Origin of the sequence: Paenibacillus typhae, from assembly GCF_900099765.1 — a bacterium.
Classification (GTDB): Bacteria; Bacillota; Bacilli; order Paenibacillales; family Paenibacillaceae; genus Paenibacillus_AQ; species Paenibacillus_AQ typhae.
In genome coordinates, this window is sequence record NZ_FNDX01000005.1 from 1 (window position 1) to 57,671 (window position 57,671).

Here is a 57,671-nt window from a genome sequence, read left to right on the forward strand (position 1 = left end):
AGGTGTTCTTTTGCACAGCGACCAAGGATTTCAATACACTAGCCGCCAATACAGTAAACTACTGGAGCGATATGAGATAAAGGCAAGCATGTCCAGAAAGGGTAACTGCTGGGACAATGCCTGTATGGAGAACTTCTTCGGTCATTTTAAATCCGAGTGTTTCTACCTCCACTCCTTTCACTCTGCTAAGCAGGTGAGGCATGCTGTGCAGCAATATATCCGCTTTTACAACCATGCACGTTTCCAAACGAAACTAAACAACCTGAGTCCCTATGAATACCGAACTCAGGCTGCTTAAATATTGCTTTTTATTTACTGTCTACTTGACAGGGGTCACTTCAAAATTGGAGGGCTTTTTTTATTGGGGAAAGAAGGGATTTGCATATTAATGTCTAATAGTTACATAAAATGTCGAGAAGGAAAAAGGAGGAAAAGGAATGGGGAGTTCTGGAACCGGATCTTTTGGTGATTTGAAAGGGTCAAGGGAAAGTCAAATGTGTTTAAGAAGTATAAAGGATGACTGGCTTGAAGAAGTAGCAAGATGTGATTTCTTTAAAACTCAAGGTGGAGTTCCCTCAATAATGCATCCAGTTCATATAGAAGGAAGTTGCTGAGTTAGGAATTGAATTGGGAGTTCCAATAGCATTAACTTATTCATGCGAAGCAAACAGTGAAGTTCATTGTGGTGTTTGTCCTAATTGTATTGATAGGATAAATGCACTTAAACAATTGTAAGTTAGTTAAATATATTTATAAATATACATATTAAATTCTATGATTGTTCATTTGGAATTTAAAGTATTGAGTTTGGTAATAAACATTTTAAAAAAAGGAGTTTTTATATGAGTAATCAATCTAACACCACGCCTTTGGTAGAAGATTCCCTTGAAAATACTTCAGTAAATAAATTGAAACATATTTTATTGAAAGAGAACCCGATTTTATTTTTGGGTGCAGGGTTTTCATTTGGAGCAAAGATGGCTTCAGGGGAACCGATTCCATTAGGCGATCAATTAAAAAACAAACTATTATGTGGCCTACTTAAAATAGATAAAGATACTGATGTATATAAAGAATTATCCAACTATTCTCTATCAAAAGTATGTGAATATATTGAGTATGAATTTAATAGAGATTTTCTAAATGATTTCATATGTGAACTATTTAAAAATAGTGTTCCAGCGGATTATCACAAGGATTTTTGTAAATACAATTGGTCAAAGATATATACAACTAATATAGATGATATGTTAGAGACGGTCTTTCGTCAGAATAATAAAGAGATTCTAGTTCAAAATCGGAGTAGGGCCTCGACATTGAGGAAAAATTGTACTCAATACATTAAATTACATGGCTGTGTTCAGAACCCTTCTGAAGGATTTACTTTTAGTACTTCTGAGTATATTGATTCAATGCTAAGTCATCAAGACTTTAGGTTTAGTAGTTTTAACATTGATATTCAAAAAGAGCATTTTATATTTATTGGAACTTCATTTGATGAAATAAATATTGATTATTATCTCAATTTATATAAAAATGCAGGATTTTCATCAAGAGGGCAATTATTTTTTATCACACCAAATCCTTCACTTATGTTACAGAGTAAAATAAAGCAATTAAAAGGAAATATGATTTGTTGGACTACAGAAACATTTATTAAATATATTGAAGAAGAAATTTATCAACATGTCGACAAAAGCAGAAATACTGAAAAAAGACTATTTCATAGGGGATTTATTACTTATGATTATTATAATCGAGAATATAATAGTACGAACCTAATAGAGGGCAAACTTTATTCCGGCTTTGAGCCGGTTGTTGATGACATAATTTCAGAGTGGGACTTCAGACATCCTTTAGTTAATGAAATCAAAGGTGATATATTAAATCGAAAATATTCTCATTATACTATTTATGGAAAATCACTTGTTGGAAAAAGCTGTTGTTTACTTAGGCTGGGGCAAGAGTTATATAAAGAGGGTTATTGTGTTATCCTCTTTAATGGACGTGAGTTCGATACTACGGCATTAAAAGAATTTATAGCTCAAAATAAGACTAAAACACGTTTTGTTATCCTAATTGATAATGCGAGTTACTACTATAATAATATATCTAATTTCAAAAATTATTTTTCGGGTAAAGACGTTTATTTTATTACCACTTCTCGAACTTATCTTCATATTAGAAAAAGATATGCATTATTAAATAGTTCATTTAAAGAGTATTATTTTGATTCGGAAATTAATACGATATATGCTCAAGAAATTATAAACAGATTATCAGAGAAGGGTTTTTTAGGTGAACTATCAAAAATAGATAATTTGAATGAAAGGATACAATATTTCACTCGAAAAAATGATTTGATGTCTGCTATGTTAGAAATGACGTATGGTAAAGGTTTTATAAAGCGTTTTAATAGACAATTAGAAAGTGAGTTCAATAGGAATGATCTTCGATTGAAGAGTTTTTTACTTGATCTTGCGATTTTTGATAAAGCCGAATTAGCATCCTACCCAGTAGAACTTATTGCAATGGTTTATAAAACTAATACAAATGATCTTATTGAAAAGTCTACAAATTTTGTGAAGCAGACCAAAAATAAAAACTATAGACTTAGAAGCGGATACTTCACAGCTAAGATATTAGGGCTTTGGGGGAAAGAAGCGATCCTTAAGAATGTAAAGGATATACTGATAGCTATCTCCCCACAAATTATAGAAAATTCAAATAATTATTGGGCAGAGATGTTTGAAACTTTACTTAAAGAGAAGTTTCTGTCTAAGATTTTAAGAATAGACAAGATTCAAACAAGGAAGCTTTTAGTGGAATTACAAAGTTATTTTTCCGAAACAAGTTATTATTGGTTACAATTAGGTCTGGCTGAACAGAAACTCAATGAATATGAAAAAGCATTAAACCATTTTAGGCAGGCTGAAGCTATTTCTCCTAATTCATATCATGTACAACATGCTATAGGTAGAAATTTTATGAGACAAGCTAATAGCATGAATGATTCAATTGATGCTATTGATTTATTTAAAGAAGGGGAGAATATTATCCTTTCATTAATCAATGAAAAGGAATTATTTCAGGCGAAGTCTCATTCTGTTCACTGCTATTTGTTCGAGAAAATTTATTTTTTGAAAAAGTTTAATATTATTCCAACAAATGAAGAATTAAAAGATATGAAAAAATACCTTGATCAATTAACAGAAAAAGATGAGGAAGGAGCAATGGTTAAGGATATAAATAATTACTTTTATAACTATTTGAATGGTATTGGAAAACTAGGCATGATAAAGATTAAACTGACTGATCTAAATAAGTACCAATTTATTTTTCAAGAATATGAGAAAGATTTGGTATTAGATTTTGATGTAGAGTAATTATCAGGTATCTTCGCCATGTGACAGGGATAGGGGCTAACAAATAGTGGGATACGCCGCTTGGTCTCCGACTGGGGTCAACGGAAGAAGATAATCAGGCTGACCCGAAGGGGACCCGGTTACGGGGGGCTTCTAGGGTGACATCAAAACTGTAACTACACTCGTAGAAGCTTATGTGCCGTTATCTTCGGACAGGGGTTCGACTCCCCTTGGCTCCATATGGAGTATCAGTGAAAGACACCTTAATCGGTGTCTTTTTCATTTTAACGGCTGTTTTGGACTATACATGGTGGTAAAATCTTCCAACCTCACGTGGCTTCTGAGGCTTACTGTAAATGGATACAGCGAGTTTCACTGAGGCTATACGGAGACCGGTGGCTTTGGCCTCCACGTAACCCGTGACTAATATGCTCCCCCTTCGGCGTGTGTTTTCGCCTTTCATACCCTCATCCGCCCTTCGATTTCACCAAAGAAGAGATCGTTGCAGTCGGAGCACTCCTACCTGCTATAAGTTGATATGAACGGTGCCATACACAAATGTAGAAAATGGTTGTAACACCCAGCAGTATAAACTATAATTAGTGTCAGCTTGTAGATTAATGTCGAATAATGTATAGTCTTTCAGATAATCTCAATAACAATAGGGCACACTCGTTGAAAAACGGGGTCGCAAAACTACAGGGGCTATCACATTTCCAATTGGATATGTTATGCCAGCCAGTTACCGAAGGCAAGGAAGCCTCTCCTTTTCGGGAGAGTTTTTTTGTTGCAATGGGCCTGATTCATAAGGTGGGGGAACAGTGAGAATATTTAATAAGTCGATTGTATTTATCATAGCTCTGATTGTTTTTGGACTACTAGGTAATATGCTCAACCTATCCCTATTGCTGGGGGTCAATTTTATCTTCGGCAGTATATTCACCTTTTTGATATTGCGGATATATGGTCTTAAATGGGCTTTAGTGGCATCGGCTATTGTAAATGGTTACACGTTGTTTCTTTGGAATCATCCTTACGCTATGTTTGTTTTTGTGCTGGAAACTTTATTTGTCGGCGTTTTCTACATAGGGAAAAGGATTGTTCTTGTTGATAGCCTATATTGGATGATTTTAGGGATGCCCCTCATATGGGTATTCTATCGTTATGCCCTGGATATGAATTTTACCGCTTCCTTACTGGTTGTGCTTAAGGATGCTGTGAATGGTATTCTAAATGTATTGATTTCCAGCGTAATCTTTACTTATCTGCCTCTTATTAAATGGCCATCATTCCAAAAACGCAAAATGTCGAGCTCTCTTCATGATGTGCTTTTCAACATATTTGTCACACTTACCTTTATAACTTTGCTTCTGGTGACGGTGATGATCGGCCATGAACAGTATCACAACATGAATGAAAAAATTAAGTCAGAGACTGAACGAGATTCCGCTATCATCCGCGATGATCTCACAGAGTGGGGAAAAGTTCATGTTGCCGCAGTGAATACGTTATCAATGGCAGCGGCTGAGAATAGGATGGAAAAGATGGATTCCTTGCAGCGCCATGTGGCTTATCTACTGGTGTCATATCCCGATTTTGTTACTTCATACATTGCTGATCGTAACGGGGTTACCAAGCTGTTCTCTCCATTACTGAATGACAAAGGAGAGTCAACGATTGGCTTAAGCTTCTCGGATCGGCCTTACTTTGAATATATGAAAGAAAAACACCAATCCGTTGTTTCCGATGTGTTTCTTGGAAGAGGTGGCGTTAACGAACCCATTGTGGTTGTCGGCTCCCCTATTATGATTAGCGGCGAATTTACAGGGGTGGCCGTAGGCGCTCTAAATCTTAACTATGTTACAACGGAGTTAAAAAAGCTGGCGAATAATAGACTAATGAATATCACAATCGTAGATCGGCATGACAAGGTTATTGCGAGTACTCGTGATGATCTAGCCGTTATGAACCCGTATAATTGGGCAGAAGGGGGCGAAGTAAGTGGAATAGTTGATGGTTTGTATTATTGGTTCCCGGATGCTGTCAGAAATCCAATGAGGAGATGGGGAGAATCCTCCTATTTCAAGATCATGACAATTCCGCAAATGGGTGATTGGAGTATTATTGTCGAGACACCGATTGCCCCCTATCGTGACCGCTTATATAGCTACTACATAAAAATATTCAGTATTTTATTGGCCTGTGGATTGATATTTATTTTTATTTCTAATGTAATCAGTGGAATCATTGTTCGGCCGATTAAGCTTTTAACCAACACAACCACCAATTTACCTGAGAAAATAGCCAAGAACCAGATCGTGAACTGGAAAGGAAGCTTTATACAAGAAATTAATACGCTTATATCTAACAGCAGGGATACGGCAGCGAGACTTCAAAGCATGTTTGCTGAGATTCAACTCCTCGCCTATTACGACAGCTTGACCGGCTTACCCAATAGAGTCTACTTTAATCAACGATTACAAGCCTACTTGGAGGAGGCCGGCAACCATGGTCACACAGCCGCAGTCCTGTTCATCGATCTAGATCGATTTAAGATGGTAAATGATACGTTCGGTCATACAAATGGCGATCAGTTATTAAAGCTGGTAGTTATGAGGGTTCAAGAATGTCTTGGTCAGGATGCGATCCTCTCAAGAATGGGTGGAGATGAATTCATCGCCTTACTTCCCAACGTGACCCGCGAACAATCGGAACAAATTGCCCAAGCTGTTCTTGCGGCATTTAAGATACCCATTTCACTAAGTGATCATGAGGTGTATACCACACCAAGTATTGGTATCAGCCTCTTTCCAAGGGATGGAGACAGTGAGATGGAACTTATTAAGAATGCAGATCAAGCGATGTACATGGTTAAAAAGACAGGGCGTAATGGTTACAGTTTCTTTGAGGGGAAGCTTAATACGTTATTATCAAATCAAATGAGCTTGGAGACTATGCTTCATAAAGCTTTAGATAATCATGAGTTTGAACTATTCTATCAGCCCCGGATGGAATTGAAGTCAGGCCAAATTATCGGAATGGAGGCTCTGATTCGATGGCGCCATCCGGATCAGGGCATGATTAGCCCCGCGGAATTTATACCAATTGCCGAAGAAAGCGGTCTGATTAGCCCCATTGGAGAATGGGTGTTACGGACAGCGTGTTCGCAAAATAAAGCTTGGCAGAATGAGGGCTACAAGCCAGTCTGTGTCTCCGTTAATCTATCCGTAAGGCAATTCAAGGATAAGGATCTGGTTCGGAACATCTCTGGCATTTTGAACGAGACCCAGCTTGATCCACGATACTTGGAGCTGGAGATTACTGAAAATATAAGTATGAACAATGAAGAACAGGTACTCTCCACTTTACAGGAGATAAGAAAGTTAGGCGTTAAGATCTCCATTGATGATTTTGGCACTGGGTATTCTTCATTGAACTATCTTGTGAACTACCCAATCGATTTCCTTAAAATTGATCAGTCCTTCGTTCGTAACATTCAGAGCCAATCGAGTGATGTGTCCATTGTGAAAGCTATCATTTTCATCGCTCATAGCATCGGTTTAAAGGTTGTGGCGGAAGGCGTCGAGACGGAGGAACAATTGAACCTGCTGCGTGAACTGGAGTGTGATGATGTCCAGGGATATTTAATAAGCAAACCTGTAGAATGTGAAGAGGTAAGGAATTTCTTATAAGGGAGTGCCGATAAGCTGCTTTTCTCTGTATTATGGTGTCGTACAGGGGGCGGGCTCCCCTCGGCTCCACTTCCCTGTCCGAAAATAGGACAGGACCAAGAAAAAGACACAATCTCTAATAACAGAGATATGTCTTTTTAATTAGTATTACGGCCTTATGGAATGGTCTGCGTGTGAAAATACCAATGAGTTCTATCGGCTTCATACACAATATGCAAAAGTGCCTCTGACCAAAAGTTCGATAAATGAAAGCGTTATTCTATTTATTAGGGAGCTGAAGAAGTGAAATTTATGGGGCCCATAATTCTGGTTGAGAATCTTGAGCGTTCAAGGGACTTTTACGAAAGAATCTTAAAGCAAAAGGTATTGATTGACTTCGGAGTGACTATTGGCGAAACAATGGAAATTGTAATAAAGCATCTCTATCACCAAGGGTTGTCCATAGATGAAGTGGTTAGAAAAACCGCTATGCCAAAGGCATTCGTAGAAGAAACAATTCAATTACTTAATTAATTCAAAAGAATAGGTGTCCATTACCCCGAGCGTCACAAACACAGTTTCAGTTCTGGCTACTCAAAAGAGAATAATACTTTCCGTACTTACTGGGTACCGCTGCCCTCGGCTCCATATGGAGTAAACTAAAGACACCTTAACCGGTGTCTTTTTTCATATTTTCAGCAGTTAACAGCAGTCAGTCAGGGGTTCATTGTAAATAGAAAGGAGTAAAAAAATACGTGCATATGTTCGTAAAAATCGTTTATTTTCCTAAAATTTTGTGTATAATAAAGCTGACTGGCCAACTTGTTCCAATGGGGATCAAGCATGATGTCAATTGGTTTGAACCCGTATTTTGTTTTTAATGGAAACAGAGGAGACGGAGGCGCGGGAGATTTTTGCTGCGCTGGGTGACGGCGGTCAGGTGGTCATGCCTCTGCAGAAGACGGATTGGAGCCCTTTGTATGGGATTGTAAAGGACAGGTTCGGCGTTACTTTTCAGATGAATGTAACTAAGGAGGAATGATTGTGACCAACGTAAAACAAACCATTGTGCCGCACCTATGGTATGACAAACAAGCGGTAGAAGCCGCTAATTTTTACGCCTCTGTTTTCCCCGAATCTAAGGTGACTAGCGTTACGCAACTTCATGACACACCGTCCGGTGACTGTGATCAGGTTTCTTTTGAGATATGGGGACAGAAGTTTATGGCGATCAGTGCAGGGCCGTATTTTAAGTTAAATCCGTCCGTGTCTTTCTTTGTTAATTTTGATCCGTCACGCGACGAGGACGCAGCTGAGAAAATAGATGAGGTCTGGAACAAATTATCTGAAGGCGGACAAGCATTAATGCCGCTTGATAAATATCCGTTCAGTGAGCGGTACGGCTGGATTCAGGATAAGTTTGGCGTGTCCTGGCAGCTGATGCTTACGAATCCGGAGGGTGAGGAGCGGCCGGCTATTATTCCGTCGTTTCTGTTTGTGGGTGATCAGTGCGGCAAGGCGGAAGAGGCGATGTCTCTTTATTTATCCGTATTTGGCAACTCGCGGCAGGGAACGGTCGCCCGCTACCCTAAAGGCTCGGAGCCTGACCGGGAAGGAACGATCATGTTCGCTGACTTCATGCTGGAGAATCAGTGGTTCACCGCAATGGACAGCGCGCATGAGCATAAATTCAGCTTCAACGAGGCCATCTCCTTTATGGTGAAATGCGATTCGCAAGAGGAAATTGACCACTACTGGGATAGGCTGTCTGCCGTTCCGGAGGCTGAACAGTGCGGCTGGCTGAAAGATAAGTTTGGCGTGTCGTGGCAGATTGTACCTTCTGTGCTGGATGAGCTGCTGGGGAAAGGAACACCTGAGCAAATGGAGCGGGTTACGAAGGCTTTTTTGCAGATGAAGAAGTTCGATCTTGCAGCTTTGCACAGGGTATATAATGGCGAGTAGATGCATAGTGCCTGTCCTATACCGGAGGAAATGATATAGAAATGATGAGAAGCGGCGGGAGGTAGAACTCTTACCGCTTTTTTGCTGTGCCTGTGCAGTTTCAGCGGAAATTCAAAATAGTAGCAAACGGTCTAAAAAGTCCAAACCAGGATAATATGCGGCAGTGGAAGTAATAATGGGGGGATCAGTCAAGGGAAACTCCAATAAACATTCTAAATATTCGTTAAAATTGATTGCATTATGCTTTTTACCTTCACTTTTGATACAAAATCAAAAATGACTATAGAAATCAGTAGCCATGATTTACAAGGAAATATGTAAAGGCTTACAATCTGACATATCTTTGCTGATGCAAGAAGATCTGGATTCGGTCCAATACATCTATAGAGAAGCGAGGTGGGGGCAGGAGCGAAGGCGCTTCATTTTACTAATTTATATTGAAAGCGCTTAATTATGAAGGACCGGAGAGCAAGCTTTCTCAGCAGGACTTGGCAGCTTCATGATTTTACGACGAGGAGTGAAGGGGATTGAAGAGCAAGCTCAAAAAGTACATGTCTGTCGTTCTCACCGTTTCTATGGCATTTATGCTGATGCCCTCTGCGGTTTTGGGTGCGCCGGAAGGCGGCGGTAACGCAACTGCAGCTGCCGCTTTGGCACAAGTGGGCGGTGTACTGGATTTTGAAGATGGCGAGTTAACAGGCACTGTAACCGGCGCTCCGGCAACCACAGGACCCGGGTCCGTTACAGTAGCAGTTTATGAATCTAACAAGGCACTCCGCGTTCAGCCTCCATCTGATACAGATTCGAATGAGGCCAAACAAGCCAGCTACTGGTGGACTCTTCCCTTAAACAGCGGTGAGTATGACCTGACCGGCAAAGATCAAGTTGAGGTATCCTTTGACTGGTGGGTTGATATTACCCGTCCAAGCGCAAATTCGCTTGATGTCCGTCTTAATGACGGTACGGATCAAGTGGTAACGCTGCGGACTGCCGGAGGCGGGACAAATGCGGACTCACCGGCGACCATATCCTATTACGCCGGCAATATGAATGCGGCTAATGCTCCTACAACAGGAGCATCCGTTACTGCGCTAACAGGCGTGCCGCGGCTGACCAAACTTTCAGCGACCCTGAGTCTTGATCTCCTGGCTCAAGTAGCATCAATCAGCGTTACTGACGGCGGTTCAAGGGCATATACCACGCCTCAGCCGATAGCCATAGGCTCCGATAAACTGACCAGCCTGAGCATCGGTGCAAGCCGGGCAAGCGGACAGAACTGGGCAAGATTTAACGCGGTTACAGGTGTTGACTGGAATGAAGATACCTATGGCATGCGCGTTGACAATATCCTGTTCAAGGCAGCTTCGACCGGAGGCGTTAAACCGGTTATTAACCCGGGCGAGTTAACAATATCTCCAGCTTCCGCTGCTAGTCTGGAATACGGAGAAGGTTCCCTTGCCGATAAGCATTCGGCCACATTCAGTGCGGTTGTAATGCCTATTAATGCAACAGACCGGACGTTTGCATGGTCAATCAGTGACGAGAAGATTGCTGCGATAACGGTAAATCCGGATAAGAGTGTAACGGTAACCGGGGTCGGTGCAGGCGAGGCCACTCTTACGGCTGTATCCGTTATGGACAGCTCGGTCAAGAACAGTGTGCCGATCAAAGTCAAATATGTTCCTTCCGTTACTGAGCCGGCTCCGGACTTTTCTGCACTGTTGGCGGAGGGATACACACAGGAATTCGGGAGTAACTTTGCCGCTGGCGGAGAAGCTCCGCTATGGATATTTGCAGGCGGTACCTACCATACGCTTGCCAGAGAAGATGCTCCTCAGGTTAATAATTATTTCCGGTTTGACGCTTCCGGTTCAGGCAACCGCGGCGGTAAGGGGGATTTACCTCACGCCGTTTCCGGCAGCAAGGTCTATGTTAACTTAGACTGGAAGGTTCCGGCAGTTAACACCCTGCAGAATACGTTTAACCTGAGCTTCCAGGACGGTTCTAACGTTCTGCTTAGCTTAAGAACAGGTACTTATAACGGGGCAAGAACAATAGGTGCGTTTGCAGGGAGCCTGCCAGGGCCGACCGGACCTAATCCTGCCAACTTCTGGAGCAGTGACCGTTACCACGCTTTTACTTATAACGATGTGAATGTCTGGTATAAGGTAGGCGTAGAGTTTGATTTTGATACAATGCTCGCTACGGTTTCCCTTGTTCCAAGAGATGCTGCTGAAGCAGTGCCTTCGGTGCTGACTATTCCTTTTGAAGGAAGCCAGATCAGCTCGTTTGTCCTTACAGGTGAGCGTGCAGGCGGAAATAACGTGAGTGTAGTGGATAATGGCGTTGATAATATGTACTTCTTTACTAAACAGCTTTCCGCTGACACGATAGTCGAAGTGCTGCCGTATGAATTCTTGCCGGTACTTCCGGAAACAGCAGACAGCAATACATTGCAGAGCTGGTTCAAGACCGTATACATCGGGGATGTGACTGACGAGGCAGGGCTTGATCTGCCGGCAACGGTTAAGGTTAAGCTTGCGGACGGCACTACTGCCGAGGTAGGCGTAACCTGGGTTTTAACAGAAGCTCCATGGTCTACAGCGGCTGCGGATCTGGTATATAACGGGGACAAGCAGGGCGTATTTTCCTATGCTGGAACGCTTACCAGTGTTCCTGACGTTGCAGTTAACAGAATGGGATTAAAGGCGAAGCTGTACATCGAGAACCGGCATAAAGACAAGGTTACTGCGGAGCCGATCTCAATGGAGTGGCTGGACAGAGGCGTGGTAGCCGTTCCGGTGAACAGCGGCGATGGTGTGCTTGTAACATGGCGTCTGCTGTCCTCTGAATACAACAAAGGCTTAACCTTTAATGTCTACAGAAACGGCGATAAGATTAACACGTCACCGGTTACTGTGCTGGATTATGTGGATGCAGGCGGTAAAACCGGAGACAGATACGAAGTAGAGACTATAAACACTGGCTCGATGAGCAAGCCTGCAACAGCGTGGGCTAACAATTATGTAGATATTCCGCTTCAGAGACCGGCTGATCGTCCTAACCCGGCTCTGGCTTACGGTGCGACATCTAATGCCGACCCGATTACCTACACAGCCAATGATACATCTGTAGCGGATATTAACGGTGATGGCCAGTATGAGATTCTTGTAAAATGGTATCCGTCCCAGGCCCAGGATCCGGGTCTTGCAAACCGGCATACCGGGGAAACCATTTTCGATGCCTATACGCTTGAAGGAAAATTGCTGTGGAGAATCAACCTGGGTATCAATATCGTGTCCAGCGCCCATCACAGCGCATTTAACTTCTATGATCTGGATCAGGACGGAAAAGCGGAATTTTCAGTTAAGACAGCAGATGGAACAAGGGGTTATCTCCCTAAAGCGGACGGTACCATTGATGATCTGACTGACACTTCTGCCTGGGTATTGGGTGATCCGGAAGCGGTATGGGTAGGCGGCCTTCAGAATCCGGCAAAAGATAACCAGATCAACAATACGGCACTTGGCAGAGTCGCGACGGGCCCGGAAACCTTTACGGTATTTAACGCGGAAACCGGAAAGCCGGTTGATACCGTTGATTATTTTGCACCGTACAGCATTAGCTCAAACTGGGGCGATAACAACAATAACCGCAGCGACCGCTTCAACGGAGCCGTTGCCTATATGCCGAAGAACGGCGAATATGGCGCAGAGCCTTATCCTACCGTTATTGAGGTGCGCGCTCACTACGGCCCGCAGTATGTAGCGGCATACCAGTTTATTGACGGTAAAATAGTGGAGATCTGGACGTTCACGCTGGCTGACTGGAACGCCGGCAGCAATCAGGGTAATCACAATGTTAAGGTGGCTGATCTGGATTTTGACGGCTATAACGAGGTTGTCCTTGGCGGCATCACAATTGATCAGGACGGAACGATTGTATGGAGCACCAACGGAACGAGAGGTACAGTAGCCGGAGGTCATGGTGACGCGCTGCATGTTGCCGCGATGGTACCGGACAGCAACGAAATTTATGTTTTCCAGCCGCATGAAGCCAGTCCGCCAAACAATGTAACGCTGGTTCGCGGTTCCACAGGGGAGGCAGTGTGGACCTATTCAGCGAACTTAGGCGATGTTGGACGCGGCGTTGCAGCTAATGTAACTCCTTTACCGGGCTTTGAGGTGTGGGCGATAGGGACGCCTATGTACAATATTATGAACGGCAAAGTCATTACTGCTGATGTCGGCGGGATCGGCGTTGCTAACAAGGCGCCTGTTAACTTCATCCTGTATTGGGATGGAGATCTGCTGAGCGAGTTCTTTGACGGGCCTGATAACAACAATTCAACAGCCGCTCCAGCGATCACGAAGTTTAATTATGATGTAACAACAGAGCAAAGTGAGCTTTCAACGCTGCAGACCCTGACCGGAACCTATTCCAACAACGGGACCAAGGCGAATCCGGGCCTGATTGCCGATATATTCGGTGACTGGCGTGATGAAGTGCTTGTCCGCACCGATGACAATAATGCGCTGAGAATCTACACGACGGACATTCCAACGGATAATGTAATCTACACGCTGATGCATGATCCGCAGTACCGCCTGGCCGCTAACTCTCAGAACGCTATGTACAACCAGCCGGCGCATTTGAGCTTTTATCTGGGTGAAGACATCCGGGATGAGGTTCAGAACATGCAGCTTCCGGTGTCTAACATCTACTACACTGCAGAAGCTGACGTTACCCCGGCAGAGAATTCTGTTCTCTCTGTAACAGAGGCAACGTACTATACGAACGCGGGCGCTGACCTCACGGTAACGGTGACATTAAACGGCAACACGCTTACCGGGATCAAAAAAGGCGATTCTGCACTTGCTGATACCGACTACAGCCTGGATACTGTAACGCCGGATGGCAAACAGACGGTTACAATCAAGAGAAGCTATTTGGCAACACTGTCTAATGGTGATGTCCTGACCTTCGTGTTCAGTGCAGGGAAGTCTGCGAAGCTGAAGATTACGGTGACGACACAAGAGGTCTCTATTCCGGGATCAAACCCAGGATCAAACCCGGTTACTCCGACACCAACCCCGGGCCCTGCAGCGGGCTCAGGAACAGGTACCGGTTCTGCAGTGCAGACACCTACTCCGGAGAAGCCGATTTTAAAGAGCACCCTTGTGAACGCAGAGCAGACTAAGGCTAAGCTGCAGCAGGCACTGCAAGCAAATCAGCCGGTCAGCTTCTCAGACGTACCACAAACGCATTGGGCAGCAAAAGCAATCCGTTTAGCTTCACAGCTTGGCATCGTCGAAGGTATGCTTAACGGCGAGTTCAAGGGATCAAATCAAGTAACCCGGGCTGAATTCACTGCGATGATCGTCCGGACGTTGGGCATTGATACGACAGGAGCAGCAGGTTCCTTCTCTGACACTAAGGGTCATTGGGCAGATGCCTATATCACGGGATTACAACGTGCAGGTATCGTGAACGGTGCCGGGAACGGCAAGTTCAATCCTAACCAGGAGATCACCCGCGCCGAGATGGCTGCAATCCTGGCCCGTGTACTGGATATGAGTGCACCTGCCAGCGCAGCGCAATTCTCGGATCTCAGCAATCATTGGGCTGCAGACAGTATTGAGCAGCTTAGCAGAGCAGGTATCGTATCCGGTATGGGCGATGGTAAGTTTGCACCGAACGATACAGCTACCCGCAATCAGTCGGTAACGATTATTATGCGGATGCTGAATATCGTGCTTGATCTGGGTCTGGAGCTGTAAGATAGCCATAACTGTAACACGCAGCCTCGCGGTGAATGCCGCGGGGCTCTTTAGACATAAGGAGGCCGAAGCTATAGCTCCCTTTTTTAGCTCTATAAGGAGTAGGGGGAAATAAACCATAAGCGTCTGATCTGGAATAATCGAAGAAAGACTCACTTTTATATAAATAGTTAAGGATATGCTACTGGCATTTCTTAACCGTATTTTTACGGAAGCTGGCGAGCCGCCGCTCACTGAGATTACTCTGATGAACCCTTATACGGATAAAGATGATCCACTCGACAAACAATCCATTTTTGATGTTTATGCCAAGACCGCAGTAAAATGATTGACATAGAGATGCAGCTTTTTAACTTTTTAATAAGTATGATATCGAGAAGCGGACTTTATTTTATTGGTCAAAACGATATGCGAGTCAACTCAGAGAGGGTGATAAATATTCCGAGTTGAAGAAATGCGTAACGATTAATATTTTGAACTATTCATCCTTAAAGAACGAGCAATATCATAACGTATTTCACCTAAGTGAAGATCGCACCGGCATAGCTTAAATTGACGATATTGAGGTGCATTTTCTAGAACTGCCTAAGCTGGATGAACACACTGTCCCATCAAAAGGTGGTCTAATCAACTGGTTATTGTTCTTGAAGGGTGCTGATACATCACAATGGGAGGTGCTGAAGTTGAGTGAGCCAGGTTGGAGAAGGCAATGGATACTCTGCAATATTTGAGCCAGGATTCTGAGGCCAGACGGTTGTATGAAGCAAGACAGAAGTACTTGCATGATGAGGCTTCTATGCTGGGAAGTGCTAAATTGGCAGGTATAAAAGAAGTAGCTAAGAACATGCTTGAATTAAATCTAGATATACAAACCATTGTAAAAGAAACTGGATTGACAGAGCAGGAAATAAACAGATTGAAAAAGTAGTAACGTGGGAGCATCCGGTACATGGAGCTCCCTTTTTTGTTGTGAATATTAATCTACTTTATAAAAAGTAACACCTACCTTTTTTAGATCGGATTTTTGCCTAACCTCCAATACTCCTTTATAATGATAGGCCAATGCTTCTAGACAGGAGGAAACTATGGCTTTTATTAAAAATCAGCTGGCGGAGTTTGGTGTAGGCGGGGTGATGCTGGATTATCTTTCGAATCTAATCATGGTTGCTTTTATAGCGCTGCTCTGTGTACTGGCTAATTTTACAGTCAAAAAGCTTGTGCTGCGGGTCATCATTCACATCATCAATAACAACCGGTACACCTGGGATAACATTATTCTGGAGAAAAAGGTGTTCCACAAGCTGTCCCATCTGGCGCCGGCCTTCATTATCTACTACTCGGCTGCTATTTTTCCGTTATATCAGTCTCTGATTGAGAAAGCGGCAATGACCTATATGATTATCGTAACGATCACAGTGCTAAATGCGCTGCTTGATGCGGTTGATGCGATATACCGTACCTTTGATGTTTCCAGGATCAGACCGATAAAGGGCTACATCCAGGTTGCCAAAATCATTCTGTTCATTATTGGCACCATCGTGGTAATCGCAAATCTGATCGGGCAGAATCCGTTGATTATTCTCAGCGGACTAGGCGCGTTGTCAGCGGTGCTGATGCTCATTTTCAAGGATTCCATACTGGGCCTGGTGGCGGGTGTCCAGCTGTCCTCCAATGATATGGTGCGGGTGGGCGACTGGATTGAAATGCCCAAATATAATGCGGACGGTGAGGTCATCGACATTACCCTGAACACCGTGAAGGTCATGAATTTTGATAAAACGATTACGATGATTCCCAGCTACGCCCTCATTTCGGACTCCTTCAGGAACTGGAGAGGCATGCAGGTGTCCGGCGGGAGACGGATCAAACGGAGCGTGTATATCGATACGAGCAGCGTGTGCTTTTGCACCCGGGAAATGATTGAGGAGTTTCAGAAAATCCATTATCTCAGTGATTATGTAACAGCGAAATTAAGCGAGATCAAGGCCTATAATATTGAGCATCAAGTGAATATGGAGAGCAATGTGAACGGAAGACAGCTCACGAATATCGGCGTATTCAGGGCTTACATTCAGGAATACCTGCGGAATCATCCGAAAATTCATAAGGATATGACCCTGCTCGTCCGCCAGCTGGCTCCGGGTGATAACGGGCTGCCTCTTGAGATCTACGCATTCAGCAATGATACCACCTGGGGGGTGTATGAGTCGGTGCAGGCGGATATTTTTGATCATATTTTTGCGGTTATCCCCACCTTCGGGCTGCGGGTGTTCCAGAATCCGACCGGCCATGATATTGTTCATCTAAAAGAGAAAGCGGAGCTTCAAACGATCATTCCCCTGTCAAATAATCATTAATCCAGAATTCTGCAATGCAGCTTGCGATATGAGTAAATGATTGTATCGCAACCCCATACACGAGGATATGCTGAGGTTGTTTCAGGACCTAATTTGTGGGAGGGAATGAAGTGAAGAAGAGAACGGCAAGGGTAACGGGGATTTTGCTTTTATTTTCAATGGCCTTATCTTTGGTGGCCGGCAACTGGGCAAACCCTACGGCACATGCAGCAGGTGTGTCCATTACGGAAAGCGGGGGCTGGAATGAAACGGCTTATACGGAGTGGTCGCCGGTAAGCGGTGCAACGGGTTATAACGTATATGTGAAGCAGGCAGGCGCAGCGGACTCGCAGTATCAGCAGCTGGATAATCAGTTAATCCGCAACTACGCCTCCTACTGGAGAGCGGATGCAGTCGGGCTGGCCGCCGGGAGCTATGTAATGAAGGTAGAGGCTGTACTGTCAGGAGGAGGAACCGCCAGCAGTGTAACAGGTACGCTTAATGTGGCGGCGCATGACCGGTCGGGGTTTGCTTTTTCACCAAGCTCTCCCTTCGGCACGGGTTCTGGTGCTTATAATGCGAACGGGACGCTGAGAACTGGCGCGCAAGTCCTTTATGTCACCTCACAAACGGCCCAAACGGTAACCCTGCCTGTCAAAACCAGCAGCTCAGGTGCAGTGCAGACCGGCGTTGGCCTCGGCGAGATTTTGAACCTCAGACAAAAGGGTTATGATACGACTCCGCTGGCGATCCGGATTATCGGAAAGGTAACAGCGGCCGACCTGAGCGGACAGCTGAACAGCAGCGGCTACCTGCAGGTCAAAGGCAAAAATAACTACTCGGAAATGAACATCACCATCGAAGGGATCGGCCGGGATGCTTATGCGTACGGCTGGGGACTGCTCCTCCGTTACGTAGGCAACGTGGAAGTGAGAAACCTGGGGCTGATGCTGTTCCCGGACGACGGCGTCTCGATGGATAGCGGAAATGCGAATGTGTGGGTGCATAATAATGATCTTTTTTACGGGGCGGCAGGCGGAGATGCGGATCAAGCCAAGGGTGACGGCTCAACCGACCTCAAGAACGGTTCATCCTACATCACCATTTCCTACAATCATTACTGGGATTCGGGAAAATCCTCGCTGGTCGGCCTGACCGAACCGTCGGAGTTCTATGCTACCTTCCATCATAACTGGTTCGACCACTCGGATTCCCGTCATCCGCGGATCCGCGTAGCGTCGGTTCATATTTATAACAACTATTTTGACGGAATCTCCAAATATGGTGTGGGGATGACAAGCGGAGGCTCCGCTTTTGTAGAATCCAATGTCTTCCGCAATGCCAAGTATCCGATGATGATCTCCCTGCAGGGCACGGATGCCCTTGGGGAAGGCACCTTCTCTGGTGAAAACGGCGGGATGATCAAGGCGTACAACAATCAGGTGACGGGTGCAGCCAGCCTGATCTATGCCAACTCCGGCACGGGGACAGCTGCGGCTAATGCGACCTCTTTTGACGCTTATCTCGTATCCTCAAGAAGTGAGACCGTCCCAAGTTCATTCAAAGCTTTAGCAGGTGGTACGGCCTATAATAACTTTGATACGACCGTAAATACAGGGGTAAGCGCCGCTGCGGTTGATGCCGTCAGCTCGGTTGAGCAGAATGTAAAAGCAAAGGCCGGACGCCTGGGCGGCGGCGACTTTAGCTGGACCTTCAACAATGCCGTGGATGACGTATCGTATGCGCTCAATACCGCGCTGATGTCGGCGATCCGGGGGTATACTACCCAGCTTGTCTCTGTAGGTGGCAATTCCGGTGCCACACCAACACCGACACCGACGGCAACAGCAACACCTGCACCAACAGCAACACCTGCACCAACGGCAACTCCAGTGCCAACGGCAACGCCTGTGCCAACCGCGACTCCGGTACCGACAGCCACCCCGGCTACGGGTGTGTATGTCCACGACTTTACGGCATCCGGGAAAACGAGCAGCTTTTTTAACATCCAGGGCAATCTCTCTACCAGCAAAGGGACGGTAGTTTATAATGGCCTGACTCTGACCCAATGCCTGAAAATCGAGAGCTCGACCAGCATCCAGTTCACGGCGGCCAAAGCCTCGACGTTAACCCTGGTGTTCAACGCCGAAGGAACGCAGATTAAGGTGGACGGAACAAGCTATCCGATCACGAACCGGATTGCAACGATTCCGCTTGCGGCGGGGGCACATACGATTACGAAGGATAGTACGGCGAATTTGTATTATATGAAGCTGGAGTAGAGCGGACGGGCGGCCCTTTGGGGCCGCTTTTTCTATTTCCTCAGGGGACCCATTGACTTAAACCAGGGTTTAAGTCGTATGCTAGGGGTGTCGACAGGGTAAGATCACATTTGGAGGCCTTCAATATGAAAACAATTTCGATCGGTGAGGCTGCGGCTGCGCTTCGTATTCCGGAATCCACGTTACGATATTATGAAAAGCAGGGGCTGCTTCCGCTGATTGAGCGTGACGGGGCGGGCAGACGGTTATTTTCGGAACATCAGATGGAGCTGCTGGAAACCATACTGCGGTTGAAGCATACACATATGCCCATTCAGGATATAAGGCAGTATATCGCCTGGGTCATTGAAGGGGAGAGCACAACGGAGCTGCGGCTTGAAATGATGACCAGGCATAAGCAGACCGTGCTGAATGAAATGGCGGTCATGGAGGAAGCGCTCAGAGGGATTGATATCAAGATTAACCGGTATACAGAACGTTTGCGTAAAAAAACAGAACAAGGAAAAGAGGAGAACCTGTGAAGCTATCAGGAAACACCATACTTATTACTGGCGGAAGCACCGGAATCGGGCTGGCTTTTGCAGAACGGTTTATTGCGGCGGGGAACCGGGTGATTGTCTGCGGACGCCGGGAGGAAGTGCTTCAGAGTGCCGAGGACAAGCTGCCCGGCCTGATTACCCGTGTCTGTGATCTGAATCTCGAATCCGAACGTGTAGCTTTATACGATTGGGTAACTGAGAGCTATCCTGAAGTTAACGTGCTGGTTAACAACGCCGGAACCCAACAGCGGTTCAATGTACTGAAGGCAGATGCCAGGGACAATTGGAGCTACTACAATCAGGAAATTAATACGAATCTGGACGCGCCGTTTCAGCTCTCTCTGCTGTTTGCCCCGTTTTTTGCGGAAAAAGAAGCAGCAGCGATTATCAACGTGACCTCCGGGCTCGCTTTTACCCCGTTTGCGATTGCTCCGATCTACTCCGCCACCAAGGCGGCGCTGCATTCGTTCACAGTCAGCCTGCGGCACCAGCTGTCCGGGACCTCTGTTGAGGTGATCGAGGTAGCGCCTCCGGCTGTGAACACAGATCTGGGAGGTGCCGGACTGCATGTGCACGGGGAGCCGCTGGAGGCTTTTGCGGACGGGATTTTTAAGGGGCTGGAGGAAGGAAAAGCAGAGATCGGCTACGGAACCTCGGTAGACCGCCTGCGCATGTCCCGCGATCAGGTGGATGAGTATACGGCCAAGATGTATGAGGCTAGTAGGGGGATGGTGGAGTAGCCGGCAGGGGAATACTGGTTTCACCTCCCGGATTTTGGTTTAGGAAGAGGTTGAGTGGTATAGTTAAACCAGTCCAGCCAAGGAGGTAACACAAAGTGAACCAGCATATTTCAGAAAAAGTTTTGAACGACGGTCTGAAAATTCCCGCTATTGGCTTTGGTACGGCCTTTCTGAAAGGCGCAGATGGAGCAAAAGCAATTACGGGAGCCATTGAAGCCGGATACCGGCTGATTGACTCGGCCTTTAATTATGAGAATGAAGGAGCGGTCGGAGAAGCAGTCCGCAAAAGCGGATTGCCGCGAGAAGAGCTGCGGATTACTTCGAAGCTTCCTGGGCGCCACCATGCCTATAAAAAGGCTTTGGAGACGATTGAGGAATCATTATACAGAGCGGGCCTTGATTATTATGATCTGTATCTGATCCACTGGCCCAATCCGAAGACTGATAAATATGTGGAAGCCTGGCAGGCGATGATTGAGGCGAAGAAGCGCGGCTACGTCCGTTCCATCGGGGTCTGCAATTTCCTGCCGGAGCATAACGAGCGTATCATAAAAGAAACCGGCGTCGCCCCGAGCATTAACCAGGTGGAGCTGCATCCGCTGTTTAATCAGGAGCTGCAGCGCGCAAAGGATGCCGAGCATGGTATTGTAACAGAGTCGTGGAGTCCGCTTGGACGCGGCCACAGCATGCTGAAGAATGAGCAGATTGCAGCAATCGCGGCTGCCCATGGCAAAACACCGACCCAGGCGATTCTGCGCTGGCACATTCAACTGGGGGCAGTTCCGATTCCGCGGACCAGCTCTGCGGAGCATCAGAAGGAGAATCTTGAAATCTTTGATTTTGAGCTGTCGGAGGATGAGATGAAGGTCATTTCGGGCATGAGCAAACCCGACGGACGGCTGTGGGAGCAGAACCCGGCGGAGTATGAAGAGATGTAAATGCCTTTAGTTTAAAAAGAGTGCCTTCCCTGATTAACGGGAAGGCACTCTTTTATTGCAGCTCTCGCGGCCGCCGCGGAGTCTGCTGCTTCCTGGCGGTACGTACCGGCCGGTCTGCCTGCTTGCCGGTCATCTCCGGGAGATGCTTCCAGTAGCGCTTCGGCATCATGGAGGCGCGCTGCCGGTCGTTCCTGCGCTGTTTGATGCCAATAGCGTGATAGAAGCTCTGCCATAGGCTGCGGTAGGCAGCTTCCGTCTCATCCGGCTGCGGCGGAATCCATTCCTCGAGCGGAATAATGGCCCGCCGGCCCGGCTGATGGATCAGCGCCATCCTGTGGGTACGGTCGTAGATCATGAAGCTCTCACTCTGGAACCGGTCGCAGAAATGGTCCTCAATCACAGGCAGGACGTAGCCCTGCGGTTCAATAACCGCTGCCATGACAGGGCCGTATACGGTGAACCGGACGAAGCCCAGATAGTGATGGCCCTCCCGCCGGAGCAGACGGACGGCCTTATTCAGGGCGCAGACCGTATCGTCGGCCAGCATGTTCATGACCGCGGGGCCGTGAGTAAAGCCCAGATACAGAAAATTCAGCAGCAGCATCTCCTTGTCCGGTACGGCAGACCAGAAGCCAAGCCGGAGAAGATCCTCGGCTTCGCGGGAAATCTTCAGCGGGATGGAGCGCAGCACGCGGTCTGCCTTCATTTTGTCTGTCTCGATCCATTTTGCCTCCAGCAGCAGTCCTTGACCGCTGCCCTCTGAATGGATGGCCAGCGGCGTTTCCTTCCACTGGTAGCTCTCGAACACGCAGCATAGCAGGCCCTCAAAGCTGCCGTCATAGGAATAGGCTAAAGAGGTGGTTGCGAACATGGGACCTAACCTCCGTAACGGAAGGACGCAGCCCGCCCGGCTTCCGGCAGGGCAGCTAAATAGCTGTCGTCGAAGAAGGAGAGCTGTTCGATCTCCGGCTGCTGGAACTTGGCCAGCTCCTGCCCGGACATCAGCGAGCGGAGCAGGGTGTGCTCGCCTACCTTGAGGCCTTCCAGCGGCCGGCCCTTGCAGGTGATGAAGAACTGGGCGCGCTTGAGCACAACGCCGAGCTTCTTCAGGGCATGGAAATCGAGCGTCCCCGCCCGGCGGGCCTTGATAATCCGCTGGGCGCTTCTTACGCCGATACCGGGAACGCGCAGCAGCATCTCATATGATGCGCGGTTCACCTCCACCGGGAACTGCTCCCGGTGGTTGATGGCCCAGCTGCATTTCGGATCGAGCAGCGGGTTGAAGTTGGGCGCTGCCTCGTCGAGCAGTTCCCTGGCCTCGAAGCCGTAGAAGCGCAGCAGCCAGTCTGCCTGATACAGCCGGTGCTCGCGCAGCAATGGCGGCTTGGTATCCAGAGAGGGCAGCAGTGAATCTTCTACCACCGGAGTATAAGCGGAGTAAAAGATCCGCTTGAGCTTATATTTCTTATACAATCCCTCGGTGAGGTTCAAAATCTGGTAGTCGGTATCCGGCGTGGCGCCGACGATCATCTGGGTGCTCTGTCCCGCCGGTGCGAAGCGGGGCGCATGCTTATACTTAACGAGTTCCGTGCTGTTCTCGGTAATCTTGTTCGTAATAAGGCCCATCGGCTGCAAAATGGACTGCTTGCTCTTGTCCGGAGCCAGCTTGCGCAGGCTGTCCTGGGAGGGCAGCTCGATGTTGACGCTCATCCGGTCAGCCAGCATCCCCAGCCGGGACAGCAGGGCGTCGTCTGCGCCTGGAATGGCTTTTACATGAATGTAGCCCCGGAAGTGATATTCGTTGCGCAGCAGCTCAAGGGCGGCAATCAGCTGCTCGGTTGTATAATCGGGACTGCGCATAATGCCGGAGCTGAGGAACAGCCCCTCTATATAGTTACGGCGGTAAAATTGCATCGTAATGTCAGCAATCTCCTGCGGGGTAAATGCAGCCCGGCGTACCGGATTGGACTTGCGGTTTATGCAATAAGCACAGTCATAGATGCAGCCGTTGGTCATCAGCACCTTGAGCAGCGAAATACAGCGTCCGTCTGCGGCAAAGCTGTGGCAGATTCCAAAGCTGACCGCGTTGCCCAGGCTTCCGGCCTGGCCGGAGCGCTGTGAACCGCTTGAGGTGCAGGCGACATCATATTTGGCCGATTCTGTCAAAATTTCGAGCTTCTCCATCATATCCATCGTTACACACTCCTCATTAGCAAAATTATATACCGAACAAATGTTCCTGTCAAAAAATCAAAAAGGTACCTGTTATCCGGATGTCTGAAGGAGTTCTATGCGGGTATCTTTGCCGTAACAAGGGGCTTTTATTGCTCGTGATCGGAGAGAAGAAGGAAGTTTAGTTAGATGAGGGACACACAGAAATGTAACCGCATTCCTGCTTATGCTATAATAGCAACTAACAGAGATAGAAAGAGCTGTGCCAAAATTAGAACGGGAGTGTTGCGGGAATGAGGAAGTATAATATTTGGCGGCCGATCATGCTGATTCTGGTTGTCCTGGTGACAAGATCGCTGGTAACTACAATTTGTCTGCTGTTCGGCATGTCAGAGGAGTCAGCCGGCAGTATTGCGATGATCGGGATGATTATTGCTGCGCTGATTATGTATAACCGGATGATGAAAACGACCAGGCGAAAATAAACCTCTGTGCAAGGCGGATAAGCGAACTTATTAAGGATCATCGGCAAGTAAACCTCTCCTTACAAAAGACTGGCGGCAGAATGGCCGGCTTCCGGGTTGCCAAAGAGAGGTTTATTTTTTTTGCATTTTGTCTGGTGGCTGGGCACGGAAAGGGCAGAGAAGGGCTTTAATAAGTAAAAAAAGGGTGCCCCAAGCAGCCGTCTTAAGACTGGCTTGAGGGCGTCCTTTCTGCTGTGCAGCGGGTCATGCGGATTACTGATACCTGGAGTAGAGCAGACAGACGAGCTCCCGGCTGCTGCTGTCCTCTTTTTGCAGAAAAATGGCTGAAAATCCAATCAAACCTTTGATAATTGTAAGGGTATTCTTTATAGTAAGGGGAGAACCTGCAAAGGATAGAGATCTTACAACCGGGAGGAACTAAATTGAGCACTGATAAAATCGGAATTCCGTTGGAAGGCTTTGCTGAATTCAGCAGAATCGTAGCTGCAGAAGGCGCGGTGCTGCTGCGCAATGAAGGAAATGTGCTGCCGCTGCGTGAAAACGAAACCGCTTCAGTTTTTGGCAGAACCCAAGTGAACTACTACCGCAGCGGTACAGGATCGGGCGGAAGCGTGAATGTGGCTTATACAACGAACCTGCTGGACGGGCTGCGCAGCAAGGAGAATATTAAGGTCAATGAAGAGCTGGCCGCCGTCTATGAGAATTGGATTCAGGAGCATCCGTTCGACAACGGCGGGGGAGGCTGGGCTGCTGAACCATGGCACCAGAAGGAAATGCCGCTGACGGATGAACTGGTGAAGCAGGCCAGAAGCGTGTCCGATAAGGCGATCATCGTTATCGGCCGCACTGCCGGCGAAGATCAGGATAACGCGGATGCAGAGGGAAGCTACCAGCTGACCGGGGATGAGAAGACGATGCTGAAGCAGGTGACGGCCTATTTCGAACAGACCATCGTCGTGCTGAACGTATCGAATATTATTGATATGAGCTGGCTGAATGATGAGAGCCATGCCAATCCGATCTCTTCAGTGATCTACTCGTGGCAGGGCGGAATGGAAGGCGGCAATGCGATTGCCGATGTGCTGGCCGGAGACGTTACGCCAAGCGGCAAGCTGACGGACACCATTGCGTATTCGATCAATGATTATCCGTCGACGGTCAATTACGGCAACGAATTCAAGAACCTGTACCAGGAAGATATTTATGTGGGCTACCGGTATTTTGAGACGTTTTGTCCGGATAAGATCCAGTTTGAATTCGGCTACGGGCTCTCCTATACCACGTTCAGTGTAGAACCGAAAGAAGCCAAGCTGTTCACCAAGGATGAGAAAACCTATGCATGGATCGACGTAACCGTAACCAATACTGGCAGTACTTATGCCGGAAAAGAAGTCGTACAGGCCTACTACGAAGCCCCGCAGGGCAAGCTGGGTAAACCGGCAAAGGTTCTGGCGGCCTTCGGTAAGACCGGGGTGCTGTATCCGGGTGAATCCGAGACGATTGCTCTTAGCTTCGAGCTGCGGACTATGGCATCCTATGATGATGCCGGAGTGACAGGATATCCTTCGGCCTATGTGCTGGAAGCCGGAACCTACCGGCTGTACGCAGGGACAAGTGTAAAGCAGGCTGTGCCTGTCGGCTTTGAAGGCAAAGAGGGATATGTGCAGGAGGAACTCGAGGTAGTGAAGCAGCTGCAGGAGGCGCTGGCGCCTTCGGAGAGCTTCACCAGAATGATGCCGGGCGCCCGCCGGGCGGACGGCTCTTATGAGCTTACCTATGTGGAAGCGCCCAAGCAGAAGATTTCGCTGGCCGAGCGCATTGAGCGAAACCTGCCGCAGAGTCTGGAACAGACCGGCGACCAGGGCTATAAGCTGCGCGATGTGCAGGAGGGCAAAGTCAGCCTGGCAACGTTCATCGCCCAGCTGAGTGATGAGGACCTGGCCGCACTGGTCAGAGGCGAAGGGATGAGCAGCCCGCTGGTTACGCCGGGAACGGCTTCCGCCTTCGGCGGGGTAACTGATTCGCTGTACAGCTATGGCATCCCTGTGGCCTGTACATCTGACGGCCCGTCCGGTATCCGTATGGACAGCGGGCAGAAGGCGACCCAGGTCTCGATAGGAACGCTGCTGGCGGCAACCTGGAATCCGGAGCTGGTGGAGGAGCTGTATGTGATGGAGGGGCAGGAGCTGCTGCGCAATAACATTGACACGCTGCTCGGACCGGGACTCAACATCCGCCGCAGCCCGCTGAACGGGCGCAACTTTGAATACTTCTCCGAAGATCCGCTGGTCTCCGGCGTATTCGCCGCTGCCTGCACCCGCGGAATCCACAAAGGCGGATCAAGTGCAACGCTGAAGCACTTCGCCTGCAACAATCAGGAGAAATACCGCAGTAAGGTGGATGCTGTTGTATCGGAACGCGCCCTGCGCGAGATTTACCTGAAGGGCTTTGAGATTGCGGTTAAAGAGGGCGGAGCGAATTCAATCATGACCTCTTATAATCCGGTTAACGGACACTGGGCGGCATCCAACTATGACCTGAATACAACCATTCTCCGCGGCGAATGGGGCTTCAAGGGTATCGTGATGACCGACTGGTGGGCAGTAATGAATGACTGTGCCGAGGGCGGCCCGGCTGACCGGAAGTACACGAACTGGATGGTCCGCGCCCAGAATGACCTGTACATGGTTGTCAGCAACTATGGTGCGGAAACCAACGCTTACGGAGATAACACCATTGAGGCGCTGGCGAACGGTACGCTGACCCGCGGAGAGCTGCAGCGCAGCGCGGTTAACATTCTGGAATTCATCCTTCAGGCGCCGGTCTCCTCCAGAGAGCAAGTGATCGAAGAGACGGTTGAGTCCTTTACCGCTGCGCCGGCCCTGGCGGCAGAACAGGCACAGACGCTGTCCGCCCAGGGACAGGTTACACTGACTGCAGAAGGCACGGCCGTCCTGAAGGTGGAACAGGCCGGAGTATACCGGCTGTTTGCCCGCGTCATGTCCCCGGATACCGAGCTGGCGCAGAGCGCATGCAACCTGAACCTGAACGGCCGGACGGTGACAACCGTTCAGACGAACGGTACTGGAGGCCGCTGGATTCAGCTGAAGCTGGTTAAGGCACAGCTGGAAGCCGGCCTGTATGAGCTGACCCTGGAGCATGTGAAGCCTGGGATGCAGGTGGAAGCTATCGAATTTAAACTGGTGTAGGATAAGGCCTAAGCGCCGTTTCCAGCCCTGAAGCAAAAGGCACTCCGGCCCCGGCCGAGTGCCTTTTGCTTTTTTTGGTTAAATAACAGGTAAGCAACTATTCGGCTCCCGGTTCCGTCTTAGAGATACAGCCGCTTAGGATTTGACAACCTTACTACTACTTCAAGGGAGATGAGTGCGATATGAAAAAAGCGATACTACTAACAACAATAATGTGCAGTCTGGCCTTGGCCGGCTGCGGGAATAACGCACAGCAGAATACCAATTCGGCCGGATCAGACCCGGCCGCACAGGAGACGGCTGCGCCTTCAGCAACGGCTCCGGCTACTGCAGCACCGGAAGAAACGGCAGCCGCGGCAACTGCAACAACGGCCCCGGCGGCAACAGCGGCTGCTGAGCAGACGCCGGCGGCTTCCGCCGTCAAGCAGAAGTATCTGGATAAGCTGGATGCTGTGGAAGCCGGACTCAGCGATCTGCAGGAGCAATATGATTCCGGGGTAACGGCCTCCATGACCGAGGCTGCAACCAAGGAATATGAGCGCTGGGATAAGGCTCTGAACGAAGTTTACACTGCGCTCAAGAGCCTGCTCTCCGAGAGCGAAATGGCTGAGCTCAAGGAGGAGCAGCTGGAGTGGGTCACCTACCGGGATAAAACAGCCGAGGAAGCGGCGGCTAAATATGAAGGCGGCACGATGCAGCCGCTGGAATATGTGGCTGTGCTGGCAAGCACTACAAAAGAAAGAAGCTATGAGCTTGTAAATATGTACATGAAGTAAGATTGCCGGATACATTAAGGCCGGGCAGTGGTTTTCCTGATCCCAGGAGACCGCTGTCCGGCCTTTTTACCGGTTTACAAGCCATAGCTGCTATTCTTTATTCATAAGTCCCTTCAGCCCGGTCATAAACGGCCGGATCTGCTTAATCATGCCATAGCCCATCTTCATGACCGGCATCGCCCGGCGGATCAGGCCAAAGAAGCGCAGCCCGCCGCCCATCAGCCCGCCCAGTCCGCCGAGTCCGGCCCCGGCGCCGCCCGCTCCGCCCAGGCCGCCAAGCAGCGGCCCCAGGAGCGGCATAAAAGCGGACACCTCCGCCTGATTGGCGCGGGCCGTGGAGGCTTTTCCCGCTTTTTTGCGGGCGCGCGGTTGGACGGAGAGGACCACCGCCTCTTTTTCACAGCCGGTTATCCATCCCACATACGTCCGTCCGTCATGAAGCGTAACGCAGACCTTGCGGCCCTTCAGCTGCTTGGCCTGCCTGCGGACTTTTGCTGAATTTCCCATCAAGGATCACCTCGCCTTCCTGTTTACTTTATAGTACACAGGGCTGCGGATACGGCTTGTGCTGATGTATATACGCCTGCAAGCTTTTTTACAGGGGGATGGCAATGCGGCATATGACCGTAAGTGGCAAATAACAGTGGAGAAATGGGAATGCGGCTGCTCTACCGGACGAAACCGGGAGCCGCTGTTTGCCTGGGCGGGGTCTGGTTCACGCCGGATTATTACAGCTTTATTATGGTATGGTCTATGAAATCCTGGCGGTATCGTCGATATTAATAATGAGAGCTATTACGTTGAGTGTCAGGTTTTATGGATATGCGAAGACACGCAGACCTGTTTGGTTAGCCGTGTTATTATAAATACTGGCCCTTTCACTTTCTGACATTATAACGTGGCTGTTTAGAATACGACTTCCGGGGAGACTATCATGAAGCTGCGTACCAAGATTACATTGTTCATTATAACCATTGCCCTGCTCACCTTGGCCTCTACCTACCTGACTTCACAGGAGATTTTTCTGGACCAGTTCACCGAGCTGGACCGGGAAGCGCTGGAAGGACGCATGTCGGATATCATCCAGTCCTACGATTTGGAGCTTCAGGGTATGCACGAGACGATGCTTAATTACTCCGTTTGGGACGAGACCTATGACTATGTCTCCTCCCAAACGTTCGAGGATCCGCAGAACCCTTACATCCTCAGTAACTATGACGAGGAGACCTTTAAGAGCAACCGGTTTGATCTCATGGCATTGACCAACGGAAGAGGAAATCTGGTCTATAGCGGCTTGTATGATTCCAGCAAGGAGACTGTAACACCAGTAACGCCGGAAATTGTCGATCTTTTCGGGGATATCCGGGAGCAGCTGGACATTTTTACCGAACCAGAGAATTCCTACACCGGACTTGCCATCCTGAATAACGGGCCTATGCTAATGACTTTCCAGCCGGTTATTCACAACGACATGACAGGTCCCGTCGCCGGGATGGTGGTGGCCGGCAGGATGCTGGATGATACGGAAATCGGCCGGATCGGGGTGCTAAGCCCGTCCGGTATAACCGTGGAGAAAGTCTCTGACGGCCTGCTGAAGGAGAGCAGGGGGCAGGAAATATGGGTGAGCCAATTGCCGGGAGACCGGCTGTCAGGTCATGCCATAATCGACGATCTGTTCGGCAATCCTGGGATCGTAATTTCGATGGAGCAGCCCCGCCGTATTTATCAAATCGGCAAAAATGCGATGACCAATTTCACGCTGTTCTTCATTATCTCTACCTTTGGTATATGCATGCTCAGCCTGCTGTTCGTTAAGCATACCATCCTGTCCCGGATGACAGCGCTGGTCCGCAGTATCCGGATCATCGGCAAAAGCCGGGATCTGTCGATCCGCCTTGACATCAAGGGAGGGGATGAACTGAGTGAGGTAGAGGGGGAATTCAACCGGATGATTTCCTCGCTCGAAACTGCGCAGGTAGAGCTGCACCGGCAGGCTATGGTCGACCCGTTGACCCAGCTGCCGAACCGCGCCCTTTTTTTTCAGACACTGAACCGGACCATCTCCAAAGCCGACCGGCAGGACCTGCAGATTGTGCTGCTGTTCATCGACCTCGACTATTTCAAGACGGTCAACGATACCTGGGGGCATGACTTCGGGGATGCGGTCCTCAAGCAGATCGCGGATCGTCTCACCGGCGCCGTCGGGCCGGATGATCTTGTGTCCCGGCTTGGCGGGGATGAATTCATTATTCTTCTCTCCCGTTTTTCCGGTGCGGAGGATATTCAGGCCCGGATTTCCGCAATTCAGCGGGTGCTGGCTGAACCGCACACACTGAACGGCCAGTTATTTCACAGTACGGCAAGCATCGGGGTCAGCATCTATCCGCAGAATGGAAAGGACGCTGAACTTCTTGTCAAGGCTGCCGATCTGGCGATGTTTCAGGTCAAGGAGAATGGACGGAACAACATCTGCCATTATTCGGAGAAGCTTGAAGAGGCTTTCAGCCGCAAAAAGGTGATTGGCAGACAACTGCTCTCCGCTGTCGATAATGGCGAGCTTGAGCTGCATTACCAGCCGATTCTCTCGGCATCGACGCTTGATGTCGTCAAGGTTGAAGCACTGCTGCGCTGGACAAGTCCAACGTTCGGGCCGGTGTCCCCTGCGGAGTTCATTCCGCTGGCAGAAGCCGGCGGCTCTATTTTTGGTATCGGTAACTGGGTGCTCCGCAAGGTCTGTGCGGACCTCCGCAGCTTCCGGGATGAAGGCCTCCGGCTAAAGGCAGCTGTCAATATCTCGGGGATGCAGCTTATGCAGCCCGGTCTGCCGGAGCAGCTGGCGGAGGCACTTGCAGACCACGGACTTACGGCAGATAGTCTGGAGCTGGAAATCACGGAGACGGTCCTGATGTCGGACGAGGACATCATCTCCTCTCTTATAAACCTCCGCAGCATGGGGTTTTGCATCTCGCTCGACGACTTTGGCACCGGCTTCTCGTCGCTGAGCTATCTGCGGACCTTCCCGGTAGATCTTATCAAGATTGACCGGTCTTTCGTTTCCGGCATTCAGCCGGGGGCTTCCGATGATACACTCGTCCGGGCAATCATTGAACTCAGCCACAACCTTGGCCTGCGGGTCGTTTCCGAAGGGGTGGAGCTGAAAGAGCAGTTTGACCTGCTGTGTGCCCTTGGAAGCGACCAGCTTCAGGGTTACTTCATCAGCAGACCGCTGCCAGCTTCGGCTTTGAAGGCGTTTATTTCAGGCTATGCCTCCGCTGCCTCCGCAAGGGAATCCTCCGCAAACATACGGTAGGGTACTGCAAATGAGATCAAACCGGCAATTTCCTTTTTTGCTATGATCCATAGTGAAAGGAGAGAGGCTTCAATGTACGAATGGAATGAGATGGTCCAGCGGATGATTGACTGGATTGACGGTGATCTTACGGACGCGCCAACCCTGCTGCGGATGTCAGAGCAGCTTGGCTACTCGCCGTACTACTGCACCAGGCAGTTTCATGCCCTGACCGGATTGACTGTGCGGGACTATATCCGGCTGCGGCGGATCAGCCGTGCCGCCCTGGAGCTCCGCGATACGGATGACCGTATTCTGGATATAGCCGTAAAGTACGGATTTTCATCACAGGAGGCGTTCTCGCGGGCGTTTGTGAAGGCCTTTAAGCTGACGCCGGGAGCGTACCGTACAGTCCGCAGCCCCATTCCGCTGGCCATTCGTGCCGAGGTATTCTCCCCTTATCACTACTTGATGAAGGAGCGGGAAAAAATGCGGGAGGTTCATCTGCAGGCAGCGGAGATTAAGCTTGAGTTCATACCGGACCATAAATTTATCGGCATCTGGGACCGGGATTCGGTCAACTACGGCGGATTCTGGAACAACGGGCATAACTGTGACGAGGTGTCGGGAACGCTGGAGAGCATGTCCCATCATACGCTGGAGGGGCAGCTGGGCCAGACGGCCGGGTGGTTCTACGTGAACGGGCGCAAAGGCTACCTGTACGGAATCCCGGTGCCTGCTGATTATTCCGGGGAAATTCCGGAGGGGATGGAGTGCCGGGACATCCCGGCTTCGGAGTACCTGGTCTTTTTCCACCCGCCGTTTGATTACCTGCAGGATAACGGGGCAGTGATGCGCACAGTCGAGGAAGTAGCCTGGAACTATGACCCTATACAAATGGGTTATGTCTGGGACGAGGAAGAGAAGCAGGATTATCAGCGCCATTTTCCTGAAGGCTACGGCTACGCCGTGTTGCGGCCGGTGAAGAAGGCCGGTTCGGAGTAAGAGCGGATGTATGGAATGAAGAATGAAGCCGCCTGTCTGGGCGGCTTTTTGCTGTTGGCGGTTGGACTCCGAAAACGGGCTGAAAGCGGGCAAACGGGTGGAATTAAACGGAAAAATCCCTCTGTTTCTGCTGAAAGTGGGCAGACGGGTGAAATCAAAGGGAAAAATCCCTTTGATTCCGCTCAAAGCGGGCGGACAGGTGCAAATCAAAGGGAAGAATCCCTCTGGTTCTGCTGAAAACGGGCGGACGGTCGAGCTCAAAGTGAAAAATTTCTCTGATTCCGCTGGAAGCGGGCGGACGGACGGTCCAAGACCGTTAGACCCAATACCCCTCCATTAACCATTAGCAGCAGCCTACTGTAACTGAGCTTGTTCCAGTATCGCTGCTGCCAGCTCATCACCGCGCTGGTCAAGTCCGGCGACTGTATCCAGCAGTTCTGCCTGCCGTCTGCGGCTCTCCCGGTTCCAGAGCTGCTTAGGTGAGGCATGCGCTTCAAGGACGGCCGGTAAAGGCATGCTGCTATAGTAAGAGCTTAGCAGGATATCCATCTGTTCATAGTTAGCGGCCATCTCGCACATAAGCGCATATACTGACGGATTCTGCACCAGCCCCAGTGAGGCCTTCAGATAGACGGCTGCACTTCTCCGGGCATCAGCCAGCGCCATCATGCAGAAGTGATTGACGCTATAACGGCGTTTAAATGTCCCGGCATCGGCAGCTGTATACCAGTCTTCATCCAGCAGACCTTCCTGCCAGGAAGCGAGCGCTTTATATCCCGCATGATAACCCCGTCCCCCGTTTGCCTGCATAGCGTCCAGCTTGATCCGGAGTGAAGCGTATAAGCTGTCCAGTGCCGGCGGAATATCACCGTGCCGTTCCAGATAGAGCAGCTTATAAGGCCAGTGGTCTACGTACAGATAGCCCTTGCTGCTCTTCATGGCCGCCTGAAACTCAGGATCATCCTTCAGCTCCGTAAAGGTCTCTTCATCGAAATAGCTGCGGCACAGCAGCGTGTTTCCGTTATCCAGATAACCTGTTATGACTCCCCACTCAGGAGCTACCCTCAGATTCAGGGCGACCGGCAGGCGCTGATGATGGAGGCTCTCCATGACGGTGAGCTTTTCCTGTTTACGTTCCTCGGATGTCAGCCGGTTCGCCCAGCCTGCTTTGAGGCCGTAAGCCTGGATGACTGGCGTGGTAAAGTCATAGGCGGCGAGGGCGTCAGCTGCGCTATAATCCCATACCGGGGCAAAAGCGGCTCTCCAGCAAGCCCCGGAAACGCCCATTACTGTTTCATAGCTGGTCTCGATTCCCATGGCAGACAAGGAGGTGTAGAGTGCGCCCGCCCATGAGCAGTCCATTCCTCTGCCGAAGCCGAGACGGTTTACCTTTTCGATGATACAATGCCGGCGGCCTGATTCCGCTGCAAACAGCCGGGCCCGGTCGGGGGTGTAATGAATTCGTTCCCCCTCGGCGCAGCTTACTGCATGAATCCCGTCCGCATTCAGATAGACGAGCAGCAGATATTCACTGCCCTCATGCCCCATTGTGCTTGGAAAAAGCTCCTGATCGACCGTAAATTGCGTCCATTCAAAATAAGCGTAGTGGTTCATTTTTTGCAGCACATCCCGCCCGGACAGTTCATTGCCGTATGCGGCGTGAACAAAGGTAAGCTTGCTTTGGCCCAAAGGGTAATCTTGTGAATGTACATCAATCTGCACAAGCTGTCCCTTGAGCACAAATGTTAAGTAAATCCCGGAGGGGGTTCCGTATTTGACAAGGAGCAGCTTAGCCCGGTCGCTGTGCAGCAATCCCTGGAAAAACCGGTCACCGAGACTTAATGTGAGGGTATTTCCGGTTACGAGCTGGTTTACCCAATGCGTGACATCCTGCTGTTCATTACCGTCGGTATAGACGGCGGAGAGCACCGCAAGCTCCTGCGGCAGAAGAAGGCTGTCGATGGAATGCCCCAGAACGGCGGAGAGGAGCGGAAGGGTAGAGGTTTCAGGCAGGGATCTGCCGGTCTCCCATTTGGATACGGCCTGAGCGCTGACATGCAGCTGTTCAGCCAGCTGCTCCTGAGATAGCTGTTTTTCTCTCCGCAGTATGGCGATCCGTCTGCCGACCTGTTCACTATTGATCATTATTTTTTTCTCCCGGATTCAAATTCGACGTCGTAATTCCATTATAATTCCATCCGGTATAATGAACAGCGATTCGAGCAGGGGGAGCGGTACAGAAAAACAACCGCCGGTTGACCGCTACGAGGGCTTCAGCTCGCCGTGAAGCTGATTCAGGATAGAGGCATGCCAGTCGTATAGCTCACCCGGGGAGATAGAGAAGAATTTGTGTTTATTCACAGTAATCCGGTCTCCGGCAACCGAGGCGAAACGGATAAAAGGCTCTGCCGACAGCAGGGACAGGCCCGCTCTGGCCGTCCAGGCTTCTACAGGAAGGGTTTCATGTGACAGCAGGAGCTTCAGCAGGTCATAGAAGGTCTTGTGCATCACATGAAGCGGGTACTCCGGACATTCCAGACGGATGAGATAAGTATCGATTTCGTGCCAGTAATGGTCTATAGCCGCCTGCCGGTTCTTCAGGCTTGCCGGAGAAAAGTCACCGGTGTCCATAATCCGCATCAGGCCTGTTTCCCAGCCTGCCGGTGTCCACTGAAGTGTACGGCTCAGATGAAACAGCCATTTCGGATGCGGCACATACTCACCGTTGGCGGTGAATAAGGCTTCGATTAACTGGGCAGCTGCTGTATTCAGCATAGCATGCCCCTGCACGGTGTCCCCCCGGTGCAGCCAGATATCGCCCGCCAGCCGGTAATGCCACCAGCAGCTGAACATCACGCCTTCGGCCTGCAGCCGCCCCGGGCGTTCGGCCAGCTTCGTGCGGATCAGTCCGGCGATATGGCCATCAGGATCGTACAGTATCCGGGCATAAGACAGATCCCACAGGGCTGTACTGTCCCAAGTTTTACCCAGCTCTTCTTCCAGGCTTACCGCCTTGATGTCATAGAGGTAGCCGCCAATTCTGGTTATGCCGAGCGGCAGCGGGGAACACCCGCCGGTCCACAGTGCATACTGCCTTGCCTCCAGATAAAAAACCAGATCAATCTCCGATAACGCATCGGCATATCCACGGGAGCATCCGCCGTTCAGGGTTATTCCGCAGACTCCTTCCAGGGCAGTAAAACCGGGCAGCTGTTCATCCAGCTCCTTCAGCATGCCGGGCAGCAGATTAAGGCTGGTTACTGTTACATACGGTCTATTCATATTTATCACCTCATCCCCAATATATAGAAGAACGCAGGAAGAAGCATTGGCGTTTTTTTATGAAATTTAAAAAATAGCTTGCATGATTCAGAAATCCATGGTATATTCATTCTTGTGCCGCGATAAACGATTTGCGGTCGTGGCGGAATTGGCAGACGCGCACGGTTCAGGTCCGTGTGGTAGCAATACCGTGGAGGTTCGAGTCCTCTCGACCGCATAACAGCAAAGAAGCTTCCGAATTGCCCTTGGGCAGTCCGGAAGCTTTTTTCATTATATCGGGTTGGATGCGTGGTTAGCTGGGCGGTGGGGTGCTTGTGAGTTTCAGAGTACAGTGCTGTAGCGTAGAGCGCAGATTTACATGCTGCCTGTTCTGGAGTATGCTGATTGCCAAGTGTCGGGTCAATTGCAGGAAGGCTGTCTGCTAGGCGTTTGGTACCGGGTATCGGTGGCGCTCGGTGTCTTTAACCCGTTAACGGACACCAGAGCCCTTATTTTGCCGAGAAAGCACAGTATGCCCGGCTAACGGACTACAGCGCCTTTATTTATGCTCGAACGGCAATATCCGGGGCTAATATCGGCAGATAAGGTTACTGGAGTCCGTTAGCATGTCCAAAAAGCGACTTTGGCTAAATTAACGTCATCTGAGTCCGTTAGCACAGAAAGGGCGGGAGTGCGGGGCGGGGCGGGCAGCCGCACTCTCCCATCAGTAGGACAACAAGGCCGACCCGGCTCCCGGTGCCGCTTGCTGCTGCTTGCGGAAGGCGGACGGCGACATACCGGCCAGCTTGTTGAAAATCCGGTTGAACTGCGAGAAGCTGGTGAATCCGCACTGCTCGGCAATGCCGGATATTTTAAGGCGGGTGTGAACCAGCAGATGCTGGGCTTTGCGGACCCGGGTGTTTTGGATGTACTCGGTGAGAGTGGAGCCGGTAACTCTTTTGAACTGATGCGATAGATAATAAGGGCTGGTGTAGAACTCCGTTGCAATAGAATCCAGCGACAGCTCGCTGCTGTAATTGCTGTTAATGTAGGCGGTGATGGAGTATATTTTTTGCGCGGCGCTACTACCGGCTTCCTCAAGCACGTAGCTGTTCTTATCCTGCTGCTGGCATAAGGCGCACAGAAACTGCTGAAACAGAGTATGAACCAGCACCGGACCCAGCGGAGAATCACTGTGTGACAGGGTGAAAATAGCGTTAAGCGGATCGAATACGGTACTGCGCGGCTCACCCGTCAGCCGGTAGATCGGCACCTCTTCAGAGAAGGGAAGCAGCATATTTTTGTAAGCGTTCTCCAAACCGGGTATGGCGGCAGGTATGGCAAAGTTGATAATCAGCCGCTTATGCGGAGGGCCTTCCGGATACTGGGTCATATGCAGCAGATAAGGACGGAGCAGGACGATGTCGTACTTGCGCAGGGCGTGGATTTTACCGTCGATGACGTGGATGGCCCGGGAATCCATCAGAATATGAATCTCATAGAAATCATGCTCATGCTGGAACTCCATATTTATATTGTGCGACCGTTCGTCATAGTCAAAATAATAAAAAAGCGGATCGCCGGGCGTGTTAATGTTAACGCTATATCCCTGCTCATACAATAAGCCGTTCTCAAGCATATCCTCTCGCCGCCTCACTCCGTTATTTTCTCCATTATAGGTTTGGAAAAGCAAAATATGCAATAAATACTCCCCATTCCCGCAAATAAAGCATAGTTTTTGAGCTGGAGGATTTGTTATATTGGCGATATGAAAACGGATACAAGGAGTGAGAGGATGTTTTTAACGGAAGAAAAGCTGATCCGGCGGCAGGCCGAGGTCGGCAAATACAGATATGTCAGAGTGAGTGAGCTTGCCGAGCTGGAGTTCGCGGAGGATGAGGACGGCAAAAATGGGGTTTATCCGGGTGAGGTCTCCTTTAACGGGACAATCCGGCTGAATGAGCAGTGGAGCGGGCGGGACCGCTATGTCTGGCTGCGTGCAGTGGCAGTGCTGCCTGAGAAGAAGGAAGGCTTCAAGATCGCAGGCCTGTTTGATTTTGGCAAGTCGGGGAGCTTCAATAACTCCGGGTTTGAATCGCTGCTGTTTGTAAACGGTTCACCGTATCAGGGGGTGGATAACAACCATCGTGAGGTTATTTTTGGCGATGAGCTTGGCGGCAGGGCGGTCGAGCTCGTTTTCCGGCTGTGGTCCGGCCTTGAGGGCGGGGGAGCGCCAAGGGTGCAGGAGCACAAGATCAGCGAGGCGATGATCGGATATCTGGATGAGCGGATTGATGATCTGTTCTATATGTCCCAGGCGGCGCTGGATACCTTCCGCTATCTGGGCCGGGATCAGCCGGAGAAGCAGTGGCTGAAGCAGGCGCTGGACGCTGCGTTCCGCGAGATTGACTGGTCCGAGCCGGGCTCTGAAGAGCACGTCAGCTCCATGTACCGGGCAGGCGCCAGCCTGAACGGGGCGGTGGAGGCGATGCCGCAGACCTTTGATGTCACGCTTACGGCACTGGGACATACCCATATTGATGTGGCCTGGCTCTGGCAGCTGAAGCATACCCGGGAAAAAGCGGCCCGTTCCTTCTCAACCGTCCTGCGGCTGATGCAGGAATATCCGGAATACCAGTTCATGCAGTCGCAGCCGCAGCTGTATGCCTATCTGGAGCAGGATTACCCCGAGCTGTTCGGGCAGATCAAGGAGCGGATAAAGGAAGGGCGCTGGGAGCCGGAAGGGGCCATGTGGCTGGAATCGGACTGCAATATTCCGTCCGGCGAGTCGCTGGTCCGCCAGATTCTCGCAGGTAAGCGTTATTTCCGCGAACAGTTTGGCATCGAGAGCAAATATCTGTGGCTGCCTGATGTGTTCGGCTACAGCTGGGCGCTGCCGCAGATTCTGCGCAAGTCAGGTATTGATACTTTTATGACGACTAAGATCAGCTGGAACCAGTTCAACCGGATGCCGCATGATACGTTCTGGTGGCGCGGGATGGACGGCTCTGAAATATTGACTCATTTTATTACCACCTCCGAAAAAGACGGCGATGCCTACACCTATAACGGCCGAATGACCGCAGGTCTGCTGCGCGGCATCTGGAATTCGTATCAGGATAAGGAGATTAACGACCACCTGATGTTTGCCTACGGCTGGGGCGACGGGGGCGGCGGGCCTACACGGGACATGCTGGAGCTGCGGCGGCGGTTCGACAAGCTTCCGGGGATGCCTAAGATTAAACCGGGCAGTGCGGGGGATTACTTCAAAGGGCTGCATGAGCGGATTGAAAAAACGGACGGATTCGTGCATACCTGGAACGGCGAGCTGTACTTCGAGTGCCACCGGGGAACCTACACTTCACAGGCCGCCAACAAAAAATATAACCGCCGCCTTGAGCTCCTGCTGCGCGATGCGGAATGGCTGTATACGCTTACCGGTGTAAGCCGCGGCAATCTGGCAGCGTCTTATCCTGCTGAGGAGCTGCGCGGCATCTGGGAAATTCTGCTGCGCAACCAGTTCCATGATATTATCCCGGGCTCCTCCATCAAGGAGGTCTATCAGGATAGTGATCTGGAGTATGCCGAAGGGGAAGCCCGGTCGCTTGCTCTGATCAACGGTGCAGGGGAACCCGCTGGCGGAGATGAAAAGGACTCAGAAGGGCAACGGTTCCTTACTGTGCTTGGAAGCTCGAATTGGGAGGGCCAGCGTTATCTGGAGCTGCCGGGCGATATTTCGGATGCCGCTGTTATTCAGTTTTCTGACGGCCGGCAGCCGGAACAGCAGCGCACTGCGGACGGCGGCTGGCTGGTGCATATCCCTTCCATGCCGGCTCTGGGTACAGAGGTTCTGAAAGCGGTATCTCAACAGACTGACAGCTCACCGGAGGGAGAACAGCTGCTTGCTGATGCTGCTGAAGGCCGGCTTACCACTCCGCTGATTGAAGCGGTCTGGAACAAGCAGGGACACTTCACCTCGCTGCGCGACCGCCGCAGCGGCCGGGAGATCTTGGCGCCGGGCCGGCGCGGCAATGTGCTTCAGGTATTTGAGGATAAGCCGCTGGATTTCGAGGCCTGGGATATTGATATTTTTTATCAGGAAAAAATGACCGAAATCTCGCAGCTTACAGAATGCAGACTCGCCGAGAACGGTCCGCTGCGGGCGGTGCTGCGCATGGGCTGGACGTATAACCGTACAACTATTACCCAGGACATTATCTTCTACCGGGATACAGCTCGGATTGATTTCCGTACAGAAATGGACTGGCACGGGCATAACCAGCTGCTGAAGGTGGCCTTCCCTGTGGATGTTCATGCCACTGAGGCAACCTATGACATCCAGTTCGGCAATGTCAGACGGCCGACCCACTGGAATACAAGCTGGGATTATGCCCGGTTCGAAACCGTGGGCCACCAGTGGGCGGATGTCAGCGAGCAGGGGTACGGCGTGGCGCTGCTCAACGACTGCAAATACGGCTACGACATCAAGGACAGCGTGTTGCGGCTGACGCTGCTGAAATCGGCTGTTCATCCGAATCCGGAGCAGGATCAGGGGCATCATGCCTTTACGTATGCGCTGTATCCGCATGAGGGTGATTTTGTCCTGGGCGGAGTGGTCCGGGAAGCCTGGGAGCTGAACAATCCACTGCGTGCCGTGGCTGGCCGGCTGCCACTTGAACCGCTTTTCTCCATTGACGGGGGATATGTGCTGCTCGATGCGGTAAAACGTTCCGAGGACGGCGCTGATGTGGTCCTGCGTCTGCATGAGTATGCCGGTGCACGAAGCAAGGTGCGGATTGAAAGCGGATACGCTATTACAGCCTGGCAGGAATGCAATCTGATGGAGGAGCCGGAAGGGGACTGGCAGGCAGGGGAGCTGGATTTTCAGATCAGACCTTATGAAATCAGAACGTTCAGAATCAGGATGGGCCTGGAGCAGACAGGAGAGGGGAAATCATGATGAACGTAAAAGTAACGCAGCTGGATCGGGCGGTCATCGTCAGCAAGCTGAACAAGGTATCCGATAAGCTGCTGAATCTGGACCGGCCGGATAACGAAGCAGAGCTGCAAACCTTAGGCGAGGATGCAGGGCGGCGGGGCTATTTTGCCCGTGATTTCGGTATGGAGGAGTGGGACTGGCCGCAGGGCGTCGGGCTGTATGGCCTGCAGAAGCTGGACCGGCATTTTGCCGACGGGCGTTATCCGGCTTACGCCAAGCCATGGATGACCCGTCAGATCGGTAAAGGGCTGCCGAGCCGGAACATCAATACGACCGCCCCGCTGCTGTCGCTGATGGAGCTGGATGAGGTGGAGGAGCTGAGCCTGGAGTGGGTGGAGTGGCTGATGAACAGGCTGCCCCGTACGGTGGAGCAGGGTTATCAGCATGTCACAACCGGAGCCGACAAGAGCGAGGTTACGCTCAATGAGAATGAAATTTGGATTGATACGCTGTTCATGGCCATTCTGTTTACGGCCAAAATGGGGGTAAAGTACGATAAGCCTGAGTGGCGGCAGACTTCGCTGCATCAGCTGCTGCTGCATATTAAGTATCTGTATGACAAAAAGACCGGGCTGTTCTATCACGGCTGGCATTTCACCGGCCGCCATAATTTCAGCGAAGCCTTTTGGTGCCGCGGCAACGGCTGGTTCAGCCTGGGACTGCCGGAATACCTGGAGCTGATGCGCCCGTATCTGGAGGACGGTGTATTCACTTACCTCCAGCAGGTGCTGCAGGCACAGGCGGAAGCGCTGCTGGACTGCCAGAGCGCGGACGGGCTGTGGCATACGCTGCTGGATGACCCGGACAGCTACACCGAGACCTCCGGCTCGGCAGCCATCGCCGCCGGCATTCTGCATGGCGTGCGCAGAGGGCTGCTGCCTGAGGAGCATACGCAGCCGGCGCTGAAGGCGATTGAGGCGGTGCTGGACCGGATCGACGCTGAAGGAACGGTGCTTGGTGTATCCGGCGGTACGCCGATCGGCAAAACCAGGGACGATTACAAGGGGATTATTATTGCTCCGATGGCTTACGGCCAGGCGATGACGCTGGTCGCGCTCGGGGAAGCTCTGCATTACTGCTAATGTGCGGCCGTGACGGCCGGCTTCCGTTATCGTCCACGGATTTTGCGTGGCGGTAGCAGGCGGTAAACACAGGATTAAAAGCAGACGTCAGCCGCCGGGGAAGCCCGGCGGCTACGGGTGTTTACTTAGCGGTCTTAAGATTGATTGTGGCCTATTCAGGAGTAAAGGCATGATCTAGACTCCTGCCCCAGCCTGGAAGGTAGCTGGGGCATTCTGCAGGTGGTCTTTGAGGTGTTTACGGAATAGTTGGTAGGGCAGTATCGCCGAAATAGCGGCGGGAAAAATGAAGTGCGAAATGAGAAGTGCAGAGCGTGGAGTATGAAATATGGAGTATTAAGTCGGAAGTTAGAAGCCAGGAATCAGAAGTCAGAGGCCAGAAGTGTGGGGTGTGGAGTATGAAGTATGAGGCTTGCAAGTAATCGCGTGTAATCGCAAGTCATTGCAGGTAATTGAAAATAGTCGTAAGCACTCGCAAGCACTCGCAACACTCCTTCCAGTACCTTATCAGCTCGACTTGGCTGGAATGATAAGATGCGTCGGCCGTTAACGGACCGAGGAGCCCTTATTTCGGCAAAAAGGACCCTATCCACAATCTAACGGACTCCAGAGGCGTTATTATCGGATTTTATTCCTGTTTGCGGTTGCCGTCAAAGGAATAAGGGCGCTGTAGTCCGTTAGCCAGGATAAAGGTGTCTTTTTTGATGAATAAGGGCGCTACGGTCCGTTAGCTGGGAGGAAGCTACTTTTGGCTGAATAACGGTCCTGCACTAGCCGGATGGGATGGTCCTTTGAGTGAAATCTGTTCGGTGTTCCTTTAGCGGGGCAGAATGCATTCCTTGAGTGAAATCAGCACCACGATCCGTTAGAGCAAATGAAAAGTCTGGATGAGAAACAAAATCAAAAAATACTTGTAGCTTGCTGCGGCTTGAAGTATACTGATCTCGGAAAGGTTAAGCGCTTACCTTGAGGGAGGATAAGCGAGCATGGTCAATCAAGTAACAGTAGGCATTATCGGCGCCGGAAGAATCGGGCGTCTGCATGCCGATAATCTGCGTGTGATGCCGTCTTATAAATTGAAATCGATTTCAGAGGCTTATATGACCGAGGAACTGGTTGCCTGGGCGGAGAGCCGGGGGCTCGGGGCTGTTTTTACGGATGGGGAAGCCATTCTGAATGATCCGGAGATCGACGCCGTGTTCATCTGTACACCGACAGACACTCATGCCTCGTGGATTGAGCGGGCGGCGCGGGCCGGAAAGCATATTTTCTGCGAGAAGCCGATCAGCATGTCCTCGGCCGAAACAAGCCGGGCCCTGCAGATTGCCAAAGAAGCCGGCGTGCTGCTCCAGGTGGGCTTCAACCGCCGCATGGACCCCAATTTCCGCAAGCTCAAGCAGCTGGTACAGGCTGGCGAACTGGGCAGACCGCATATTGTGAAGATCACCTCGCGTGATCCGCAGCCGCCCGGCGAAGCCTATGTTCTCTCCTCCGGCGGGATGTTTATGGATATGACCATTCACGATTTTGACATGGCCCGTTATCTGATGGATGAGGAAGTGGCCGAGGTCTATACCCGGGGCGCCAATCTGATTGATCCGATGTTCGGACGCTGTAGCGATGTAGATACAGCCGTCATTACGCTGACCTTCACCAGCGGTGCCATCTGTGTGATTGATAACAGCCGGCAGGCCGTCTACGGCTATGACCAGAGGGTTGAGGTATTCGGCTCACAGGGAGCGGCAGTGGCCGACAACTGCCGGCAGACCACAGTTGAGGTGTCTACAGCCACGGCGGTTACCCGTGACCAGCCGCTGCACTTTTTCCTGGAGCGCTACAACCAGGCGTTCACCGATGAGGTTGCTGCATTCGCCCAATCCATTATTCAGCAGCAGCCGGCTGTGTGCAGCGGTTATGACGGACAGCAGGCGCAGCTTATTGCCGAGGCTGCCCTGGAATCGCACCGGACCGGGCTTCCGGTCAAGCTGTCTGCTTTTGCCGAGAAGGAATGCCCGGAAATAGAAGCCCTGTAAGCGGGGGCCTACCTTGAACACGGAGGGAGCTGTAAGAATGTCTGATTATTTGATCAGGGCCGGCGCGCCCGGCAAGGACGGGCTTGTGACAGCAGTCAGTACGGAGAGTGCCGGCTGGAAATACGTCGGATTTGAAGTTTATCAGCTGCATGCCGGTGATACGCTGAGCCGCAGAACGGAAGACAATGAGGTCTGCCTCGTACTGCTCTCGGGCAAGGCGGATGTGAAGGCGGGCGACCAGCTGTATGCCGGTATAGGAGAACGCATGTCGGTCTTTGAAAATCTGCCGCCGTATGCGGTCTATGTTCCGGCGGGCGGGCAGTATGAGATTACAGCCTTGACGGAACTGGAGCTCGCAGTCTGCCTTGCTCCGGGTACCGGCAAGTATCCGCCCCGGCTGATTGCGCCGTCTGATACAGGAGCCGAAGCCCGCGGTTACGGCAGCATGTCTCGCCGCGTAGTCAATATCCTGCCGGAGAGCAGTGAGGCTGAGAGCCTGCTGGTGGTGGAGGTGCGCACGGACGGCGGCAACTGGTCCAGCTATCCGCCGCATAAGCACGACCAGGATAACCTTCCGGCAGAGTCTTACCTGGAGGAGACGTATTACCACCGGGTAAACCCGGCACACGGCTTCGTGGTGCAGCGGGTTTACAACGATGACCGCAGTCTCGATGAGACGATGGCCGTGCCGGACCGCAGCGTCGTGCTTGTTCCGGAGGGCTACCATCCGGTATCGGCCCCGCCGGGCTATGATTCCTATTATCTCAATGTGATGGCAGGCCCGGTCCGTACCTGGGTATTCCATAACGATCCCGATCACGAATGGCTGTTCAGACCGGCCGGGTCTAATTCAGCAGGCCAGGAGGAATAGGCCCGCAGTATAAAGTCATTTTCGAGGGGCTTCCGCAAGGCGGAGGCTCCTTTTTTGCATCTGACGATGCTGGCAAGGCGCAGCGTTGCTGCGTGGCATCGAAGCGGACGGCGGGCCGGGGCCGCAGCGGCAGCGGGTGAAATGACAATACCAGCGAATAGACACTTCCGGACGAGTTCCCTATAATCGAGGTATAAGACGGCAAGAACGTAAAGGCGGTTTTAACAATGAAACCTACAATTTATGATGTGGCGCGGGAAGCCGGAGTCTCCATCGCTACGGTGTCCAAGGTGCTCAATAATAACGGCAGGATCAGCGACAAGACGCGGGAAAAGGTAGGCCGGGTCATGGAGGAGCTCAATTATCAGCCAAGCCTGGTGGCCTCTGCGCTGACGAGCCGCCGGACGGGGACGATCGGGCTGATGATCCCGGATATTGCCAATCCTTTTTTTGCGGAGACGGCACGGGGAATCGAGGATTATGCCCAGCAGCAGGGCAGTGACCTGATTGTCTGCAGTACCGACCGTGATGATGAAAAAGCGGCCAGATACACCTCGCTGCTGCTGCGTAAAAGAGTGGACGGCCTGATCATCGCCTCCCACACGGGAAAGACGGATATGATCCGCCGCCTGCTTGCCGACCAGGTGCCGCTGGTGCTTTTCTCGGCGGAAATCCGCAGTCTGGAGAGCAGCAGTGTTACTGTGGATGATTATAAGGGCGGGTATCAGGCGACAGAGTACCTGCTGTCCCTGGGCCACCGGAAGCTGGGTATCATCTCCGACAATCTGCCGGGGAGCAAGCTGCGGGCCGAAGGCTTTCTGGATGCGCTGAGGGATGCGGGTGTCCCATTCGACAATCCGGCCAACATTACGCATACGTCAGCTACTCTGGAAAACGGCCGCCGGGCAGCGGCGGCAATGCTCGGCCAGCCAGAGGAGCTGCGGCCGACGGCCATATTCGCCTGCAACGACCTGCTGGCCATCGGTGTCCTGAAGGAAGCGCGCAGCGCAGGCCTGTCCATTCCCCGCGACTTATCTGTTGTGGGCTTTGATAATACGGTGCTGGCGGAAATTTGCCACCCTACACTGACCAGCATCGCCCAGCCGCTGCGTGAGATGACCGAGCAGGCGATGATTCTGCTGAATGAATCTATCGACAATCCGGACAGTCCCAGACGCAAAATCATGCTGATGCCGGAGCTGGTCATCCGCCATTCAACCGGACCGGTGCCGGGAATAAAGCCGGAGGAACGGCTTTTATAAGCCCGGTATGTGGGGGCGGTTGCCGGATCACTCTTCCAAAGCCCGGTGCCAGTGGCTTGCTCCAGAAATCTGCGCTAGAGATTTGTGCTAGAGGCCTGCCTAGGGATTGCTGCAGCCAGCTATGTTTTCGAGACCAAATGCTCCAATACTAAGTGTTCCAATACCAAATGCCCCCAGACTAAATATCTCAGGACCCGGTTCTCCCCCATGATGGTGGTGAACGGGCCTTTTTTTATGCGAAAAGGTTATTGAACCATGCCTCCTGCATGAGCTAACAATAAAATTGATATCGCTTTCAAATTTGGGATTGCCAAACCGGATATTCTGGCCTATACTATGTATAAAATTAGGTTAAGCGCTTACCCTTTCCCTCCCTGACAGACCGGTATTTTAAGAGCACCAAAGGTTTTAATGAACCCTTACGATACTGTCCCGCTCACCCTGCTCCCATTGTATCCAGACTATTATCATTCATATTTTCTGAAGCTTTTTCAAGGAGGCGTCACTATGAACGATCTGCAGTTTGATCCCGCCCGTCCGCTCGATTTAGTCGCCGTCGGCCGGCTCTGTATTGACCTTAATGCCAATGAAACCGGAAGACCTATGGAGGAGACCATGACGTTCACCAAGTATGTCGGCGGCTCTCCGGCCAATATCATCATCGGAACGGCGCGGCTGGGCATGCGCACCGGCTTCATTGGCAAACTGGCCGATGATCAGATGGGCCGGTTTATCCGGAGCTACCTGCAAAAGGACGGCATTGACGACAGCCAGGTGTGCGTTGATCATACCGGCGCTGTGACGGGTCTTGCTTTTACAGAAATAAAAAGTCCGCAGGAATGCAGCATTCTGATGTACCGCGATAACGTGGCCGACCTGCTGCTGAGTACCGACGAAATTTCGGAGGATTACATCCGCCAGTCCAAAGCGCTGCTGATCTCCGGCACCGCACTGGCACAGAGCCCTTCCCGCGAAGCGGTGTTTCTGGCACTCGAATTTGCCCGCAGACATAATGTGACTGTCTTTTTTGACCTCGATTACCGCCCTTATACCTGGAAATCCGCCGCTGAAACGGCTGTCTACTATAACCTGGCGGCAGAGAAATGCGACTGCATCATCGGCACCCGCGAGGAATTCAACATGATGGAGAATCTGTACAATGTGACGGATGCCGATGACGAAGCGACGGCAGCCCGCTGGTTCTCGCAGCAGGCGAAGCTGGTTGTCATCAAGCACGGCGGAAGCGGCTCGATTGCCTATACGGCAGATGGCCTGAATCACCGGAGCGGGATTTTCCCGGCCAAGGTGCTGAAGACCTTCGGCGCAGGCGACTCCTACGCCTCGGCCTTCATCCACAGCCTGATGCAGGGCGACAGTGTCAGTGAGGCTATGCGGCGCGGCAGCGCATCGGCTTCGATAGTAATCTCGCGGCACAGCTGCTCGGATGCGATGCCGACCCTGGAAGAGCTGGAAGCCTTCCTGCAGTCCAATGAAGAAGTGGTCTCCGGCGCTTAATCCGATTAGGAAGCGGATATGCAGCGGTTTTATACAGCGAGTGATTGATTAGCAGCATCAAACATCAACAGAGATGAAGGGGTGGACCAAGAATGTCACAGCAAAACGTAGAAGTGCTGAAAAACTATATTGGCGGAGAATGGGTCGAAGCAAAGAGCGAGCAGACGGAACCGGTTTTTAATCCGGCTTCCGGCGAAGAGCTGGCCAGAGTCCCGCTGTCCGGCAGAGAGGATGTGGACCGGGCGGTGGCTGCGGCGGAGGAGGCTTTTGCCGGCTGGTCGAAGACTCCGGTGCCGCGGCGGGCGCGGATTCTTTTTAAATATCAGCAGCTGCTGGTGGATAACTGGGAGGAGCTGGCGAGAACCATTACGCTGGAGAACGGAAAAAGCTATAAAGAAGCGTACGGTGAAGTACAGCGCGGCATCGAGTGTGTCGAATTCGCGGCGGGCGCCCCTACGCTGATGATGGGCCGGCAGCTGCCGGATATTGCAACCGGGATTGAATCGGGAATGTACCGCTATCCGATCGGAGTCATCGGGGGCATTACCCCGTTTAATTTTCCGATGATGGTACCCTGCTGGATGTTCCCGCTGGCGATTGCCTGCGGCAATACCTTTGTGCTGAAGCCGTCCGAGCGGACGCCGCTCTTAGCCGCACGTCTGGTAGAGCTGCTGGAGCAGGCGGGGCTGCCTAAAGGTGTACTTAATGTGGTCAATGGTGCGCATGATGTCGTTAACGGCCTGCTGGAGCACCCTGGCGTTAAGGCGATTTCTTTTGTCGGATCACAGCCGGTAGCGGAATATGTCTATAAAAAAGGCACGGAGCACCTGAAACGGGTTCAGGCGCTGGCCGGGGCCAAAAACCACTCCATCGTACTGGCGGACGCCGATCTTGAGGCTTCTGCTACACAGATTATCAACGCTGCCTTCGGCTCTGCCGGAGAGCGCTGCATGGCCTGTTCCGTAGTCACTGTACAAGAAGATGTAGCTGACGAGCTGATCTCCATCCTGCTGCGCGAATGCGGAAAGATGACGATCGGCAACGGGCTGGAGGAAGACACCTTCCTGGGACCGGTTATCCGCCAGGGGCATAAGGACAAAACGGTTGCTTACATCGAGCAGGGCGTAGCCGAAGGCGCGAAGCTGCTCAGGGACGGACGGAAGGATGCTGCGGCTGCGGGTCAGGGCTATTTTGTCGGACCTACGGTATTTGATGGAGTAACCAAAGAGATGAAAATCTGGCAGGAAGAAATCTTTGCGCCGGTCCTGTCCATTGTGCGGGTCAAAGGAGTAGAGGATGCGGTTGAGCTTGCCAATGCCTCGCGTTTTGCGAACGGGGCTTGTATCTTTACCAATGATGGCGGGAAAGTCCGCTACTTCCGTGAAAATATCGAGTCCGGCATGCTGGGTGTCAATGTAGGCGTACCAGCTCCGATGGCCTTCTTCCCGTTCTCCGGCTGGAAGGATTCCTTCTACGGCGATCTGCATGCCAACGGCACCGACGGGGTTGAATTCTATACGCGCAAAAAGGTTGTCACTGCCCGCTGGCAGTAACGATAGAGGAAGGGTGGAACTCAAGTGGAACGGATCAGATTAACAACGGCGCAGGCGCTGGTGAAGTTTCTGAATGAGCAATATGTCGATTTCGGCAGCGGGCCGGAGCGCTTCGTAGAGGGTGTATTTACTGTTTTCGGCCACGGCAATGTACTTGGCCTTGGGCAGGCGCTGCAGGAGAGCCCGGGTGAATTGAAGGTGTATCAGGGCCGCAACGAGCAGGGGATGGTGCATGCGGCGACTGCTTTTGCCAAACAGAGCCGGCGGCGGCGGATTATGGCCTGTACGGCCTCCGTTGGCCCGGGCTCGGCCAATATGCTGACAGCTGCCGCGACAGCGACGGCGAATCAGATTCCCGTCCTGCTGCTGCCGGGGGATACCTTTGCAACCCGCCAGCCCGATCCGGTGCTGCAGCAGATGGAGCACACGTACAACCTGTCGATTACAGTTAACGATGCCTTTAAGGCTGTAAGCAAATACTGGGACCGGATCTGCCGGCCGGAGCAGCTGATGTCGGCCTTGCTGAATGCTATGCGGGTACTGACCGATCAGGCAGATACCGGGGCAGTGACAATCGCGCTGCCGCAGGATGTGCAGGGGGAGGCCTGGGATTATCCGGCCGACTTCTTCCGCAGACGCGTCCATAAGATTGCCCGCCGCCTGCCGCATCCGGATGAAATTGAAGCGGCAGCTGAGCTGATTGCAGGCAAGCAGCGGCCGCTGCTGGTCTGCGGCGGCGGGGTCCGCTACAGCGATGCCGGAGCTGCGCTGCGCAGCTTCGCGGAGAAGTTCGCCATTCCGTTCGGCGAGACGCAGGCCGGCAAAAGCGCAGTCGCCAGCGACTTCGCCTACAACCTGGGCGGCCTGGGCGTTACCGGCAACGGCTGCGCCAATGCGCTGGCAGCGGAGGCCGATCTCGTTATCGGCGCCGGCACCCGGTTCACCGATTTCACCACAGGCTCGAAGAGCCTGTTCGCCCATCCCGGCGTGGAGTTTGTGACGCTTAACGCCTCGCCTTACCATGCAGCCAAGCTGGATGCGCTGGCAGTGGTGTGCGATGCTGCCGAAGGTCTGAAAGCGTTATCTGTTGCGCTGGAGGAACGAGGCTATCGCTCCGCTTACGCAGATGAGATCACGGAGGCGAAGCAGGCTTGGGCCGCGGAAAGGGCGCGGCTGGCCAGTATTGAATACCGGGCAGGCGATGCGGCTGAAGCTGTGCAGGGAGATGAACCGGCGCCATTTGTGCCAGAGATTGCCGGTCATCTTGATGAGAAGCTGCCCGAATATGCCGAGGTTCTGAATACCTCGCTTACGCAAACACAGGTGCTTGCCATCATTAATGAGCTCATTCCGCAGGATGCGATTGCTATTGGAGCGGCTGGCAGTCTGCCGGGAGATATGCAGCGGATGTGGGAATCCTCCGTGCCGGATACCTACCATATGGAATACGGCTTCTCCTGTATGGGTTATGAAATTGCCGGTGCACTCGGCATCAAGCTGGCTGAGCCGGAGCGCGAGGTTTATGCTCTCGTCGGAGACGGCAGCTACCAGATGATGCATTCGGAGCTGGTGACCAGCCTGCAGGAGAACAAGAAGATCAACGTCCTCCTGCTGGACAATGCAGGCTTCGGCTGCATCAACAATCTGCAGATGGAGCAGGGCCTGGACAGCATGGCGACGGAATTCCGCCGCCGGGGAGCGGACGGCCAGCTGAGCGGTGAGCTGATGCACATCGACTATGCAGCGAGCGCTGCCGGTTACGGGGTTGAGACCTTTCGGGCGGCGACAGCGGAGCAGCTGCGCAGCGCGCTGGAGGCGGCAAGGAAGAGTGAGAAATCCACACTGATCGACATCAAGGTGCTGCCGAAGACGATGACCCACGGATACGGTGCGTGGTGGCATGTCGGTGTGGCGGAAGTATCCGGCAAGGAGAGCGTGCAGGCGGCCTATGGTCAGATATTGAGCGGACTGGAGAAGGCGCGCAGCTACTGACGCTGCCGGAAATTTTACGGGCTGCGGCGGCCGGCCGGAGCCGGCCATACCTGTCATAATGGAAGGGGAAAAACATTGATGTTCAAAGAAGAGGCGGTCCGGCTGGCGATTGCGCCCATTGCCTGGACCAACGATGATATGCCTGAGCTGGGCGGGAACAACACCTTCGAGCAGTGCATCAGCGAGATGGCACTGGCCGGGTTTCAGGGCAGCGAGGTCGGCAACAAGTATCCGCGTTCTCCGGAGGTGCTGCACCAAGCGCTCGGGCTGCGCGGCCTGCAGATTGCCAGCGCCTGGTTCAGCGCGCATCTGACGGTGCGGCCGTACGAGGAGACGGCTGAAGCTTTTGTTGCACACCGTGACTTTCTGCATGCCATGGGAGCCAAGGTCATTGTCGTCTCCGAGCAGGGCCGGAGCATCCAGGGGCAGATGGATACGCCGCTGTTTGATGCCAAGCCTGTCTTTTCAGAGGACGAGTGGACGCTACTCGCCGAAGGCTTAGGTAAGCTGGGCCGTCTTGCCGCTGAAAAAGGGATGGCCATCGTCTACCATCACCATATGGGCACCGGAGTGCAGACGGCCGCGGAAATAGCCCGGCTGATGGAGCTCACGGATCCGGCTGAGGTGTCCCTGCTATTTGATACCGGGCATCTGGCCTTTTCCGGAGAGAATCCGCTTGAGGTGCTGCGCACCCATCTTCCTCGGATCAAGCATGTCCATTTAAAGGACATCCGTCCGGAAGTGGTTCAGCGTGTAAAGGCCGAGAAGCTCAGCTTCCTGCAGGCGGTAAAAGCGGGTGCGTTTACTGTTCCCGGGGATGGCTGCATCGAATTCGCCGGTATTTTTGCTGAACTGGCCGGTTCGTCCTATACGGGCTGGTTCGTAGTTGAGGCGGAGCAGGACCCGGCGCTGGCCGACCCGCTGGAATATGCGATCAAGGCACGGAAGTATATCCGGGAAACCAGCGGGCTGTAAGTTAGATGGTGTAAGGTGCAGATTCAGGTAAGGGCAGCTGAAATGCGCACTGGAAGGCACCAAAATATGCCTTCGTTATCCAGTACCAGAATCAAGTTGGCGTGCTCGACGGCAGAGAGGCGGTGGGTGGATATCAGCGTGCGGGCTACGGGTAGACAGATTTTTCCTCAGTGTGCACACGAACGGGAAAATCCCCTTAACGGGCCCCAAGCAGGGTCCGTATTGCCCGAATAAGGGGAAAAATCCCCTTAATGAGCCCAACCTGTGCCCCAAGTTTGGGCAGCGCTGAATTAGCGAGCAACCGTCTCCTGCCTTTACTTACATCCATCAAACGCGGCGGCCTAAGCACACTCTCTCGGCTACCAGTGCAGAGCCTATTTTTTGGCTCGAGATTAATAGCTTCAAACCTATCACCCCTCAGGGTGATTTTCTGCTGTACGGGAACTGTTCGGAAACAGTGGAGGTCCTGCTTTTCTATGTTTTCCCGTGTATCCGTCCAATCAGTACCGTGCTATCTCCAATCTAAGCAATCTATGCAATCTATCTCTATCTATCTGAATATATACCTGTTATCCCGTCCCGCACTGATTCCGCCGCCTTAAACGGCTCTCCTCCACAGCGGAATCTTGCGGCTGCATCCGGTTTCTTCCTATAGTGTATTTTAGTGTCTTTCATGCAGAGCGGGGAAGAAAAAGTACCCATTAAATGTCAATTTTACCCTTTGGCCGGGTCCGGGGAGCTTGTGCTATAATGGCAGAAATCCGAATATAGGCTCGTCTGTGATTCATGAGCCTATATATTGATTAACCATATTAAGGTTTCATCTTTTCCTGCAGAAACGGCCCTGTCCCGGAAAGGACACAGCCCTTATTATAAACAGCTGCCTTCCGGGCAGCATATGCACCTGAACGGCCCGACTGCGGCCTGGTATCCTACGGTGGTGGAGGAGGTTGTCTATTGTTTCGTACCTGGTATCGCCGATTACTGCTTTCCTATTTCCCTATTTTTCTGCTCACCGTTACGATTTTGATCTTTGCCTCGTTTGTGTTTATTAATGATATCTCCCGGATGGAAACGAAAAAAGCGGACCGGATCTCCGCCAGCTATCTCAAGGATAATATCGACAAGACAATCAGGGAAGTGGAGCTGTCTGTGCTGGAGTCAGTGGAGCGCAGCGATGTCTACAAGCAGTATTTCAATAACACCGGCAAGCCGGATACCGGCTCTGTTTATGCGGTTGCCCAGAGTCTGCGCAGCCTCATTCAAGGCTCCTCCTACATTCAGTCTGTGTATCTGTATGACAAGATTAATGAAAGCGTTTTAACAGAAACTGGATTAAAGGATCTCTCCGGCTTTATAGACGAAGACTGGATCAGGCAGGTTACCTCCGGACCGCTGCCAGAGGGCTGGCAGCCTGTCCGCAGCTATAAAACGGAACTGGTACAGCGTACACCAATACGTGTGCTTACTATTAATAAAGCGATGCCGCTGCCCTTCGGCTCTGAGGGAGTGCTGGTCATCAATGTCAAAATGAGCGGGATTGAGCAGCTTGTGGACAGTATGGTTAACCAGCAGCTTTCTTTCGTGACGATTCTGGGCAGTGATGGAAATACAGTTTACCAGGCCCATTCCGACCATATCGGTGCGAAGAGCGGTAAGCAGCTGAATACACTTCAGCTGAAGCGGCTCGGCTGGACTTTTGTGAGCGGGATCAAGGCGGGCAACCTGTTCGGCTGGGTATCCGTCGTTTCCTATCTGTGGGTGGCTATTGCCATCGGGACAGTAATCTGTGCAATCTTTTACCTGGTCTATGTGACCCGGCGCAATTATAAACCGATTCAGGTGATTATGAACCGCATTGAAGGCCATCAGATCCGGCGGATGGATCAGTCGACCGACAGGCCGGATGAGATGATGCTGATTGACGGGGTGCTGGAGGATCTGATCAACCACATGACCGATTATGACCGGAAAAGCCGGGAGAACCTGCTGCTGCAGCGCAGCAAGCTGTTCAACGATCTGCTGCACAGCGAGCGGCTGGATGATGTTATCGGGCGGCTTGCAGAGCTGTCCCCGCTTACGGGGGCCGACGCCACTTCCCGGTTTACTGTGGTGCTCAGTGAAATTAACCGCTATGAGCGGGTATTTGAGGAGCGCTATACCCGGGGCGACCAGAATACGCTTAAGTTCGCCCTGATGAATGTGTTTCAGGAGCTTGCGCGTAACGCCGAGCTGCAGGGCTGGGCGGAATGGGTCGGAACGCGGCGGGTGGCGATTCTTTTCCTGTCGACCGGCAGCGATGAGGAAATGACCGGGCGGATTCGTCTCTTTGCCGAGAACTGCCGCACATGGGTGGAGCAGAACCTGCGGATTTCGCTCAGCTTTGGCATCGGTCCGGCGGCGGTCGGTCCGGGTACTATCCGCGAATCCTATGCGGCAGCCGAGCATGTCATGCAGCATAAGCTGCTCAGGAATGAGGCTGTCGCCCTGGCTGAATACGGGGAGGCACGCCAGCCGCTGCTGGAGACCTATACTTATCTGCAGATGATTGCCGAGTTCGTCAAACAGTTCCGGATGTCGAGCGGCGGGTGGCGGGAGCAGCTGGAGCGGATTTTTGAAGCCTTCAAACAAAATTTCCTCCAGGATGATGATATCCGCTCCCTGATCCAGGCGATGCTGCAGATGCTCAGCCGTGAGGTAGCCGTGATGTCGGAGGAGCTGCAGGATGAGCTGTCGGCAGAGAATGCCCAGATTCGGCTGAAGGAGCTGGAGGAGGCCGAGTCCCTGGATGAGATGAAGGGGATTCTGCTTGAGTATCTGACCGATTTATTCCGCACCTATGTCTCGGCAAGTGAGACCAAGAGCTACCGGGCGATGGTCACCGAGATGAAAAAGTATATCGAGGAGAACTTTGCCAATCCCGATCTTTCCCTGAAGCATCTGAGCGACCGGTTTCAGGTTTCGGGCAAATATGCCAGCTATCTGTTCAAAACCGAATTTAAAATGAAGTTCGTCGACTTCGTTACGGAGCTCCGGATGAAGGAGGCCGAACAGCTGCTGGCGGAAACAGATTCCCCGCTGCAGGACATTGCGCTTCAGGTAGGCTATGCCAATGCGATTACATTCGGCAGAGTATTCAAACGGATTGCCGGCATCACACCAGGGGACTACCGTCTGCTCAAACGCCGTGAATCGGGTAAAGCCTGAGGAGCAGGCCCGCTTCAGCTTGTACAATGACACTGGGCATGTCCGCAGGGACACAGCTGGCCGAAGCGCCGTGAAACCAGCCGCAGGACTGGCCCGCATACGCTCTTAAATGGGTATGCGGGCCGGTCCTGCGGCCTTTTTTCAGCCTTTTGAAAGCGGTTTATCATACGAAAATGGTTGGTCCGATAAACCGGAAGTCCGAATTTCAGGCGTTTTTGCAATCCGAAACAGGTTTATTGTCAGAGCTCCGGAAAGTGTGGAATACTGTGGTCATCCCGGAACCTTAGGCGGCCAGAAAGTAAAGGCGGCGTAAGCGTAAAAAGCATTCTTTTCTGAAGAAGGGCGGTACGGGAGCTCGGATGTGAGGTTGGGGGATTCATAAAGTCACCATTATAGCCGAAGAGGCGAAGGAGATGGCACAATGACAGTGAATGCAAACCAGAAAGTTCTGAAGAAGGCACTGGGAATCGGGTTAAGCGCAGTAATGGGGATGTCCCTGCTGGCCGGATGTTCCTCCAATGCAAATGGAAACACTAACACGGCGTCAAACGGAGGAACAGCAACCGACGGGGGCAGTAAAGAGCGCGTTACGCTTAAGGTGGAAATCTTCGACCGTGGTAACAGTCCTGCGCCGTATACCATTACCAACAACTATCTCTCCAATATGGTGCAGGAACGGTTCGGTGATCCGAACAACATTGATGTCGAATATGTTCCGGTTCAGCGCTCCGAGGAAGTTACAAAACTGAACGTACTGATGGCCAGCAACACCGATGTGCCTGATATTGTGTTCACTTATGATTCCAGCGTGTTCTACCGTTACGCCCAGCAGGGTGGTCTGACGGATGTCGGAGCGCTGCTTGATGAGCACGGGCCGAATCTGAAAAAATTCCTCGGTGAGGATACACTGGCATTCGGGCAGCTTGACGGGAAGCAGATGTCCATTCCGGGTAAGCGGGCAATCACCGGACGTTACACCTCCTACATCCGCCAGGATTGGCTGGATAAGCTGGGCCTGCCGGTGCCGACCACAACAGATGAGCTGTACACTACTTTGAAAGCGTTTAAAGATAAAGATCCGGGCGGTCTCGGCAGCAAAAATATTCCGATGGGCATGGCGCTCGCTCCGGCCCAGTTCGAGACACTGATCTATTCCTTCATCAAACCGATAAAGGGCGATCTGACTTACGGCCAGCGCTATGAGCTGCCGCTGCATGACGGCTTCAAGGATGCGATGCAATTCCTGAACAAGCTCTACAATGAAGGGCTGGTCAGCCAGGACTTCAGCCTGGATGAAGATAAAACGCAGCTGTCAAAGGATATCCAGAACGGCAATGTCGGCTTCTGGTCGGAAGATGTGGACAATATCTTCTACGCAGAAGGTACATTGGATAATCTCTATAAAAATGTACCGGGCAGCAAAGTGACGGCGGCAGATGTCCTGACTAACGCCAACGAGGGCAACAAGTACATTAAATCGCGTTATGCCTCTAACGGGATGTACATCATGATTCCGAAGAGCAGCAAACGTGCCGTGGAGGCCATTAAATATCTGGACTGGATGGCTTCGGACAACAATCTTATCGATATTTACAGCGGGGTTGAAGGCGAAAACTATGATCTGGTTGACGGTATCCCGGTAGTTAAAGCGGATGTTGCCCAGGAGTTTGCTGACCGTCTGTTCAATGCAGGCGACATGGCGATCATCTCTAACGGCAAGAACATCGGCGACCAGGCAACCAATGAAAAAGCTTGGATCAGCGGCTTCCCTGAACGCAACCAGGAAATGCTGAAGCAATCCATTGATATTGCCAACACCGATACGGTTGGACCTATCGTCTTCGGTAAACCGATTGAAGCGGAATCCAAGTACGGGACCACCCTCAGTGACAAGCTGTCAGTAATTATTGTAAAGACAGCAATGGCTAAACCAGAGCAGTTCGAAGCGGTTTACGAGCAGGAAATGAAGGATTTCATGTCCCTGGGCGGAACCCAGCTGAAAGAAGAGCTGGAAGCAGCTTTGAAGGATCTGTAAGCACACTAAATATAAAAAAGAGAACCGGAGGGAGCTGGTACGCCGCTTCATCCGGTTTTTCTTCCCAAGGAGGGAACCGGCTTGAGTAAAGTCAGCTACTTGAAGCGGTATTGGCAAATGTACGCACTGCTCTCACTGCCACTTATCTACTTTTTTATCTTCCGCTACGGACCGATGTACGGCGTGCAGATAGCCTTCAAGGATTTTAATCTGTTTCAGGGGATCGGCGGCAGTGAATGGATCGGCCTCGACGCCTTCCGCGAAGTTTTTAACATGAGAGAGTTTTACACCTCACTGCGCAACACCTTTATGCTTAATTTTCTGGATCTGGTAGTCTCTT

Annotated in this window: 37 protein-coding genes, 1 tRNA gene, 2 pseudogenes and 1 riboswitch (1 of these 41 running past the window's edge); of the genes and pseudogenes, 34 read left to right on the forward strand and 6 right to left on the reverse strand. The window is 51.5% G+C overall.

Annotation, left to right across the window (positions count from 1 at the left end; genetic code table 11):
* From BLR64_RS05940 to BLR64_RS06005, 15 genes and pseudogenes are all read left to right on the forward strand, one after another.
* On the forward strand, positions 1–298 hold a 298-nt coding region (locus BLR64_RS05940; RefSeq protein WP_139171911.1), incomplete at its 5' end, for an IS3 family transposase.
* Positions 299–437: 139 nt separating this feature from the next.
* The gene (locus BLR64_RS30220) at positions 438–614 is read left to right on the forward strand and encodes a hypothetical protein (protein WP_167360610.1); all 177 of its coding nucleotides are present in this window, start codon (positions 438–440) and stop codon (positions 612–614) included.
* A gap of 13 nt (positions 615–627) precedes the next feature.
* Positions 628–735 (forward strand): 7-cyano-7-deazaguanine synthase, encoded by a 108-nt coding sequence (locus BLR64_RS31210; RefSeq protein WP_208607139.1) that lies wholly within the window; start codon positions 628–630, stop codon positions 733–735.
* Positions 736–842: 107 nt separating this feature from the next.
* On the forward strand, positions 843–3,386 hold the full coding sequence (locus BLR64_RS05950; protein ID WP_090713175.1) for an SIR2 family protein: 2,544 nt from the start codon (positions 843–845) through the stop codon (positions 3,384–3,386).
* A gap of 634 nt (positions 3,387–4,020) precedes the next feature.
* Positions 4,021–4,115, forward strand: a riboswitch (cyclic di-GMP riboswitch).
* 71 nt (positions 4,116–4,186) lie between these two features.
* On the forward strand, positions 4,187–7,057 hold the full coding sequence (locus BLR64_RS05955; protein ID WP_090713177.1) for an EAL domain-containing protein: 2,871 nt from the start codon (positions 4,187–4,189) through the stop codon (positions 7,055–7,057).
* A 291-nt stretch (positions 7,058–7,348) separates the two neighbouring features.
* Positions 7,349–7,570 (forward strand): glyoxalase/bleomycin resistance/dioxygenase family protein, encoded by a 222-nt coding sequence (locus BLR64_RS05960; RefSeq protein WP_244157633.1) that lies wholly within the window; start codon positions 7,349–7,351, stop codon positions 7,568–7,570.
* Positions 7,571–7,925: 355 nt separating this feature from the next.
* A pseudogene (locus tag BLR64_RS05965) lies at positions 7,926–8,078 on the forward strand (VOC family protein); the annotation flags it as partial.
* A 2-nt stretch (positions 8,079–8,080) separates the two neighbouring features.
* A complete protein-coding gene (locus BLR64_RS05970; protein WP_415840975.1) occupies positions 8,081–8,998 on the forward strand; it encodes a VOC family protein in 918 nt (305 codons plus the stop codon).
* Between the two features lie 527 nt (positions 8,999–9,525).
* Positions 9,526–14,778 (forward strand): rhamnogalacturonan lyase family protein, encoded by a 5,253-nt coding sequence (locus BLR64_RS05975; RefSeq protein WP_090713183.1) that lies wholly within the window; start codon positions 9,526–9,528, stop codon positions 14,776–14,778.
* A 172-nt stretch (positions 14,779–14,950) separates the two neighbouring features.
* Positions 14,951–15,706 (forward strand): annotated as a pseudogene (locus tag BLR64_RS05980) (Rpn family recombination-promoting nuclease/putative transposase); the annotation flags it as partial.
* 157 nt (positions 15,707–15,863) lie between these two features.
* Complete coding sequence (locus BLR64_RS05985) at positions 15,864–17,135, forward strand: mechanosensitive ion channel family protein (RefSeq protein WP_090713185.1); 1,272 nt, start codon at positions 15,864–15,866, stop codon at positions 17,133–17,135.
* Between the two features lie 110 nt (positions 17,136–17,245).
* Positions 17,246–19,396 carry a pectate lyase family protein gene (locus BLR64_RS05990; protein WP_090713187.1) on the forward strand — a complete coding sequence of 717 codons (2,151 nt, stop codon included), beginning with the start codon at positions 17,246–17,248 and terminating at the stop codon, positions 19,394–19,396.
* A gap of 125 nt (positions 19,397–19,521) precedes the next feature.
* Positions 19,522–19,917 (forward strand): MerR family transcriptional regulator, encoded by a 396-nt coding sequence (locus BLR64_RS05995; RefSeq protein WP_090713189.1) that lies wholly within the window; start codon positions 19,522–19,524, stop codon positions 19,915–19,917.
* Entirely contained in the window at positions 19,914–20,675 is a 762-nt protein-coding gene (locus tag BLR64_RS06000) for an SDR family oxidoreductase (RefSeq protein WP_090713191.1), read from the forward strand. Before BLR64_RS05995 ends, BLR64_RS06000 begins: the two co-directional genes overlap by 4 nt.
* A gap of 95 nt (positions 20,676–20,770) precedes the next feature.
* Positions 20,771–21,613: an aldo/keto reductase gene (locus BLR64_RS06005; RefSeq protein WP_090713193.1), complete on the forward strand. Its 843-nt coding sequence runs from the start codon at positions 20,771–20,773 to the stop codon at positions 21,611–21,613.
* A 52-nt stretch (positions 21,614–21,665) separates the two neighbouring features.
* On the opposite strand, the gene BLR64_RS06010 is transcribed toward BLR64_RS06005, so the two are convergent.
* Together BLR64_RS06010 and BLR64_RS06015 are read right to left on the reverse strand one after the other, a co-directional pair.
* Complete coding sequence (locus tag BLR64_RS06010; RefSeq protein WP_090713195.1) at positions 21,666–22,484, reverse strand: TIGR03915 family putative DNA repair protein; 819 nt, start codon at positions 22,482–22,484, stop codon at positions 21,666–21,668.
* A gap of 5 nt (positions 22,485–22,489) precedes the next feature.
* Entirely contained in the window at positions 22,490–23,806 is a 1,317-nt protein-coding gene (locus BLR64_RS06015; RefSeq protein ID WP_090713197.1) for a putative DNA modification/repair radical SAM protein, read from the reverse strand.
* A gap of 272 nt (positions 23,807–24,078) precedes the next feature.
* Here BLR64_RS06015 and BLR64_RS06020 point away from each other — a divergent pair, with 272 nt between their 5' ends.
* From BLR64_RS06020 to BLR64_RS06030, 3 genes are all read left to right on the forward strand, one after another.
* On the forward strand, positions 24,079–24,270 hold the full coding sequence (locus BLR64_RS06020; protein WP_090713199.1) for a hypothetical protein: 192 nt from the start codon (positions 24,079–24,081) through the stop codon (positions 24,268–24,270).
* A gap of 422 nt (positions 24,271–24,692) precedes the next feature.
* Entirely contained in the window at positions 24,693–27,479 is a 2,787-nt protein-coding gene (locus BLR64_RS06025; RefSeq protein WP_090713201.1) for a glycoside hydrolase family 3 C-terminal domain-containing protein, read from the forward strand.
* Positions 27,480–27,661: 182 nt separating this feature from the next.
* Positions 27,662–28,255 carry a lysozyme inhibitor LprI family protein gene (locus tag BLR64_RS06030; RefSeq protein ID WP_090713204.1) on the forward strand — a complete coding sequence of 198 codons (594 nt, stop codon included), beginning with the start codon at positions 27,662–27,664 and terminating at the stop codon, positions 28,253–28,255.
* Positions 28,256–28,345: 90 nt separating this feature from the next.
* Here BLR64_RS06030 and BLR64_RS06035 read toward each other — a convergent pair whose 3' ends face one another.
* A complete protein-coding gene (locus BLR64_RS06035; RefSeq protein ID WP_090713206.1) occupies positions 28,346–28,762 on the reverse strand; it encodes a hypothetical protein in 417 nt (138 codons plus the stop codon).
* A gap of 427 nt (positions 28,763–29,189) precedes the next feature.
* On the opposite strand from BLR64_RS06035, the gene BLR64_RS06040 reads away from it, so the two are divergent.
* The 3 genes from BLR64_RS06040 to BLR64_RS06050 all read left to right on the forward strand — a co-directional run bounded on the left by BLR64_RS06040 (position 29,190) and on the right by BLR64_RS06050 (position 32,786).
* Positions 29,190–31,565, forward strand: coding sequence for a bifunctional diguanylate cyclase/phosphodiesterase (locus BLR64_RS06040; RefSeq protein ID WP_090713208.1), 2,376 nt, complete (start codon positions 29,190–29,192; stop codon positions 31,563–31,565).
* Between the two features lie 72 nt (positions 31,566–31,637).
* Positions 31,638–32,549 carry an AraC family transcriptional regulator gene (locus BLR64_RS06045; RefSeq protein WP_090713211.1) on the forward strand — a complete coding sequence of 304 codons (912 nt, stop codon included), beginning with the start codon at positions 31,638–31,640 and terminating at the stop codon, positions 32,547–32,549.
* A 15-nt stretch (positions 32,550–32,564) separates the two neighbouring features.
* Entirely contained in the window at positions 32,565–32,786 is a 222-nt protein-coding gene (locus tag BLR64_RS06050) for a hypothetical protein (RefSeq protein WP_139171913.1), read from the forward strand.
* A gap of 117 nt (positions 32,787–32,903) precedes the next feature.
* Here BLR64_RS06050 and BLR64_RS06055 read toward each other — a convergent pair whose 3' ends face one another.
* Both BLR64_RS06055 and BLR64_RS06060 read right to left on the reverse strand, forming a co-directional pair.
* On the reverse strand, positions 32,904–34,694 hold the full coding sequence (locus BLR64_RS06055) for a helix-turn-helix domain-containing protein (RefSeq protein ID WP_090713215.1): 1,791 nt from the start codon (positions 34,692–34,694) through the stop codon (positions 32,904–32,906).
* Positions 34,695–34,811: 117 nt separating this feature from the next.
* Positions 34,812–35,831, reverse strand: coding sequence for a DUF4037 domain-containing protein (locus tag BLR64_RS06060; protein WP_090713217.1), 1,020 nt, complete (start codon positions 35,829–35,831; stop codon positions 34,812–34,814).
* Positions 35,832–35,964: 133 nt separating this feature from the next.
* Here BLR64_RS06060 and BLR64_RS06065 point away from each other — a divergent pair.
* A tRNA-Leu gene (locus BLR64_RS06065) sits at positions 35,965–36,048 on the forward strand.
* A gap of 486 nt (positions 36,049–36,534) precedes the next feature.
* Here the strand turns inward: BLR64_RS06065 and BLR64_RS06070 are convergent.
* Entirely contained in the window at positions 36,535–37,449 is a 915-nt protein-coding gene (locus tag BLR64_RS06070; RefSeq protein WP_090713219.1) for a helix-turn-helix domain-containing protein, read from the reverse strand.
* Between the two features lie 156 nt (positions 37,450–37,605).
* Between BLR64_RS06070 and BLR64_RS06075 the strand changes: the two genes are divergently transcribed.
* The 12 genes from BLR64_RS06075 to BLR64_RS06130 form a co-directional block, all read left to right on the forward strand.
* Positions 37,606–40,770, forward strand: a complete 3,165-nt coding sequence (locus BLR64_RS06075; RefSeq protein WP_090713221.1) for an alpha-mannosidase — start codon at positions 37,606–37,608, stop codon at positions 40,768–40,770.
* A complete protein-coding gene (locus tag BLR64_RS06080) occupies positions 40,767–41,891 on the forward strand; it encodes a glycoside hydrolase family 88/105 protein (protein ID WP_090713223.1) in 1,125 nt (374 codons plus the stop codon). Before BLR64_RS06075 ends, BLR64_RS06080 begins: the two co-directional genes overlap by 4 nt.
* A gap of 983 nt (positions 41,892–42,874) precedes the next feature.
* Positions 42,875–43,921, forward strand: a complete 1,047-nt coding sequence (gene iolG / locus BLR64_RS06085; protein WP_090713225.1) for an inositol 2-dehydrogenase — start codon at positions 42,875–42,877, stop codon at positions 43,919–43,921.
* 37 nt (positions 43,922–43,958) lie between these two features.
* Positions 43,959–44,792: a 5-deoxy-glucuronate isomerase gene (iolB, locus tag BLR64_RS06090; protein WP_090713227.1), complete on the forward strand. Its 834-nt coding sequence runs from the start codon at positions 43,959–43,961 to the stop codon at positions 44,790–44,792.
* A 227-nt stretch (positions 44,793–45,019) separates the two neighbouring features.
* Complete coding sequence (locus tag BLR64_RS06095; RefSeq protein WP_090713229.1) at positions 45,020–46,054, forward strand: LacI family DNA-binding transcriptional regulator; 1,035 nt, start codon at positions 45,020–45,022, stop codon at positions 46,052–46,054.
* Positions 46,055–46,561: 507 nt separating this feature from the next.
* A complete protein-coding gene (gene iolC, locus BLR64_RS06100) occupies positions 46,562–47,569 on the forward strand; it encodes a 5-dehydro-2-deoxygluconokinase (protein ID WP_090713231.1) in 1,008 nt (335 codons plus the stop codon).
* Positions 47,570–47,661: 92 nt separating this feature from the next.
* A complete protein-coding gene (locus tag BLR64_RS06105; protein WP_090713233.1) occupies positions 47,662–49,122 on the forward strand; it encodes a CoA-acylating methylmalonate-semialdehyde dehydrogenase in 1,461 nt (486 codons plus the stop codon).
* 24 nt (positions 49,123–49,146) lie between these two features.
* On the forward strand, positions 49,147–51,114 hold the full coding sequence (gene iolD, locus BLR64_RS06110; protein WP_090713235.1) for a 3D-(3,5/4)-trihydroxycyclohexane-1,2-dione acylhydrolase (decyclizing): 1,968 nt from the start codon (positions 49,147–49,149) through the stop codon (positions 51,112–51,114).
* A gap of 78 nt (positions 51,115–51,192) precedes the next feature.
* Complete coding sequence (iolE, locus tag BLR64_RS06115; protein ID WP_090713237.1) at positions 51,193–52,089, forward strand: myo-inosose-2 dehydratase; 897 nt, start codon at positions 51,193–51,195, stop codon at positions 52,087–52,089.
* Between the two features lie 957 nt (positions 52,090–53,046).
* Positions 53,047–55,296 carry a helix-turn-helix domain-containing protein gene (locus tag BLR64_RS06120; RefSeq protein WP_090713239.1) on the forward strand — a complete coding sequence of 750 codons (2,250 nt, stop codon included), beginning with the start codon at positions 53,047–53,049 and terminating at the stop codon, positions 55,294–55,296.
* Between the two features lie 421 nt (positions 55,297–55,717).
* On the forward strand, positions 55,718–57,331 hold the full coding sequence (locus BLR64_RS06125) for an extracellular solute-binding protein (RefSeq protein WP_090713241.1): 1,614 nt from the start codon (positions 55,718–55,720) through the stop codon (positions 57,329–57,331).
* 117 nt (positions 57,332–57,448) lie between these two features.
* A protein-coding gene (locus BLR64_RS06130; RefSeq protein WP_090713439.1) for an ABC transporter permease crosses the window boundary here: on the forward strand, positions 57,449–57,671 show its 5' portion. The gene runs 644 nt beyond the window's last position; the window shows 223 of its 867 coding nt (coding positions 1–223); it begins with the start codon at positions 57,449–57,451; its stop codon lies beyond the right edge, outside the window.

Excerpts from the sequence above, each read along its gene's own strand:
- BLR64_RS05995 (WP_090713189.1), top strand. The coding sequence starts at position 19,522 with ATGAAAACAATTTCGATCGGTGAGGCTGCGGCTGCGCTTCGTATTCCG.
- BLR64_RS06075 (WP_090713221.1), top strand. The coding sequence starts at position 37,606 with ATGTTTTTAACGGAAGAAAAGCTGATCCGGCGGCAGGCCGAGGTCGGC.
- BLR64_RS06050 (WP_139171913.1), top strand. The coding sequence starts at position 32,565 with ATGAAGAATGAAGCCGCCTGTCTGGGCGGCTTTTTGCTGTTGGCGGTT.
- BLR64_RS06010 (WP_090713195.1), bottom strand. The coding sequence starts at position 22,484 with ATGTTCGCAACCACCTCTTTAGCCTATTCCTATGACGGCAGCTTTGAG.
- BLR64_RS30220 (WP_167360610.1), top strand. The coding sequence starts at position 438 with ATGGGGAGTTCTGGAACCGGATCTTTTGGTGATTTGAAAGGGTCAAGG.
- BLR64_RS06030 (WP_090713204.1), top strand. The coding sequence starts at position 27,662 with ATGAAAAAAGCGATACTACTAACAACAATAATGTGCAGTCTGGCCTTG.
- iolB (WP_090713227.1), top strand. The coding sequence starts at position 43,959 with ATGTCTGATTATTTGATCAGGGCCGGCGCGCCCGGCAAGGACGGGCTT.
- BLR64_RS06070 (WP_090713219.1), bottom strand. The coding sequence starts at position 37,449 with ATGCTTGAGAACGGCTTATTGTATGAGCAGGGATATAGCGTTAACATT.
- BLR64_RS06040 (WP_090713208.1), top strand. The coding sequence starts at position 29,190 with ATGAAGCTGCGTACCAAGATTACATTGTTCATTATAACCATTGCCCTG.
- BLR64_RS06020 (WP_090713199.1), top strand. The coding sequence starts at position 24,079 with ATGAGGAAGTATAATATTTGGCGGCCGATCATGCTGATTCTGGTTGTC.
- BLR64_RS06015 (WP_090713197.1), bottom strand. The coding sequence starts at position 23,806 with ATGGATATGATGGAGAAGCTCGAAATTTTGACAGAATCGGCCAAATAT.
- BLR64_RS06095 (WP_090713229.1), top strand. The coding sequence starts at position 45,020 with ATGAAACCTACAATTTATGATGTGGCGCGGGAAGCCGGAGTCTCCATC.
- BLR64_RS05960 (WP_244157633.1), top strand. The coding sequence starts at position 7,349 with ATGGGGCCCATAATTCTGGTTGAGAATCTTGAGCGTTCAAGGGACTTT.
- BLR64_RS06060 (WP_090713217.1), bottom strand. The coding sequence starts at position 35,831 with ATGAATAGACCGTATGTAACAGTAACCAGCCTTAATCTGCTGCCCGGC.
- BLR64_RS06080 (WP_090713223.1), top strand. The coding sequence starts at position 40,767 with ATGATGAACGTAAAAGTAACGCAGCTGGATCGGGCGGTCATCGTCAGC.
- BLR64_RS06125 (WP_090713241.1), top strand. The coding sequence starts at position 55,718 with ATGACAGTGAATGCAAACCAGAAAGTTCTGAAGAAGGCACTGGGAATC.
- BLR64_RS06045 (WP_090713211.1), top strand. The coding sequence starts at position 31,638 with ATGTACGAATGGAATGAGATGGTCCAGCGGATGATTGACTGGATTGAC.
- iolC (WP_090713231.1), top strand. The coding sequence starts at position 46,562 with ATGAACGATCTGCAGTTTGATCCCGCCCGTCCGCTCGATTTAGTCGCC.
- BLR64_RS06055 (WP_090713215.1), bottom strand. The coding sequence starts at position 34,694 with ATGATCAATAGTGAACAGGTCGGCAGACGGATCGCCATACTGCGGAGA.
- BLR64_RS05950 (WP_090713175.1), top strand. The coding sequence starts at position 843 with ATGAGTAATCAATCTAACACCACGCCTTTGGTAGAAGATTCCCTTGAA.
- BLR64_RS06035 (WP_090713206.1), bottom strand. The coding sequence starts at position 28,762 with ATGGGAAATTCAGCAAAAGTCCGCAGGCAGGCCAAGCAGCTGAAGGGC.
- BLR64_RS05985 (WP_090713185.1), top strand. The coding sequence starts at position 15,864 with ATGGCTTTTATTAAAAATCAGCTGGCGGAGTTTGGTGTAGGCGGGGTG.
- iolG (WP_090713225.1), top strand. The coding sequence starts at position 42,875 with ATGGTCAATCAAGTAACAGTAGGCATTATCGGCGCCGGAAGAATCGGG.
- BLR64_RS06105 (WP_090713233.1), top strand. The coding sequence starts at position 47,662 with ATGTCACAGCAAAACGTAGAAGTGCTGAAAAACTATATTGGCGGAGAA.
- iolE (WP_090713237.1), top strand. The coding sequence starts at position 51,193 with ATGTTCAAAGAAGAGGCGGTCCGGCTGGCGATTGCGCCCATTGCCTGG.